Origin of the sequence: Tardiphaga robiniae, assembly GCF_001618955.1 — a bacterium.
Taxonomy (GTDB): Bacteria; Pseudomonadota; Alphaproteobacteria; order Rhizobiales; family Xanthobacteraceae; genus Tardiphaga; species Tardiphaga robiniae_A.
On record NZ_LVYV01000001.1, the window covers coordinates 1,061,332 to 1,116,664 of the forward strand.

58 protein-coding genes (2 of these 58 running past the window's edge) are annotated in these 55,333 nt (G+C 61.8%); 33 read left to right on the plus strand and 25 right to left on the minus strand.

Annotated elements, in window-relative coordinates; all coding sequences use genetic code 11:
- A protein-coding gene (gene rsmG / locus A4A58_RS04960) for a 16S rRNA (guanine(527)-N(7))-methyltransferase RsmG (protein ID WP_068730224.1) crosses the window boundary here: on the minus strand, positions 1-558 show its 5' portion. The gene continues 153 nt to the left of window position 1, outside the view; 558 of the gene's 711 nt are visible here — the first part of the coding sequence; the start codon lies at positions 556-558; its stop codon lies beyond the left edge, outside the window.
- Positions 559-660: 102 nt separating this feature from the next.
- On the opposite strand from rsmG, the gene A4A58_RS04965 reads away from it, so the two are divergent.
- The gene (locus A4A58_RS04965; protein ID WP_068730225.1) at positions 661-1,059 is read left to right on the plus strand and encodes a DUF4269 domain-containing protein; all 399 of its coding nucleotides are present in this window, start codon (positions 661-663) and stop codon (positions 1,057-1,059) included.
- Between the two features lie 118 nt (positions 1,060-1,177).
- On the plus strand, positions 1,178-1,366 hold the full coding sequence (locus tag A4A58_RS04970; protein WP_068730473.1) for a hypothetical protein: 189 nt from the start codon (positions 1,178-1,180) through the stop codon (positions 1,364-1,366).
- 2 nt (positions 1,367-1,368) lie between these two features.
- On the opposite strand, the gene mnmG is transcribed toward A4A58_RS04970, so the two are convergent.
- From mnmG to rho, 3 genes are all read right to left on the minus strand, one after another.
- Positions 1,369-3,270, minus strand: coding sequence for a tRNA uridine-5-carboxymethylaminomethyl(34) synthesis enzyme MnmG (mnmG, locus tag A4A58_RS04975; RefSeq protein ID WP_068730226.1), 1,902 nt, complete (start codon positions 3,268-3,270; stop codon positions 1,369-1,371).
- A 318-nt stretch (positions 3,271-3,588) separates the two neighbouring features.
- Positions 3,589-4,923: a tRNA uridine-5-carboxymethylaminomethyl(34) synthesis GTPase MnmE gene (gene mnmE / locus A4A58_RS04980; RefSeq protein ID WP_068730227.1), complete on the minus strand. Its 1,335-nt coding sequence runs from the start codon at positions 4,921-4,923 to the stop codon at positions 3,589-3,591.
- Between the two features lie 309 nt (positions 4,924-5,232).
- Positions 5,233-6,498: a transcription termination factor Rho gene (rho, locus tag A4A58_RS04985; RefSeq protein WP_068730228.1), complete on the minus strand. Its 1,266-nt coding sequence runs from the start codon at positions 6,496-6,498 to the stop codon at positions 5,233-5,235.
- A 39-nt stretch (positions 6,499-6,537) separates the two neighbouring features.
- Here rho and A4A58_RS30170 point away from each other — a divergent pair, with 39 nt between their 5' ends.
- Positions 6,538-6,759 (plus strand): hypothetical protein, encoded by a 222-nt coding sequence (locus tag A4A58_RS30170; RefSeq protein ID WP_139069781.1) that lies wholly within the window; start codon positions 6,538-6,540, stop codon positions 6,757-6,759.
- 13 nt (positions 6,760-6,772) lie between these two features.
- Here the strand turns inward: A4A58_RS30170 and hemJ are convergent, their stop codons facing one another.
- Positions 6,773-7,195 (minus strand): protoporphyrinogen oxidase HemJ, encoded by a 423-nt coding sequence (gene hemJ / locus A4A58_RS04990; protein WP_068730229.1) that lies wholly within the window; start codon positions 7,193-7,195, stop codon positions 6,773-6,775.
- Between the two features lie 472 nt (positions 7,196-7,667).
- On the opposite strand from hemJ, the gene A4A58_RS04995 reads away from it, so the two are divergent.
- Genes A4A58_RS04995 through dnaQ form a run of 4 tightly spaced genes read left to right on the plus strand, consistent with a single transcriptional unit; the run spans position 7,668 to position 10,462 of the window.
- Complete coding sequence (locus tag A4A58_RS04995) at positions 7,668-8,507, plus strand: pyruvate, water dikinase regulatory protein (protein ID WP_068730474.1); 840 nt, start codon at positions 7,668-7,670, stop codon at positions 8,505-8,507.
- Entirely contained in the window at positions 8,504-9,112 is a 609-nt protein-coding gene (locus A4A58_RS05000; protein ID WP_068730230.1) for a Maf family protein, read from the plus strand. Before A4A58_RS04995 ends, A4A58_RS05000 begins: the two co-directional genes overlap by 4 nt.
- 16 nt (positions 9,113-9,128) lie before the next feature.
- Positions 9,129-9,728, plus strand: coding sequence for a dephospho-CoA kinase (gene coaE, locus A4A58_RS05005; RefSeq protein ID WP_068730231.1), 600 nt, complete (start codon positions 9,129-9,131; stop codon positions 9,726-9,728).
- Between the two features lie 32 nt (positions 9,729-9,760).
- Positions 9,761-10,462, plus strand: coding sequence for a DNA polymerase III subunit epsilon (gene dnaQ, locus A4A58_RS05010; RefSeq protein WP_068730232.1), 702 nt, complete (start codon positions 9,761-9,763; stop codon positions 10,460-10,462).
- A gap of 61 nt (positions 10,463-10,523) precedes the next feature.
- On the opposite strand, the gene secB is transcribed toward dnaQ, so the two are convergent.
- Positions 10,524-11,003: a protein-export chaperone SecB gene (gene secB / locus A4A58_RS05015; RefSeq protein ID WP_068730233.1), complete on the minus strand. Its 480-nt coding sequence runs from the start codon at positions 11,001-11,003 to the stop codon at positions 10,524-10,526.
- A gap of 504 nt (positions 11,004-11,507) precedes the next feature.
- Here secB and A4A58_RS05020 point away from each other — a divergent pair.
- From A4A58_RS05020 to A4A58_RS05030, 3 genes are read left to right on the plus strand one after another with little or no spacing between them, the layout of a single operon-like run.
- Positions 11,508-12,203 (plus strand): Tim44/TimA family putative adaptor protein, encoded by a 696-nt coding sequence (locus A4A58_RS05020; protein WP_068730234.1) that lies wholly within the window; start codon positions 11,508-11,510, stop codon positions 12,201-12,203.
- The gene (gene mltA / locus A4A58_RS05025) at positions 12,181-13,938 is read left to right on the plus strand and encodes a murein transglycosylase A (protein ID WP_433993604.1); all 1,758 of its coding nucleotides are present in this window, start codon (positions 12,181-12,183) and stop codon (positions 13,936-13,938) included. The genes A4A58_RS05020 and mltA overlap by 23 nt, the downstream gene beginning before the upstream one ends.
- Positions 13,935-14,528 carry a Smr/MutS family protein gene (locus tag A4A58_RS05030; protein WP_068730235.1) on the plus strand — a complete coding sequence of 198 codons (594 nt, stop codon included), beginning with the start codon at positions 13,935-13,937 and terminating at the stop codon, positions 14,526-14,528. Before mltA ends, A4A58_RS05030 begins: the two co-directional genes overlap by 4 nt.
- A 161-nt stretch (positions 14,529-14,689) precedes the next feature.
- Here the strand turns inward: A4A58_RS05030 and hslU are convergent, their stop codons facing one another.
- From hslU to hslV, 3 genes are read right to left on the minus strand one after another with little or no spacing between them, the layout of a single operon-like run.
- Positions 14,690-15,991, minus strand: a complete 1,302-nt coding sequence (gene hslU, locus A4A58_RS05035) for an ATP-dependent protease ATPase subunit HslU (RefSeq protein WP_068730236.1) — start codon at positions 15,989-15,991, stop codon at positions 14,690-14,692.
- 41 nt (positions 15,992-16,032) lie between these two features.
- On the minus strand, positions 16,033-16,644 hold the full coding sequence (locus tag A4A58_RS05040; RefSeq protein WP_068730237.1) for a DUF2585 domain-containing protein: 612 nt from the start codon (positions 16,642-16,644) through the stop codon (positions 16,033-16,035).
- On the minus strand, positions 16,641-17,213 hold the full coding sequence (gene hslV / locus A4A58_RS05045) for an ATP-dependent protease subunit HslV (protein WP_068730238.1): 573 nt from the start codon (positions 17,211-17,213) through the stop codon (positions 16,641-16,643). The genes A4A58_RS05040 and hslV overlap by 4 nt, the downstream gene beginning before the upstream one ends.
- A 201-nt stretch (positions 17,214-17,414) precedes the next feature.
- Here hslV and hisB point away from each other — a divergent pair, with 201 nt between their 5' ends.
- Genes hisB through coaA form a run of 7 tightly spaced genes read left to right on the plus strand, consistent with a single transcriptional unit; the run spans position 17,415 to position 22,068 of the window.
- Positions 17,415-18,008: an imidazoleglycerol-phosphate dehydratase HisB gene (gene hisB / locus A4A58_RS05050; protein ID WP_068730239.1), complete on the plus strand. Its 594-nt coding sequence runs from the start codon at positions 17,415-17,417 to the stop codon at positions 18,006-18,008.
- A gap of 31 nt (positions 18,009-18,039) precedes the next feature.
- Positions 18,040-18,570: a DUF2628 domain-containing protein gene (locus A4A58_RS05055; RefSeq protein ID WP_068730240.1), complete on the plus strand. Its 531-nt coding sequence runs from the start codon at positions 18,040-18,042 to the stop codon at positions 18,568-18,570.
- Entirely contained in the window at positions 18,567-19,217 is a 651-nt protein-coding gene (hisH, locus tag A4A58_RS05060; RefSeq protein ID WP_068730241.1) for an imidazole glycerol phosphate synthase subunit HisH, read from the plus strand. Before A4A58_RS05055 ends, hisH begins: the two co-directional genes overlap by 4 nt.
- A complete protein-coding gene (gene hisA, locus A4A58_RS05065) occupies positions 19,214-19,945 on the plus strand; it encodes a 1-(5-phosphoribosyl)-5-[(5-phosphoribosylamino)methylideneamino]imidazole-4-carboxamide isomerase (protein WP_068730475.1) in 732 nt (243 codons plus the stop codon). Before hisH ends, hisA begins: the two co-directional genes overlap by 4 nt.
- Before the next feature lie 10 nt (positions 19,946-19,955).
- On the plus strand, positions 19,956-20,717 hold the full coding sequence (gene hisF, locus A4A58_RS05070; protein ID WP_068730242.1) for an imidazole glycerol phosphate synthase subunit HisF: 762 nt from the start codon (positions 19,956-19,958) through the stop codon (positions 20,715-20,717).
- Between the two features lie 48 nt (positions 20,718-20,765).
- Positions 20,766-21,086, plus strand: coding sequence for a phosphoribosyl-ATP diphosphatase (locus tag A4A58_RS05075; protein ID WP_068730243.1), 321 nt, complete (start codon positions 20,766-20,768; stop codon positions 21,084-21,086).
- A gap of 28 nt (positions 21,087-21,114) precedes the next feature.
- Positions 21,115-22,068, plus strand: coding sequence for a type I pantothenate kinase (gene coaA, locus A4A58_RS05080; RefSeq protein WP_068730244.1), 954 nt, complete (start codon positions 21,115-21,117; stop codon positions 22,066-22,068).
- Between the two features lie 4 nt (positions 22,069-22,072).
- Here coaA and A4A58_RS05085 read toward each other — a convergent pair whose 3' ends face one another.
- The 4 genes from A4A58_RS05085 to A4A58_RS05100 all read right to left on the minus strand — a co-directional run bounded on the left by A4A58_RS05085 (position 22,073) and on the right by A4A58_RS05100 (position 27,700).
- Positions 22,073-23,023 carry a GNAT family N-acetyltransferase gene (locus A4A58_RS05085; protein ID WP_081421741.1) on the minus strand — a complete coding sequence of 317 codons (951 nt, stop codon included), beginning with the start codon at positions 23,021-23,023 and terminating at the stop codon, positions 22,073-22,075.
- Positions 23,024-23,161: 138 nt separating this feature from the next.
- On the minus strand, positions 23,162-25,408 hold the full coding sequence (locus tag A4A58_RS05090) for an ATP-binding protein (protein WP_068730246.1): 2,247 nt from the start codon (positions 25,406-25,408) through the stop codon (positions 23,162-23,164).
- Positions 25,409-25,583: 175 nt separating this feature from the next.
- Entirely contained in the window at positions 25,584-26,054 is a 471-nt protein-coding gene (locus tag A4A58_RS05095; protein ID WP_068730247.1) for a hypothetical protein, read from the minus strand.
- Positions 26,055-26,161: 107 nt separating this feature from the next.
- On the minus strand, positions 26,162-27,700 hold the full coding sequence (locus A4A58_RS05100) for a YifB family Mg chelatase-like AAA ATPase (RefSeq protein WP_068730248.1): 1,539 nt from the start codon (positions 27,698-27,700) through the stop codon (positions 26,162-26,164).
- 185 nt (positions 27,701-27,885) lie between these two features.
- On the opposite strand from A4A58_RS05100, the gene A4A58_RS05105 reads away from it, so the two are divergent.
- Entirely contained in the window at positions 27,886-28,920 is a 1,035-nt protein-coding gene (locus tag A4A58_RS05105; RefSeq protein ID WP_244499665.1) for a diguanylate cyclase domain-containing protein, read from the plus strand.
- A gap of 73 nt (positions 28,921-28,993) precedes the next feature.
- Here A4A58_RS05105 and A4A58_RS05110 read toward each other — a convergent pair whose 3' ends face one another.
- From A4A58_RS05110 to rsmI, 4 genes are all read right to left on the minus strand, one after another.
- Complete coding sequence (locus A4A58_RS05110; protein WP_068730477.1) at positions 28,994-29,974, minus strand: MBL fold metallo-hydrolase; 981 nt, start codon at positions 29,972-29,974, stop codon at positions 28,994-28,996.
- Between the two features lie 193 nt (positions 29,975-30,167).
- Positions 30,168-31,109 (minus strand): glutathione synthase, encoded by a 942-nt coding sequence (gshB, locus tag A4A58_RS05115; protein ID WP_068730249.1) that lies wholly within the window; start codon positions 31,107-31,109, stop codon positions 30,168-30,170.
- A gap of 36 nt (positions 31,110-31,145) precedes the next feature.
- Positions 31,146-31,559 (minus strand): YraN family protein, encoded by a 414-nt coding sequence (locus A4A58_RS05120; protein WP_068730250.1) that lies wholly within the window; start codon positions 31,557-31,559, stop codon positions 31,146-31,148.
- Entirely contained in the window at positions 31,546-32,502 is a 957-nt protein-coding gene (rsmI, locus tag A4A58_RS05125) for a 16S rRNA (cytidine(1402)-2'-O)-methyltransferase (protein WP_068730251.1), read from the minus strand. Before rsmI ends, A4A58_RS05120 begins: the two co-directional genes overlap by 14 nt.
- Positions 32,503-32,727: 225 nt before the next feature.
- Between rsmI and A4A58_RS05130 the strand changes: the two genes are divergently transcribed.
- Positions 32,728-33,954 (plus strand): penicillin-binding protein activator, encoded by a 1,227-nt coding sequence (locus A4A58_RS05130; protein ID WP_068730252.1) that lies wholly within the window; start codon positions 32,728-32,730, stop codon positions 33,952-33,954.
- 3 nt (positions 33,955-33,957) lie between these two features.
- Here A4A58_RS05130 and hemW read toward each other — a convergent pair whose 3' ends face one another.
- The 3 genes from hemW to rph are packed head-to-tail and all read right to left on the minus strand — an operon-like array spanning position 33,958 to position 36,501.
- Positions 33,958-35,121: a radical SAM family heme chaperone HemW gene (gene hemW / locus A4A58_RS05135; RefSeq protein WP_068730253.1), complete on the minus strand. Its 1,164-nt coding sequence runs from the start codon at positions 35,119-35,121 to the stop codon at positions 33,958-33,960.
- On the minus strand, positions 35,108-35,743 hold the full coding sequence (rdgB, locus tag A4A58_RS05140) for an RdgB/HAM1 family non-canonical purine NTP pyrophosphatase (protein ID WP_068730254.1): 636 nt from the start codon (positions 35,741-35,743) through the stop codon (positions 35,108-35,110). Before rdgB ends, hemW begins: the two co-directional genes overlap by 14 nt.
- Positions 35,744-35,778: 35 nt before the next feature.
- Positions 35,779-36,501, minus strand: coding sequence for a ribonuclease PH (gene rph, locus A4A58_RS05145; RefSeq protein WP_068730255.1), 723 nt, complete (start codon positions 36,499-36,501; stop codon positions 35,779-35,781).
- Between the two features lie 153 nt (positions 36,502-36,654).
- Between rph and hrcA the strand changes: the two genes are divergently transcribed.
- Both hrcA and grpE read left to right on the plus strand, forming a co-directional pair.
- The gene (hrcA, locus tag A4A58_RS05150) at positions 36,655-37,743 is read left to right on the plus strand and encodes a heat-inducible transcriptional repressor HrcA (RefSeq protein ID WP_068730256.1); all 1,089 of its coding nucleotides are present in this window, start codon (positions 36,655-36,657) and stop codon (positions 37,741-37,743) included.
- A gap of 105 nt (positions 37,744-37,848) precedes the next feature.
- Positions 37,849-38,448, plus strand: a complete 600-nt coding sequence (grpE, locus tag A4A58_RS05155; RefSeq protein WP_068730257.1) for a nucleotide exchange factor GrpE — start codon at positions 37,849-37,851, stop codon at positions 38,446-38,448.
- 54 nt (positions 38,449-38,502) lie between these two features.
- Here grpE and pncA read toward each other — a convergent pair whose 3' ends face one another.
- Complete coding sequence (gene pncA / locus A4A58_RS05160; RefSeq protein ID WP_068730258.1) at positions 38,503-39,219, minus strand: bifunctional nicotinamidase/pyrazinamidase; 717 nt, start codon at positions 39,217-39,219, stop codon at positions 38,503-38,505.
- 178 nt (positions 39,220-39,397) lie between these two features.
- Here pncA and A4A58_RS05165 point away from each other — a divergent pair, with 178 nt between their 5' ends.
- Positions 39,398-40,891 carry a hypothetical protein gene (locus A4A58_RS05165; protein WP_068730259.1) on the plus strand — a complete coding sequence of 498 codons (1,494 nt, stop codon included), beginning with the start codon at positions 39,398-39,400 and terminating at the stop codon, positions 40,889-40,891.
- A 17-nt stretch (positions 40,892-40,908) separates the two neighbouring features.
- On the opposite strand, the gene A4A58_RS05170 is transcribed toward A4A58_RS05165, so the two are convergent.
- Positions 40,909-41,856: a hypothetical protein gene (locus A4A58_RS05170; protein ID WP_068730260.1), complete on the minus strand. Its 948-nt coding sequence runs from the start codon at positions 41,854-41,856 to the stop codon at positions 40,909-40,911.
- Positions 41,857-42,236: 380 nt separating this feature from the next.
- Between A4A58_RS05170 and dnaK the strand changes: the two genes are divergently transcribed.
- The 8 genes from dnaK to A4A58_RS05210 all read left to right on the plus strand — a co-directional run bounded on the left by dnaK (position 42,237) and on the right by A4A58_RS05210 (position 49,410).
- Complete coding sequence (dnaK, locus tag A4A58_RS05175) at positions 42,237-44,135, plus strand: molecular chaperone DnaK (protein WP_068730261.1); 1,899 nt, start codon at positions 42,237-42,239, stop codon at positions 44,133-44,135.
- Positions 44,136-44,318: 183 nt separating this feature from the next.
- Positions 44,319-45,461: a molecular chaperone DnaJ gene (gene dnaJ, locus A4A58_RS05180; RefSeq protein WP_068730262.1), complete on the plus strand. Its 1,143-nt coding sequence runs from the start codon at positions 44,319-44,321 to the stop codon at positions 45,459-45,461.
- 92 nt (positions 45,462-45,553) lie between these two features.
- A complete protein-coding gene (locus A4A58_RS05185) occupies positions 45,554-46,156 on the plus strand; it encodes a class I SAM-dependent methyltransferase (protein ID WP_068730263.1) in 603 nt (200 codons plus the stop codon).
- Positions 46,157-46,201: 45 nt separating this feature from the next.
- Positions 46,202-46,780 carry an NADPH-dependent FMN reductase gene (locus A4A58_RS05190; protein WP_068730264.1) on the plus strand — a complete coding sequence of 193 codons (579 nt, stop codon included), beginning with the start codon at positions 46,202-46,204 and terminating at the stop codon, positions 46,778-46,780.
- A gap of 6 nt (positions 46,781-46,786) precedes the next feature.
- Positions 46,787-47,503 (plus strand): orotidine-5'-phosphate decarboxylase, encoded by a 717-nt coding sequence (gene pyrF / locus A4A58_RS05195; protein ID WP_068730265.1) that lies wholly within the window; start codon positions 46,787-46,789, stop codon positions 47,501-47,503.
- A gap of 23 nt (positions 47,504-47,526) precedes the next feature.
- Positions 47,527-47,829: a DUF1330 domain-containing protein gene (locus A4A58_RS05200; RefSeq protein WP_068730266.1), complete on the plus strand. Its 303-nt coding sequence runs from the start codon at positions 47,527-47,529 to the stop codon at positions 47,827-47,829.
- A gap of 119 nt (positions 47,830-47,948) precedes the next feature.
- The gene (dapB, locus tag A4A58_RS05205; RefSeq protein WP_068730267.1) at positions 47,949-48,764 is read left to right on the plus strand and encodes a 4-hydroxy-tetrahydrodipicolinate reductase; all 816 of its coding nucleotides are present in this window, start codon (positions 47,949-47,951) and stop codon (positions 48,762-48,764) included.
- A 22-nt stretch (positions 48,765-48,786) separates the two neighbouring features.
- A complete protein-coding gene (locus tag A4A58_RS05210; RefSeq protein ID WP_068730268.1) occupies positions 48,787-49,410 on the plus strand; it encodes a 2,3-bisphosphoglycerate-dependent phosphoglycerate mutase in 624 nt (207 codons plus the stop codon).
- 26 nt (positions 49,411-49,436) lie between these two features.
- Here the strand turns inward: A4A58_RS05210 and A4A58_RS05215 are convergent, their stop codons facing one another.
- On the minus strand, positions 49,437-50,228 hold the full coding sequence (locus A4A58_RS05215; RefSeq protein ID WP_068730269.1) for an alpha/beta fold hydrolase: 792 nt from the start codon (positions 50,226-50,228) through the stop codon (positions 49,437-49,439).
- Between the two features lie 170 nt (positions 50,229-50,398).
- Here A4A58_RS05215 and A4A58_RS05220 point away from each other — a divergent pair, with 170 nt between their 5' ends.
- From A4A58_RS05220 to A4A58_RS05230, 3 genes are all read left to right on the plus strand, one after another.
- On the plus strand, positions 50,399-51,049 hold the full coding sequence (locus tag A4A58_RS05220) for a GntR family transcriptional regulator (protein ID WP_068730270.1): 651 nt from the start codon (positions 50,399-50,401) through the stop codon (positions 51,047-51,049).
- Positions 51,046-52,575: an aldehyde dehydrogenase gene (locus tag A4A58_RS05225; protein ID WP_068730271.1), complete on the plus strand. Its 1,530-nt coding sequence runs from the start codon at positions 51,046-51,048 to the stop codon at positions 52,573-52,575. The genes A4A58_RS05220 and A4A58_RS05225 overlap by 4 nt, the downstream gene beginning before the upstream one ends.
- A 76-nt stretch (positions 52,576-52,651) precedes the next feature.
- A complete protein-coding gene (locus tag A4A58_RS05230; protein WP_068730272.1) occupies positions 52,652-54,019 on the plus strand; it encodes an MFS transporter in 1,368 nt (455 codons plus the stop codon).
- Between the two features lie 44 nt (positions 54,020-54,063).
- Here A4A58_RS05230 and A4A58_RS05235 read toward each other — a convergent pair whose 3' ends face one another.
- A complete protein-coding gene (locus A4A58_RS05235; protein ID WP_349509569.1) occupies positions 54,064-54,945 on the minus strand; it encodes a bifunctional helix-turn-helix domain-containing protein/methylated-DNA--[protein]-cysteine S-methyltransferase in 882 nt (293 codons plus the stop codon).
- 81 nt (positions 54,946-55,026) lie between these two features.
- Positions 55,027-55,333: the 3' portion of a DUF2244 domain-containing protein gene (locus A4A58_RS05240; protein ID WP_068730273.1), read on the minus strand. It continues 212 nt past the right edge of the window; the window shows 307 of its 519 coding nt (coding positions 213-519); the start codon falls outside the window, past its right edge; the stop codon is at positions 55,027-55,029.

The window sequence follows — 55,333 nt, forward strand, 5'->3', positions numbered from 1 at the left end:
TTCTACATCTTGACCCTTGAGAAATAAGGCTTTTGTGCCCGGCTTCATCAGGGGCTCGGCGAAACCGATGACGATATGTAACGAGGCAACGGCACGCGCGGTGATGCAATCGACATGCTCGGGAAATCTATCCACATTATCCCCGATGTCAGCCAGATGAATTGTGCCTGGGGCTTGCGTCACTCGCAGCGCTTCGCGCAGGAATGCCGCCTTCTTGGCGTTACGCTCGACGAGATGAACACGTCCGCCTGCGACATCACCCATGGCACAGGCCAGAACCACGCCGGGGAAACCTCCACCACTGCCGAAGTCGAGCCAGGTCTTCGCTGAAGGCGCGAGGTTCAGAAGCTGCAGCGAATCCGAGATGTGACGCGTCCAGAGATTTGGAAGCGTGGCCGGCGAAATCAGATTTGTCTTGGCCTGCCACTGGAGCAGGAGATCCACATAGCGATCGAGCCTGCCCTCCGTTTCACGTGAAACAGGTGTCAGCCGCAGGGCCGCAGCCTTGTCGGCATCGAGCCGGGGTGCGGGAGCAGCTTGCTGGGATCGTTGGGCCATTGGATTGTCTGAAAAGCTGTTGGGACCCATCCATACTCTGAGTCCATTGCTGCCGCTATCAAATTGCCGGATTGAGGCGACGAATCCGGGCGGGGATTGCCGATGAATGAGCGACCGACCTATCAGGAGGCCCTTCGACGCATCGGCCTGCTCGGCATCCTTGAACCGTTTGACCCGCATGTGGTCGGCACGCTGCCGCTCGACGTCGCCCGATCCAACAGTGACATCGATATCGTCTGTTGCGCCGCCAATCTATCCGCGGCTGCCGGGCTGATCTGGAAGCACTTCGGCGAAACCGAGAGCTTCGCCATCTATCAATGGTCGGCCAAAGGCCGACCGGTGATCGCGACATTTGAAGCGTATGGATGGCCGTTCGAGATCTTCGTCAGCTCGACTCCCGTACAGGATCAACCCGGCTGGCGGCACTTCGAGGTCGAGAAGCGACTGCTGATCCTTATGCTGTCCTGTACAACTTGTTCGGCGCCTCTGATGACCAGCTGAATGCAGCTGAGAGCGCAGGGGTTTGCAATCTAGAGGATTCAGGACAGTGAGTTGACCAGGATCAATGCGAGCGGGACGAGTCCGGCCTCCAATAAATCATCGTTGGAGGCAGATGACCATGAATGTGATCGTACGGCTTTTCCTGATGCTGGCAGCACCTATCACTGCGCTATTCGTCTCGCGTGATGCACTCAATTTCGATGTGGTCCAGACAATCGTCGCCGTGATCCTCTTTACGGTGGCCGTCGCAGCTGTTGCCTTTTGGCCCCGCCGTCCAACGAAGCCATCTTCAACAGAGCCGCGTTGATTTCAGCTTCCTGTTTCACGTGAAACAACCAGGTAGGCCCGGGCAGCCTTCGGCTTCCGCGCTTCGCGGCGAAGATAGGCCGCGAGAATGGCCAGCGCCGCCGGGGTCATACCATCCAGACGTCCCGCCTGCCCCACGGTATGTGGAAGCGCTGCCTTGAGCTTTGCCCGGGCCTCATTGGACAGTCCGGGGACCGCATCATAGTCGACATCCACCAGCGAGAGACCCTCGTCACGGCGGAAGGCCTCGACGTCAGCGGTCTGACGCTTCAGATAGACATCATATTTGGCATCGATCTCGATATGAGTGCCGATCGCTGGGTCAATGGCCGACAATTCCGGCCAGATCCGGGTCACCGTGGCCCATTCGGTCTCTGGATAGGACAGGAGGTCGAAAGCAGTGCGACGCTGACCGTCGTGATTAAGCACCAGACCATGCTTCACCGCCCCGTTAGGAGTGATCGAAAGCGCCTGCGTGAGCGTCTTGCCGACGGCGAGGGCTTCCATCTTGGCGCCATGGCGGACCGAACGAGCGCTGCCGACACATCCCAAGCTGATACCCTTGTCGGTCAGGCGCTGATCGGCGTTGTCGGCACGCAGTGTGAGCCGGTATTCCGCCCGTGAGGTGAACATCCGATAGGGCTCGGTAATCCCGCGGGTGACCAGATCGTCGATCATCACGCCGAGATAGCCGTCAGCTCGGTCGAACACGGTCAACTGGCTACCGCTCGCTGCCAAAGCGGCATTCAGACCGGCGACGAGACCCTGGGCGGCGGCTTCTTCGTATCCTGTGGTGCCATTGATCTGCCCGGCCAGAAACAGGCCCGCGATGCGCTTGGTCTGCAGGGTCGGATCGAGTTCGCGGGGATCGATATGGTCATATTCGATCGCATAGCCCGGGCGGACCATTCGGACCCGCTCCAGACCGGGGATCGAGGCCAGGATCGCCACCTGAACCTCCTCGGGCAGTGAGGTCGAGATGCCGTTGGGATAGACCGTGGAGTCATCGAGGCCTTCCGGCTCCAGGAAGATCTGGTGGCCATCGCGATCGCCAAAGCGGACGATTTTGTCCTCGATAGACGGGCAATAACGGGGACCTGAACTCTTGATCTGACCGGAATACATCGGCGAACGATGCACATTGGCCCGGATCACCTCATGGGTCGCCGGTGTGGTGCGCGTAATGCCGCACTGGATCTGCGGATTGGTGATCCGATCGGTCATGACCGAAAACGGCTCCGGCGGATCGTCGGCAGACTGCATCTCGACCCCGGCCCAGTCGATGGTGGTCCCATCGAGCCGCGGTGGCGTGCCGGTCTTGAGCCGTCCGAGGGTGAAGCCGACACCCTCGAAGGCCTTGGACAGGCCGAGTGCGGGAGCTTCATCGATCCGGCCGGCGGGCCAGTTCTTCTCGCCGAGATGGATCAACCCGCGCAGAAAGGTGCCAGTAGTGATGACCACTGATCCGGCAGAGAGTTCGCGGCCATCGGCAAGACGGATGCCGATGACCCGGCCATTTGACATCAGCAGGTCGTCGGCCTCGCCCTCGATCACGCTCAGATTCTCGGTCGCCACGATCGCCGCCTGCATCGCTGCAGCATAAAGCTTGCGGTCCGCCTGGGTGCGCGGGCCACGAACGGCCGGGCCCTTCTTTCGGTTGAGCATGCGGAACTGGATGCCGCCGGCATCGGCCACGCGGCCCATCAACCCGTCCAGCGCATCGACCTCGCGGACCAGATGGCCCTTGCCGAGACCGCCGATGGCAGGATTGCAGGACATCGCGCCAATGGTCGCGAACTCGTGCGTCACCAATGCAGTCCGCGCGCCCATGCGCGCAGCACCAGCTGCGGCCTCGCAGCCGGCATGACCTCCCCCGATTACGATAACGTCAAACTTGTCCTGCATGGCCGCAGCTTTTAGCGCGGGTGCAGCCGGGATTGAAGAGAAATCCACAGGCATTGTTTCACGTGAAACAATGGATGCCCTCTGAAGAGGATCTGAGAGGCAGGATTGTTTCACGTGAAACACAATCTGCTTTAGCCGTCATTGCGTGGCGCACGCCTGCAACGAATAGCCTGGTCTTTTGCGAGTCAGTCACCCGCACTTGTGATCTTCTGGATTGCTTCGCCCCGGCCGCACTGACGACCGAAATTTCTCCGCATTTGCCATTCCGCACAAAAAATGATTTTATATTCATTATATTAAATAATGAATGAAGAAATATTACTTACCTATACAAAAGTCCCGAAAGATGCTATCGAGGATATCTTCCACATCCACCCGCCCGAGCAAGCGCCCTAATTGCTGCGCTGCAGCACGCATATCCTCGGCAACGAATTCTTCGCCTTGCTCAGCCGACGCTGCAGCATGCTGCAGCAAATCCGACGTGCTGCGCAGCAAAAGACGCTGCCGCTCCCGGGTAATCAGCCCGGCCTCGCCGCTCCCGAAGTATCGACCGGCAAAATCGACAAGCAGGGCCAACAGTTGTGCGAGGCCATCGCCGCGCTCTGCAGAGATGGCGATCAACAGGTCTGGCCCGGCCGAGGCAGTCTGGACCAGATCGACCTTGTTCCGGATCACCCAGACCGGTGTTTCAGATTCCGTCAGCCATTGTTCTGGATTGGACGCCTCTGCGCTGGAGTCGACCAGCCACAGGACCAGATCCGCTTCGGCCGCCCGAGCCCGCGCCCGGCGTACGCCCTCTTCCTCCACCGGATCTGCCGTCTCGCGAATGCCGGCCGTGTCGATGATCGTCACCGGATAACCGTCAAGATCGAGCTGCACCTCGATGACGTCCCGGGTGGTGCCGGCATGCGGTGATACAATTGCCACATCGCGCCGCGCCAACTGGTTCATCAACGTCGATTTCCCGACATTGGGCTGGCCGGCGATGGCCACCACCAGACCGTCGCGCAACCGCTCGCTTCGACCCTGTGCCGCCAGCGCGTCCTCGATTTCCCGATGCAACGCCGATGCTTTCGCCAAAGCCGGCGCCAATAATTCGGCGGATACGTCGCCTTCGTCAGAAAAATCGATGCCGACTTCGACCAGGGCCAGCGCCTCGATGATCTGCTGTCGCCAATTCCGAGCCCTATCGCCAAGCAGTCCCTTGAGCTGCCGCAGCGCCTGGCGCCGCTGCCGGTCGGTATCGGCATGGATCAGATCATCAAGGCCTTCCGCCTCGGTCAGATCGAGCTTTCCGTTCTCGAACGCGCGACGGGTGAATTCGCCCGGCTCCGCCAGCCGCAAACCATCGATCGCCGCCAGCGCTCCAAACAAGGAAGCCAGTACAGCGCGTCCGCCATGGATATGAAATTCGGCGACATCTTCCCCTGTCGCGCTCGCCGGCCCCGGAAACCACAGCACCACCGCATCGTCGATCGGGCCGAGCTTCTCGTCAAACAGCAGAACATGGGTCGCCAACCGCGGCGCCGGTAGTTTCTTCGCCAAACACTCCAAGACCTGTCCCGCCAGTGGACCCGACACGCGGACGATGGCGATCGCCGTCGGCGGACGGCCGGAGGACAATGCGTAGATCGTCTGGTCGCGTGGATGCATCGCCTATTTGCCGATGCGGATGACATGACGCAACGGGATTCTGAAGCTGACCATCCGTCCCCCGCTGCCATTCCGGGGCGAGCGCAGCGCCAGCTGCGAGCGAACCTTAGCCACTCCAATTGGGGTGGCTAAGAATCCCGGGATGTTCAAAACAGATCGAGATTCCGGGTCTGCACTGCAGTCGGCTATGCCGACTTACGTGCATCCCGGAATGACAGTGAGTGGTGAACGACCGAAACAAAAAAACGCCGCTGCTTTCGCAACGGCGTTCTTGCAGTCCTGAAGCTGTTCGCTCGAACAGCCCGAACTTTACGTATTCATCGAATCGAAGAATTCCGAGTTGTTCTTGGTGTTGCGCAGCTTGTCGAGCAGGAAGTCGATGGCGTCCATGGTGCCCATCGGATTGAGGATGCGGCGCAGCACGTACATCTTCTTGAGCAGTTGCGGATCGGTGATGAGCTCTTCCTTGCGCGTGCCCGAACGGGAGATGTCGATCGCCGGGAAGGTCCGCTTGTCCGAGACCTTGCGGTCCAGAATGAGTTCCGAGTTACCGGTGCCCTTGAATTCTTCGAAGATGACTTCGTCCATGCGCGAGCCGGTATCGACCAGCGCGGTGGCGATGATGGTCAGCGAACCACCTTCTTCCACGTTACGGGCCGCACCGAAGAAACGCTTCGGACGCTGCAGCGCATTGGCATCAACGCCACCGGTCAGCACCTTGCCGGACGACGGGACCACCGTGTTGTAGGCACGGCCGAGACGGGTGATCGAATCCAGCAGGATGACCACGTCGCGACCGTGTTCGACCAGACGCTTGGCCTTCTCGATGACCATTTCAGCGACCTGGACGTGACGCACAGCCGGTTCGTCGAAGGTCGACGAGACGACTTCGCCCTTCACCGAACGCTGCATGTCGGTGACTTCTTCCGGACGTTCGTCGATCAAAAGAACGATCAGATAGCATTCCGGATGATTCGCCGTGATCGAATGCGCGATGTTCTGCATCAGCACGGTCTTACCCGTACGCGGCGGCGCGACGATCAGTGCGCGCTGGCCCTTGCCGATCGGCGCGACGATGTCGATGACACGCGCGGAGAGATCGCGGCGGGTCGAATCTTCCAGCTCGAGGCGGAAGCGCTGATCCGGGAATAGCGGGGTGAGGTTGTCGAAATTGACCTTGTGCTTCGACTTCTCGGGATCCTCGAAGTTGAGCGTATTGACCTTCAGCAGCGCAAAATAGCGTTCGCCTTCCTTCGGGCTGCGAATGTGGCCTTCGACGGTGTCGCCGGTGCGCAAGCCGAAGCGGCGGATCTGCGACGGCGAGACGTAGATGTCGTCCGGGCCCGGCAGGTAGTTCGCATCGGGCGACCGCAAGAAGCCGAAGCCGTCGGAGAGAACCTCGACGACGCCTTCGCCGATGATGTCGGTTTCCTTGATCGCCAGCTGCTTCAAGCTTGCGAACATCAGCTCCTGCTTGCGCATGGTGCTGGCATTTTCGACCCCGAGCTCTTCCGCAAACGAGACAAGCTCGGCTGGCGTCTTGGCCTTGAGGTCCTGGAGTTTCATTTCCCGCATTGGGAGGTGTCCTGTGGAAAGTCGGGGAGGGAGCGCGAGGTGGCCGAGACGGATGCGGACGCTGCAAAAGATCAGGAAAGTCCGCAGGTCTCTGGTCAGGAAGTCTTGAGCGAGGAAGGTGCTGAAGGGGCTTCAAACCTGATGCGGTGGCCGGTTCAAAAAGAAAAACCGGTGCAAACCACATCCGCCTGCGTGGGGTGGGATGACGCGAATATAGAAAATCGCAGGGTGTCGCGCAAGGAGCCGAAACGGCGGTTGTGATGAGAAATTTGGCCTAGAACGGCTTCACGATCACCAAAATCACGATCAGGATCATCAAAACGGTCGGTACCTCGTTGATAATTCGATAGAATTTCGAATTCCGCGTATTTTTGTCCTGAGCAAAATCACGGACCCGGGCACTCAGGAAGCCATGAACGCCGGACATCAGCAGCACCAGCGTCAGTTTGGCGTGAAACCATCCTGAACTGAACCAGTGACCGGCCCAGGCGAGATACAGGCCGAGGATCCAGGTGGCGATCATCGCCGGATTGATGATCGCCTTGAGCAGGCGACGCTCCATCACCTTGAAGGTTTCGGATTGCTTCGAGCCGATCTCCGCATCGCAGTGATAGACGAACAGTCGCGGCAGATAGAGCATGCCCGCCATCCACGAGATGACGGCGATCACATGCAACGCCTTGGCCCATTCATACATTCGAAAGTTCTTTCCAGCATCACTGCGTCACATCGCACTTGCTGAGACCGGAACATTTCACCGGAAAGCCGCGTTGCAGGACACGCCGATACAGAGCGGATCACCGCACTATCCGCAAGCCATCCTTCTCTTAAATAATATTTATAGAATCTTAGGTTTGAGTCTAAGTGACAGTGGATTTCAGCCGCCCAAAACAATCCCGGAACTGTCCCACGCTTATGCACATCCCCGCGTGATTTTCCGACAGCCGATCGCATGCAAGTTCGATATGCAGCGCAAAGGCTTACCGTCGCCGTGCACTGGATTATCCCAAGACAAACCTGGATAACCCCATTATCATTCCAGGCAGCCTCAGAGTTTTTCCTCTTCATGAGGCCTGTGAAGAAAAAACCGAGTTATCCCGGGCCCGCAGCGGTGGTGGTCGATATCCCGGAAAAGCTCCACAGAGATTCACAGGACATACACGACCATGGTGCCCACCACCGGCAGCTATTTTCATCTTCATCTGGTCTCCGATTCGACTGGTGAGACATTGATCACCGTGGCCCGCGCCGTCGCTGCGCAATATGCGAATGTCACGCCGGTCGAGCATGTCTATCCTCTGGTCCGCAGCCAGAAACAACTCGATCGCGTGCTCTCCGAAATAGAGGAAGCGCCCGGCATTGTTCTCTTTACGCTGCTGGAAAAAGATCTCGTCGGCCGACTGGAAGCCAAGTGCCAGGAGATCAACAGCCCGAGCCTGTCGATCATCGGGCCGGTGATGCAGCTCTTTCAGGCCTATCTCGGTGCGTCGACCACCGGTCGCGTCGGCGCGCAGCACACGCTCAATGCCGAATATTTCAAACGTATCGACGCGCTGAATTATTCGATGATGCATGACGATGGCCAGCATGTGGAAGGCCTCGAAGAAGCGGACGTGGTTCTCGTCGGCGTATCGCGCACGTCGAAGACGCCAACCTCGATCTATCTTGCCAATCGTGGTGTGCGCACGGCCAATGTGCCGCTCGTCCCCGGCATCCCCATTCCCCATCAGCTTGAGACGTTGAAAAATCCGCTGGTGGTCAGCCTGCACGCGACGCCGGAGCGCTTGATTCAGATCCGCCAGAACCGGCTTCTGAGCATTGGCAGCGATACGACTAATGACGAATACATCGATCGCCAGTCAGTCACCGATGAAGTGACATATGCGCGCAAGCTCAGCGCCAGATATGGCTGGGCCCTGCTGGAAGTGACACGTCGCTCCATCGAGGAAACCGCGGCAGCCATCATGAAACTGCTGGCCGATCGCCAGCGTCAGAGGATGTCCGAATGACCATTTGGTGCGGCGTGCAACCGCTGATCCTGGCGTCGCAGAGTTTGGCGCGTCGTGAGTTGCTGGCGAATGCTGGCATTACGTTTGATGCGGTGCCTGCAGATATCGACGAGCGCGGCATCCAGCAGAAATCCGGGTTGAAGGCGCCGGGCGAGATCGCAGCCTTGCTCGCCGAGCGGAAGGCAGCCTTTATCTCGCTGCGTCATCCCGGTCGCTATGTTCTTGGCGCCGATCAAATCCTGGCGCTGGGCGACCGGATGTTCAGCAAACCCGTCGGACGCGAACAGGCGGCCGAACAACTTGCGATCCTCGCCGGCCGGACCCACGAATTGCACTCAGCGCTTGCCGTCGTTTGCGATGGCGCGACGTTGTTCTCTAATGTTTCCGTGGCGCATATGACCATGCGCAAGCTGGATGATGTGGCGATCAACGCCTATCTGGACGCTGCGGGCGACAAGGTGATGACGAGTGTTGGCGCCTATCAGCTCGAAGGTCTGGGTGTGCATCTGTTCGAGCTGATCGAAGGCGATCACTTCACCATTCTAGGTCTGCCACTACTGCCGCTGCTGAGTTTCCTGCGCGGCGAAGAGATGATCGCGATCTGATTTTTATGAGGACTTGATGCGCGTATTGGGGCTGACCGGTTCGATCGGAATGGGGAAATCCACCACGGCGAAGTTGTTCATGGAAGCCGGCGTGCCGGTCTATGACGCCGACGCCACCGTGCACATGATTTATGAGGGCGAAGCTGCACCGCTGATCGAGGCGGCGTTTCCCGGAACCACCGTGAATGGCAAGGTCGATCGTGCGAAGCTATCGCCGCTGGTAGTGCACGATGCTGCCGCGATGAAGAGGCTCGAGCAGATCGTGCATCCGCTGCTCGGCGCCTATCACAGGAAATTCCTGGATGATGCAGAGAAGTCGGGTACGCCGGTGGCAGTGGTCGATGTGCCCCTGCTCTATGAAACCGGTGGCGAAAAACGCGTCGATGCCGTGGTCGTGGTGTCGACCAATCCCGAACAGCAACGTGAGCGTATCCTGGCGCGCGAGGGTATGACGGCCGAGAAGCTTGACGCCATCTTGGCCCGGCAACTGCCTGACGCAGAAAAGCGCAAGCGCGCCGACTTCGTGGTGGATACATCGAACGGATTGGACCCCGTGCGGGAGCAGATCCGTGAAATTCTCGCCGAGGCTGTTAAGATGCCACAACGGCGGTCCTGACCGTCTCCTGATTCGACAACCGGTCTACTTCGATGCGCGAAATTGTCATGGATACCGAAACCACCGGCCTCGATCCCCTCCGGGGCGATCGGCTGGTGGAAATCGGTTGCCTCGAAATCTTCAACCGGATGCCGACCGGCCAGACTTTTCACGTTTACGTCAATCCCGAGCGCGACATGCCTCAGGAAGCGTTCAACGTGCACGGGCTGTCGGCCGAGTTCCTGTCGACCAAGCCGCTGTTTCACGAAGTGGTCGACGACTTCATGGCCTTCATCGGCGATTCGCCGCTGGTGATTCATAACGGCATGTTCGACCTCGGCTTCATCAATGCCGAACTCGATCGCATCAAGCGCCCGCCGGTGCCGCGCGAGCGTCTCGTTGACACGCTGCTGCTGGCGCGCCGCAAGCATCCCGGTGTGTCGAACAAGCTCGACGATCTCTGCGCCCGCTATGCGATCGACAATTCCCGCCGCACCAAGCATGGCGCGCTGCTCGACTCCGAATTGCTGGCGGAAGTCTATATCGACCTCATTGGCGCCCGGCAGTCGCAACTGATCCTGGCAGACGAGGCGCCTGCGCAGCGCACCGGCAGCATCAATGATGCGCCGCGCCGCCAGCGCGAGATCGCACTTGCGCTGCGCGTGACCGAAGCCGATCGCGCCGAGCACCGCGCCTTTGTCGCAACGATGGGCGAGAAGGCAATCTGGAACGAGTTTCTGGGAACGCCGTCGTAAAACGACAATGGCCGGGACAAGCCCGGCCATGACGTAAGCTTATTGTTTGGAGCACCCGAACTTAGTTTGCCGGACCAGCGTCGGCCTGAGCCTGACGTTCCAGGTTCTGCCGGTACAGACCGACGAAATCCACGGGATCGAGCATCAGCGGCGGGAAGCCGCCATCGCGCACCGCGGTGGCGATGATTTCGCGCGCGAACGGGAACAGCAGGCGCGGGCATTCGATCATGACCAGCGGGTGCAGGTTTTCCTGTGGCACGTTGACGATGCGGAATACGCCGGCATAGGCCAGTTCGAACGAGAACAGCACCGAGCCGGCGTTCTCGGCCTTGCCCTCGACCGACAGCGTCACTTCATATTCGCTCTCGGAGAGATTGTTGGCGCCGACATTGATCTGGATATTGATGTTCGGCTGCTGGGCCTGCGGTGCCAGCGAGGCCGGGGCGTTTGGATTCTCGAAGGAAAGATCCTTGGTGTATTGCGCCAGCACATTAAGCTGGGGGGGGGACTGCTCCGGAGGGGTGCCGTTGCCGTTTGCCATCGAAAATTCTCCTGAAGCGCTGCCGGGCGGGTGGAACCGGTTCGTCGCGGGCGTCCGCGCGAACGGTCGAATGAGGTGATCGCGGCGAGTGGCTATCATAGGCCTGCGGCACTCGACAAGGATGCCACGCCACAACCTGGACGCTAGAAAAACGCTGGTTTGACCCACCGCTTGGGCATCCAGGTGCAAAACCGGTCATATTCGCCCCGAATTCACGTTAAATGACTGAAAGTGCGGGTTTTCCTCGTTCGATCCGATTTCCTCTGCCGGACAAACGCGCTAGAATTTATCGAAACGATTGCGGTCGAGGCTGCCGGTGCGAAGGCCGCTTTGCCGCAGCCGGACACGATGGCGCGCCATTGGCTGGGCTTAGTTTCATGTCTACATGAAGCAGGTTCGCCCATGACGCGATCTCCCGACCTTGCGGGAGCCGATTTCAGAACCGCGATGGGCGGCATAGTCTTCCGCCGGGCATGCCCGGCACCGATCAGAAAGCAATAAGACGTGGACATTTACACCATCATCTTCCTGGCACTGGCGGTCTTTATTTTCATCCGCCTGCGCAACGTGCTCGGACAGCGCACCGGCGAGGAGCGTCCGCCCTTCGACCGCGCCGCGCGTGATGCTCTTCCGCCCGAAGGCAATGTCGTGCCGATGCCTGGCGGTCCCATCGATCAGGCTGCGCCGGCACCGGCCGCCGACGTCTCTCCCGCCGAGCGCTGGAAGGGCATCACCGAACCGGGCACGCCGCTCGCCGCCGGTCTCGATGCCATCGTCGACCAGGATTCGTCGTTCGATCCGCGCCATTTCATCACCGGCGCGAAGGGCGCCTATGAGATGATCGTGTTGGCCTTTGCCAATGGCGATCGTCGGTCGCTGAAGGACCTGCTGTCATCGGAAGTGTTCGACTCGTTCGACGCCGTCATCAAGGATCGCGAGAAGAACGAGCAGAAGACCGAGACCCGCTTCGTTTCGATCGACAAGGCTGAACTCGTCGGCGCCGAAGTGCGCGATCGCGCGGCGCAGCTCACCGTGCGTTTCGTGTCGCAGATGATCTCGGTGACGCGCGACAAGACCGGCGCTGTGGTCGACGGCAATGCCGACAAGGTCAGCGACATCACCGACGTCTGGACCTTTGCCCGCGACATCACTTCGCGCGATCCGAACTGGAAGCTGGTTGGCACTGGCAGCGTGCAATAACGCTGCCAGGCTCGGCCGGCTTGCCGCGCTGTGCGTGATCGCTGCTGCGTTGATCCCTGCCCCTGCAGACGCACGGGCTCGGCGCTATACCAAGCACGTCAAGAATGAACCCGCACAATTTGTCTATGTCCCGCGGCACAATCCGCCGCGGGAATGGCCGTTCGAATTCACAGGCAGCCAATATGCGCCGGTGAATTGGACCGATATCGCCGGCTGGAGCGAGGACGATCACCTCCTCGCCTTCCAAGCGTTTCGCACCAGCTGCAAGCCGATCGTTGCTCAACGCAACCCACCAACTGATTCGAAGGCGCTCGGCACCACGCTCCGCGATCCCTGCCGGGCTGCGAGAACTGCCGAGATTTCCGATGGCGCCAAGGCCCGCGCCTTCTTTGAAGATCATTTTCTGCCGCTGCGTATCTCACGGCTCGGCGAGCCTGAAGGTTTCGTCACCGGCTACTATGAGCCGGTGATCGACGGCTCGCGCACGAAGACAGACGTCTACACCGTGCCGGTCTATCGCCGCCCGTCGAATCTGTTTGTGCGCGGCTATCGCCAGTCATCTGCCAGTATGCCGAATGGCGGCGATGTGTTTCGCAAGATCGGCCGCCGCAAACTCGTGCCTTACTATGATCGCGGTGAGATCGAGGATGGCGCGATTGCCGGGCGTGGACTCGAAATCGTCTGGCTGAAGAGCCAGACCGATCTGCTGTTCACGCAGATTCAGGGCTCGGCACGCGTGCGCCTCGAAGACGGCGGCACGGTGCGGATCAATTACGATGCGCATAATGGTTACCGCTACACGCCGGTCGGCCGCGTGCTGATCGATCGCGGCATTATTCCGCGTGAGCAGATGTCGATGCAGCGTATCCGGCAATATATGGAAGAGAATCCGGATGCTGCGAGCGAACTGCGTCGGCAGAATCGTTCCTACGTTTTCTTCCGCGAGGTGCAGTTGTCCGACAAGGATGAAGCTGTCGGCGCGCAGGGCGTGCCGCTGACGCCGGGCCGATCCATCGCCGTCGACAAGTCGCTGCATGTCTATGGCACACCGTTCTTCATCGAAGGCGATCTGCCGGTGGATTCCGAGACAGCAAAGACGCCGTTCCGTCGCCTGATGGTGGCGCAGGATACGGGCTCGGCCATTGTCGGTCCGGCCCGCGCCGATCTGTATTTTGGGGCCGGCGCCGAGGCCGGCCGTGTCGCCGGCCGGATGCGCCATCCTGCGCGCTTCGTGATGCTGGTGCCGACGAGTCTCGATCCCTCTGCGCGCGGCCATCACATGCCGCTGCCCGATGCGCGGCCGTCGGCAGTAATAGCAAAACTGTTTCCGCAGACCGAGCCCAAGCCTGCGGAAGCATCGAAGATCGAAAATTCCGCGATCGATAACAAGGCTGCAGCAAAGCCCGATACGTCCAGGTCTGAGACATCGGTCGCGTCGAAATCCGCAGCGCCAGCCGTGACAACGACGACACCATTGCCAGCTGCAAAACCGGCTGCGGCTGCAGTCGCGCCCGCTCCGGCATCCCCGCCAGCCGCGGCTACGACAGTGCCATTGCTGGAGGCACGGCCTGCGGTCGCGCCTCAAGTCGCAGCCGAGGCCAAGTCGCAGAAAAAACCCGAAGTAAAATCTGAAGTGAAGCGGGAAGTTAAACCGAAACGTGCCAAAGTCAGGCACCGCGTGTATCGTCGCGCAGCGAAGCAGCCGCAGTCCCTCTTCCGTTTCCCCTGGCAATGAAGCGTTCACGTCCACCGCAACTCATCGATCCCGTGGCGTCGCGCCGTCGCCGCGCACTGAGCGAAGAGGAGCGCGCGCTCTGGGAGCTGGTGGCCAAACAGGTCAAGCCGCTGCGCAAGAAGCGCGTGGTGAAGTCGGAGCCCGCGGAAGACGTACCGGCGCCTGTCAAAGTGGCGGCGCCCAGGAAGATGACCTCGGCACCGCCGGCAGTCCTCAAACCCGCAAAGCCCGCGCCGCCGCCTGTGCCACCTCTGGCGCCGCTCGGCCGTCGCGAACGTTCGCAGCTTTCGCGCGGTCGCAAGGACATCGACGCGCGGATCGATCTGCACGGGATGACACAGACGCGCGCGCATCACGCGCTGTCGGCATTCCTGCATCGCGCCAGCCATGACGGCATGACTTTCGTGCTGGTCATCACCGGCAAGGGCCGCACCACCGGTCCGGAATCCGAGCGGGGCATCCTGCGCCGTCAGGTGCCGCTCTGGCTGGGGCTGCCCGAGTTTCGTTCGCTGGTGGTGGGATTCGAGGAAGCGCATATCGGGCACGGCGGCGCCGGTGCGCTCTATGTGCGGATTAGGCGGGCGCGGTAGGCCCAAACTCGTCATTCCGGGATGCACGTAAGTCGGCGAAGCCGGCTGCAGTGCAGACCCGGAATCTCGCAGTGATAGGGCCGCACGAGGTTCCGGGTTCGCGCAAGAGCGCGCCCTCAGTCACTCCAATTGGAGTGGCGGGGAACGACGAGATTGGCGAACTACAAAATAAACCGGCTCAGATCCGAATTCTTCGCCAGATCCCCCACATGCTTCTGCACATAGGCGGCATCGATTCGGATGGTCTCGCCGTTGCGATCGGGCGCAGCGAAGGAAATCTCGTCGAGCACGCGCTCCATCACCGTCTGCAATCGTCGTGCGCCGATATTCTCGACGGTTGAATTCACGGCAACGGCCACATCGGCCAGTGCATCGATGGCATCGTCGGCGAATTCCAGCGTCACGCCTTCGGTCTGCAATAGTGCCACATACTGCTTGATCAGCGAAGCCTCTGGCTCGGTGAGAATGCGGCGCATGTCATCGCGGGTCAGCGCATTGAGCTCGACACGGATCGGCAGACGGCCCTGCAATTCCGGCAGCAGATCGCTCGGCTTGGCAATATGGAATGCACCGGATGCGATGAACAGGATGTGGTCGGTCTTCACCGCACCGTGCTTCGTGGAGACGGTGGTGCCTTCGATCAGCGGCAGCAGGTCGCGCTGAACGCCTTCGCGCGAGACTTCGCCTCCGCTGCGGCCGTCGCGCACGCAGATCTTGTCGATCTCGTCGAGAAACACGATGCCGTTGTTCTCGACCACTGAAATCGCTTCCTGCACGAGTGCATCGCTGTCGAGCAGCTTGTCGGCTTCCTCATTCACCAACGGCTCATGCGCATCTTCCACACGCAGGCGGCGCGTCTTGGTGCCCTTGCCCATCTTGCCGAAGATATCGCCAATCGAGATCGCGCCCATCTGCGCGCCGGGCATGCCCGGGATTTCGAACATCGAGGGGCCGCCGGAGGACTGAACCTCGATCTCGATCTCCTTGTCGTTGAGCTCGCCGGTGCGGAGCTTCTTGCGGAAGGACTCTTTCGTTGCTGCGCTCGCGGTGGCGCCGACCAGCGCGTCGACCACACGATCCTCGGCGGCGAGCTGCGCACGCGCCTGGACGTCCTTGCGCTTGCGCTCGCGGGTCAGCGAGATCGCGACTTCGACAAGATCTCTGATGATCTGCTCGACGTCGCGGCCGACGTAACCGACTTCGGTGAACTTGGTGGCCTCGACCTTGATGAAAGGCGCGCCGGCGAGCTTCGCCAGCCGGCGTGCGATCTCGGTCTTGCCGACGCCGGTGGGCCCGATCATCAGGATGTTCTTTGGCAGCACTTCCTCGCGGAGCGATCCGGTCAGTTGCAGGCGCCGCCAGCGATTGCGCAGCGCGATCGATACCGCGCGTTTGGCATCGTGCTGGCCAACAATGAACCGGTCGAGTTCGCTTACGATTTCGCGGGGAGAAAAGTCGGTCATGTCACTCTACGTAGGTTGAGAAAGGCGTGGGGACAAGCGGATCAGATAATAGGTGGCCCGGCCTGCCAGGTTCGGATCGCTTCGAATGGATGAATCAGCATGATCACGTTCAAAGTGAGATTGTCGCGAATGTGCAGGCCGACCAGAACCTCGAACAGAAGCGCGATCGCGACGGTCGCGGCGACCGGCAGCTTCCGCGCCAGGATGAAGCCGGCGATCATCGACAGCGTGTCTGCCAGCGAATTGACAATGCTGTCGCCAAAATAGTCGAGCGACATCGTTCCGGCGCGATAGCGCTCGATGATCCAGCTCGAATTTTCCAGCAGCTCCCAACCGCCTTCGACGAGCATTGCAACGATTAGCCGCGCGATCCAGGACAGTCGCGGAAACAGCAGCCAGGTGGCGCCGTAGAACAGGAAGCCATGGATGATGTGGGAGAAGGTGTACCAATCGGTGAGGTGCTGTGAATTCTCCGAGCTCAGCACTACGCCATGCCAGAGCTTCACATAGCCGCAGGCACAGATCGGCAGCCGCCCCATCGCATAGAGAAGTGCCGCCTGCAGAGCGAGCAGACCGAGCGCGATCAGCACACCCTGCTGGACCGAAAGACCGGTGACAGACGGCGCGCGGGTATTGTGACCCACGACGGTCATGCCTCCAGCATTTCCAGCGTCACGTTGCGGTTGGTGTAGACGCAGATATCGGCAGCGATATCGAGCGACTTGCGCACGATGGTCTCGGCATCCTGATCGGTATCGACCAGCGCCCTCGCCGCTGCCAGCGCGTAATTGCCGCCCGAGCCAATGGCCATGACGCCGGCTTCCGGCTCCAGCACGTCGCCGGTGCCGGTCAGCACCAGCGAGACGTCCTTGTCGGCGACGATCATCATGGCTTCCAGCCGGCGCAGATACCGGTCGGTGCGCCAGTCCTTGGCGAGCTCGACGGCGGCCCGGGTCAATTGGCCGGGATACTGCTCCAGTTTGGCTTCCAGCCGCTCGAACAGGGTGAAGGCGTCCGCCGTGGCGCCGGCAAAGCCGCCGATCACGTCGCCCTTGCCCAGTTTACGGACCTTTTTGGCGTTGGATTTGATGACCGTCTGGCCGATCGAGACCTGGCCGTCGCCACCGATCACGACTTTACCGCCCTTGCGGACGGTCAGGATCGTGGTGCCGTGCCAGACCGGAGACGATCCGTCATGGGAGGCCGAATAAGATGCGTTCATGGAAACCCTCTTGAGCGCCTGATCTAGGCACGGATACCGGCCGTTGCAAATCCGGCGAGGAAGCATAGGCCAGCGGCCGATGAGCGCGGATTCCGGTCACCATAGGCGCAAAGATCGACCCGGGATCGGCTCTTCCGCGGTAGCGAAGGTGTCATCTCCCTGTTAAAAGGGCGCGTTTTCAGCAGGCGGAGAGGCGTTTTCATGCGCACGGCGACGATCAAGCGCAAGACCAAGGAAACCGACATCGAGGTCTCCGTGAACCTCGACGGTACCGGCGTATCCAAATCGACCACCGGAATCGGCTTCTTCGACCATATGCTCGATCTGCTCGCCCGCCATTCCCGCATCGACGTCACCGTGAAGGCGGTCGGCGACCTCCATGTCGATTTCCATCACACGGTAGAGGATGTCGGCATCGCGCTCGGCCAGGCGGTCAAGCAGGCGCTCGGCGACATGGCTGGGATCACCCGCTATGCCTCGGTCTATATGCCGATGGACGAGACCCTGACCCGGGTGGCGCTGGATATTTCCGGCCGGCCGGTGCTGGTGTTCAAGTCCACCTTCCCGACCCACAAGATCGGCGAATTCGACACCGAACTGGTGCGCGAGTGGTTCAATGCCTTTGCCGGCAATGCGGGCGTGACTTTGCACGTCGAAACCCTATATGGCGAGAACAGCCATCACATTGCCGAATCCTGCTTCAAGGGTCTGGCGCGGGCACTGCGGACGGGTGTTGCGATCGATCCGCGCAATGCCGGCGAAGTGCCATCCACCAAGGGTCAGCTCGGCGGCTGATCGGCCTCTACGGTTTCGGGCGGAGTTTGCCATGCCGGTCTACACAGTTCACGCACCTCGCGGTGCCGGCCCTGAGCCGTTTGCGGCAACGGACAAGTTCGAGTTCGTGCGCGATGGATTCCATTTCTGGGCGTTCGTGGCCGGCCTGATCTGGCTGATCTATCATCGGCTGTGGTGGGCGTTGCTCGGCTATGTCGTGCTGTCGATCGCAGGCGAAGTCGCGCTGTCGATGTTGAAGGTCGATATCGGCGCGCGTTTCGTCGTGATGCTGTTGTTCGCACTGCTGATGGGCTTCGAGGCTGCCAGCCTGCGCCGCTGGACCCTGTCGCGCGGCAAGTGGCGTCAGCTCGATGTGGTCGTTGCAGACAACAAGGATGCTGCCGAACGTCGCTTCTTTGATCGCTGGACCGCTCAACACAACGCCGTCAACGACCAGTGGGCGAGCGATCGCGGCGGTCCGCCGCCGACCCGTCACGTTCCCAGCCAGCCTTTCTCACGTCCGCCGTCTCCGGCGCAAAACGACATTATCGGGTTATTCCCGCAACCGGGAGTGACACGGTGAGCGTTGCCATTATCGATTACGGCTCCGGCAACCTGCACTCGGCGGCGAAGGCATTCGAGCGTGCTGCCCGCAGCATGGATGTGCCGGAGAAAATCATCGTCACGCGCGATCCCGAAGCGGTGTTTCGCGCCGATCGCATCGTGCTGCCCGGCGTCGGCGCCTTTGCGGATTGCCGCAAGGGATTGGATTCGCTGGACGGCATGGTCGAGGCGATGACCGAAGCGGTGCGCGACAAGGCGCGGCCCTTCTTCGGTATCTGCGTCGGCATGCAGCTGATGGCGACCAAGGGCAAGGAGCACGTCACGACCGACGGGCTGGGCTGGATCGCCGGCGATGTCGAGAAGATCACGCCGCGCGAAGAGAATCTGAAGATCCCGCATATGGGCTGGAACACGCTCGACATGGTGCGTGAGCACGCGGTGTTGGAGCGCCTGCCGCTCGGGCCGAAGGGCCGCCATGCCTATTTTGTACACTCCTATCACCTGAACGCGGTCAACGAGGCCGATGTATTGGCGCGCGCCGATTACGGCGGTCCCATCACCGCCATCGTCGGCAAGGACACCGCGATCGGTACGCAATTTCATCCCGAAAAGAGCCAGCGTTTCGGACTGGCTCTGATTTCGAACTTTCTGAAGTGGAAGCCGTGATTCTCTTTCCCGCCATCGATCTGAAAAACGGCCAGTGCGTTCGCCTCGAGCAGGGCGACATGGCGCGTGCGACTGTGTTCAACCTCGATCCCGCAGCACAGGCGCGCGACTTCGAAACCCAGGGCTTCGAATATCTGCATGTCGTCGATCTCGATGGCGCCTTTGCCGGTAAGCCGGTGAATGCGCAGGCTGTGGAGTCGATGCTCGCTACCATCAAGATGCCAGTGCAGCTAGGCGGCGGCATTCGTGATCTCAAGACGGTGGAAGCCTGGCTTTCCAAAGGTATCACCCGCGTCATCATCGGCACGGCTGCGGTGCGCGATCCAGCTCTGGTGAAGGAAGCCGCGAAGAAATTCCCCGGCAAGGTCGCCGTCGGCCTCGATGCGCGCGACGGCAAGGTCGCCGTTGAAGGCTGGGCCGAGACTTCGACCGTCACCGCGCTCGAAATCGCGCAGCGTTTCGAGGATGCCGGTGTTGCCGCCATCATCTTCACCGATATCGCGCGCGATGGCCTGCTCAAGGGTATCAATTGGGATGCGACGATTGCGCTGGCCGATTCGATTTCAATTCCGGTGATCGCCTCGGGCGGCCTCGCCTCCATCGATGATATCAAGGCCATGCTTGAGCCACGCGCTGCGAAGCTCGAAGGCGCGATCTCCGGCCGTGCGCTGTATGACGGGCGGATTGATCCGGCCGAGGCGCTGAAGCTCATCAAGCAGGCGGCATAAGGACCGAACCATGTTCAAAGTCCGCGTCATCCCCTGCCTCGATGTCAAGGATGGACGCGTGGTGAAGGGCGTCAATTTCGTCGACCTGCGCGATGCCGGCGATCCCGTAGAGGCTGCGATCGCCTATGACGCCGCTGGTGCCGACGAGCTCACTTTCCTCGATATCAACGCTACCCACGAAAACCGCGGCACCATGATGGACGTAGTCCGTCGTACCGCCGAAGCCTGCTTCATGCCGCTCACCGTCGGCGGTGGCGTGCGTACGGTGGACGATATCAAGACGCTGCTGCGCGCCGGTGCCGACAAGGTCTCGATCAATTCGGCCGCAGTAGCCAATCGCCAGTTCGTCAAGGAAGCCGCCGAGAAGTTCGGCGACCAGTGCATCGTAGTGGCGATCGACGCCAAACGGTCCGGCTCGCGCTGGGAGATATTTACCCATGGCGGCCGCAAGTCGACCGGCATCGATGCCATCGAATTCGCCCAGGAAGTCGTTTCATTGGGCGCCGGTGAAATCCTGCTGACGTCGATGGATCGCGACGGCACCCGCTCCGGCTTCGATATCGAACTGACCCGGGCCATCGCCGACAGCGTCGGCGTACCGGTGATCGCCTCGGGCGGCGTCGGTAATCTCGATCATCTGGTCGAAGGTATCAGGAGCGGCCACGCCACCGCGGTGCTGGCGGCCTCGATTTTTCACTTCGGGGAATTTACCATTCGCGAGGCCAAGGAGCATATGGTCCGGGCCGGACTGCCGATGCGGCTCGACCCCTAGGTCAATCTCTGGCAGGAGTCCGCGCTGCCCAGCCAACAAGGCGCCGAAATGGCTTTTACGCTTCACGATCTCGCCGACACCATCGACGCCCGCGCGGCGGCGGGTGGCGACGCGTCCTATACCCGCAAGCTGCTCGATAAAGGCGCCGAGCATTGCGCCAAGAAATTCGGCGAGGAAGCGGTCGAGACCGTGATTGCGGCGGTCGAGAACGATCGCACCAATCTGATCAATGAAAGTGCTGACCTGCTGTTTCATCTGCTGGTGCTACTGAAGGCGCGCGGCGTGACGATTCAGGAAGTTGAGATGGCGCTCGGTCAGCGCACGTCGCAATCCGGACTGCAAGAGAAAGCTTCGCGCAAGAGCGAGTAACAGCGTCGATCACAACGGGGACCGCTTCATGGATATGCGGGCAGACCAACAATACAATCCCTATCGGAATTTCTCGCGGGAACAGTGGGCCAAGCTGCGCGACGATACGCCGATGACGCTGGAGGCCGGCGAGATCGCCGCCCTGCGCTCGATGTATGATCGCCTCGACCTGCGCGAGGTGGAAGAGATTTATCTGCCACTGTCGCGCCTGCTCTCGATCTATGTCACGGCGACACAACGTCTGTATTACGCGCAGCGCAAATTCCTCGGCATCGAGGATCGCAAGATGCCCTATATCATCGGCGTCGCCGGGTCGGTGGCGGTCGGCAAGTCGACCACCGCCCGCGTGCTGCAGGCACTGCTCGCAAGATGGTCGCCGCGGCCCAAGGTCGATCTCGTCACCACCGACGGTTTTCTGTATCCGAATGCGGTGCTCGAGCGCGACGGCATCATGCAGAAGAAGGGCTTTCCCGAAAGCTACGATCTGCCGACACTGCTACAGTTTCTCAGTGACATCAAAGCCGGCCGCAATGCCGTCCGCGCGCCTGTGTATTCGCATCTCACTTACGACGTGGTTCCAAACAAGTGGGTCGAGGTCGATCAGCCCGACATCCTGATCGTCGAAGGCGTCAATGTGCTACAGACCGGCCGCCTGCCGCGCGACGGCAAGGCGGTGCCTGTGGTCTCCGACTTCTTTGACTTCTCCGTCTATATCGACGCCGATGAGCCGGTACTGCGCGACTGGTATGTGAGACGATTTCTGGCGCTGCGCGACACGGCATTCCACGATCCGCGATCGTATTTCAATCGCTACGCATTGCTGTCGGATGAAGAAGCCACGGCGACGGCGCTGGCGATCTGGGAGCGTACCAATCTCGCCAATCTCGAAGACAATATCCTGCCGACGCGGCCACGTGCCACGCTGATCCTGAAGAAGGGTGCGGATCACGTGGTGGAAAACGTCGCGTTGCGTCGCCTCTAAGCGATTACGCCGCGTGGCGTGAGGCGTCCGTGCTGAAATGCTCGATATAGCGTGCGCCGATCGAGGTCACCGGCATCACGATCAGAACGTCGGTGGTGCCGAACTGATGATCGATCACGGCGCCGTCGCCGATCATGGCGCCGATCCGTAGATAGCCTTTGATCAGCGGCGGTAGCGCACGAAGCGCCGCCTTGGTGTCGATGGCATCCGCGGCCATCCGGTTCATCTCGACATAGCGCGACGGATGCGCGCGGGCGCGCCAGGCCTCGGGGGCACGCGCATTGTGGTGCAGGAACGACAGCGGCAGCGCGAGGCGATCCGGATCGGTGCCTTCAAAGCTGGCGCAGCCGATCATGACGTCGAACTTGTTCTGCCGCACGTAGCTCCAGATGCCCTGCCACAGCAATTCGACGGTACGCTTGTTGCGGTAGCGCGGCAGCACGCAGGAGCGACCGAGTTCGAGAAACCGCAGACCCTCATGGCGCTCGATCATCCCCGACAGATCGAATTCGCTGTCGGTATAGAATCCGCCATTCTGCATGGCCGCCTCATGGCGTAGCAGGCGATAGGTGCCGACCACCGGCTGTTTCCCGGACAACGTAGGCTTGGCATCGTGATCGACGACGAGAAGGTGATCGCAGATCTTGTCGAATGCATCCTTGTCGCGGCGTGCCAGCATGGTGGCGGCGTCGGCGATCGCGGTGCCGTTCTTGTAGAATACCTTGTAGCGCAGACGCTGCGCGCGCTTCACGTCGCGCTTGTCCTGCGCGAGGCGAACTTCGAGCGGACCCATCCGGCCCAGAGAAGTCGTGGCGACCGGAATGCCGTTGGCGGGATGGAGATGCAGCGGCGGCTTGAACCAGGTGATCGCCGTTTGCGCAGCGGCGCTCATGTTCTGGGGCCGCAACATCTGCATGAAACCCTGCTTCGGTCGCACCAGTTCGTTGCCGTGCATGGCCATCCCCAACTCAATCGCCTTGTGCCGCAGGCATTACGCGAATCATCGATGCGGCTTATCCGCACCAGACATCACGGGCGCTCAACAGCCGTGTGACGGGCGTGTTGCGGGGGTGTGACAGCGAAGGTGGAGCTGCTAGGCGGCGACGTGCCGAGTCTTGGCGAGTCCCTTGAGGGCTTCGGCGAGCTTGTCGCGGTCCAGCGGCTTCATCAGGAAGCCGTCCATGCCGGCTTCGAAACAGGCGTAGCGATCTTCGACCAGTGCATTCGCTGTGAGGGCCAGGATCGGGGTGCGCCTGACGCGTTGGCCGGCCTCGCGTGCGCGAATGCGTTTGGTGACCTCGATGCCGTCGAGCTTCGGCATCTGGATGTCCATCAGGACGAGGTCATAGGGCGTGCCGGCGGAGTCGGAGGTGAGCCAGGATTCCAGCGCCTCATCGCCATTGGTGGTCACGACGGGCTTGTGGCCCAGTCGCGTCAGCAGCGAGCGCATCAGTAGCGCGTTGATCTCATTGTCTTCGGCGACCAGGATCGAGAGGCTGGATGCCATCGCCTCCGTTGGTTCAGGTGTGGCCGGATCGCGATCCAACGGATCATCGGCGGCGATCGTCGGTGAATCCGTCTGCAATGTCAGGCGCGCGGCGAGCGAGGTCGCACGCAGCGGCTTCACCAGATAGCCGGTGAACGCACTCGGCGTTGCGGGCTGCAGCTCATGACGCATCGCCGGCGTGAACAGCACGATCCGTCGCAGCGCGTGCGGAATTGCAGCGTTCGCAAGCTGCTCGGCAGCGTCAGCACCAAGGGCGCGATCGATCATGACGGCATGCCACGACCGTTCGGGTAGCAGTGCTTGCGCGACGGCAATATCGGACACGGTGCAAGTCTGTGCCCCCCAGCGCCCGAGCCGCAGGGCCATCAGCGAGGCTTCGATGGTCTGCGGCGCCACCAGCATCACCGAAAGGCTGGTGAGATCGGGTGCCATGAAAGTCGCGGTGCCGCTGTCGGATGCGGCGAGCGGGACTGACACTTCGAATGTCGAGCCGGCACCAAGCTCGCTCTGCAGCGTGATGCGGCCGTTCATGCGCTTGATGATGCGCTCGCTGATGCTGAGGCCGAGGCCAGTTCCGCCATAGTGGCGCGCAGTGCCCTCGTCTGCCTGTTCGAACTCGCGGAAGATGCGCTGCTGCGCATCCGGCGCGATGCCGATACCGGTGTCGCGTACCAGGAAAGAGATTTCGTTCGGCCAGATGCCGGGCTCGACGATCAGCGCTACGCCGCCTGCCGCCGTGAACTTGATGGCATTGCCGGCGAGATTGAGCAGCACCTGGCGCAGGCGCGCCGCATCGCCCATCACTGTCAGCGGCAGTCGCTCGTCGACATAGGCCGCGATTTCGAGATTGCGGGCCTGCGCACGCGGCGCCAGCAATTCGGTGATGTCCTCGATCAATCCGGCTAGTGCAAAGGGGCGATGTTCCAGATCGATCTTGCCGGCCTCAATCTTGGAGTAATCCAGCAGCTCCTCGATCAGCGACAGCAGCGCATCGCCGGAGGTCTTCACGGCCTTGGCGTAAGTGGTCTGTTCGGGTGTCAGCGGCGTATCGAGCAGCAAGCCGCTCATGCCGAGAATGCCGTTCAGTGGCGTGCGGATTTCATGCGACGCCATCGCAAGGAACCGCGACTTGGCGCGGTTGGCGGCATTGGCGTGGTCGCGCGCTTCACCGAGGGCGCGCTCGGTCTGGGTGCGGTCGGTGACATCGCGGCCGACGCATTGCAATTCGGCGGGCTGGCCGGCATCGATCCGCACCAGACCTTCGCGCCAGGCAATCCAGCGCGGGCCGGTGGCGGTCGCAATCTTCTGATCGTGCATGCTGGTGCCGTTGGGCTCGTTGGCGATGTCGCCCTGCTCCAACAGCGTGAGTTCGAAGCGGCTGCCGATCAATGCTTCGCGCGATTGTTCCGCCAGTGCGCAATAGGCATCGTTGACGAAGGTGATGCAGCCTTCGCTGTTGCGGATCACGATCAGGTCGCCTTGCGCTTCGAACAGGCTGCGCGCGCGTTCTTCGGCTTCCTTCAACTCCCAGTTCCGGTCGACCAGAGCTTCGTTATGCGCAGCCAGTTTGCGCATCCGCCTGCCCATGAAGCGCATACGGATGCTCATGGTGGCCAAGGCGACGCAGGCCAGCGCGAACAGGAAGCTGGCACCGATCGCAAAAGCATGCGGATCGTAACCGGAGTCTTTGGAGGTCGAACCGGAGATGAAGCCATAGGCGCCACCGAAGGCAGCCGAGAACATCACGAAGGAGCGGATGACGAAAGCAAACCACGGAAAACGGCGCGCGAAGCGGCGGAAGTAGACCTTGATCCGGAAAACGCCCTTCGCCACAGATCAGCACTCCGGCTTGGTCACATCATGGCTCGCGCTTGCACGCGAATACAGGCCGCGATCAGGCGATCGCAGATGTTGGAGACAATGCGGGTATGTTGTTGCCAAGTGCTTGCACGGTGGCAGTTTTGAGTTTGCCCGCGCAGACATGGTTGATGAAGCGTTAATCCTCTTTTTAGAGGCTGGCCGCCGCCATCCGTGCCGGGCTGCGGCTGTGGGCGCTGACGATCAGCGCTGCGGCATCGCGCGGCGTGAAGCTGCGTGACTTCACGAAGATCCGGTAGTCGGCGCCGCCCTGTTCCGACAGATAGATGATGGGCTCTGACGTTGCCGATGTGTCGGCAATGCCGATGAAACGCGTCGCAGCGGTGACGGGACAGGCATCGGGTTCCGCTGCATCGACATCATCGAGCACGACAAAGTCGGCACTCTCGGCGTTGTCGACGATCTGCACACGGACGGTCGCCTGCAGGGGATCGTTGGTGAAGCTGACATGCGATTGCGCCTGCCAGAGCATGGTGGCGATCTGCACGGTGGTCTCACCGGTGGAGATGCAGGGATGCGTGCCGACCACGAGATCGCCACGGGCGAGAAAGGCTGCCAGCGCCAGGGGAATCGTCGAGGCTAAGATCTTGAAACGCAGCATGACACGGTACTCGCCCTGGCCCCGTAACGCGGGGTTATGGTGAGCAGAGCGTAAACAAAACTCGTTACTATCACGTTGACGTTCACATCAGGGGCGTTGCCGGAAATTCACGCCGCGCGGCGAACGTCCTCCGCCAGCGCGCGGTAAGACAACGCCTCGGCCAGATGCAGCCGCCCGATTTTCTCGGCGCCGTCGAGATCCGCCAGCGTCCGCGCCACGCGCAGCACGCGGTGATAGCCGCGCGCGGTCAGCCGCATGGTCTCGGCGGCATCGCGCAACAATGTCAGCCCCTGCGCATCCGGCTGCGCAACCGTTTCCAGCACAGAGGCGGGCGCGGAGGCATTGGTATGTGTGCCCGGCAATCCCGCCGCAGCATAACGCATGGTCTGCAGATCGCGCGCGGCGGCGACACGCGCCGCGACCTCGGCAGAGCCCTCGGAAGGTGGCGGCAGAATGAGATCCGCTGCGGTCACCGCGGGCACTTCGATGCGCAGATCGATGCGATCCATCAAGGGGCCCGAGATACGCGCCTGATAATCGGAGGTGCAGCGATCGATACGGCCACGCTTGCAGGAGAAGCCCGGCTCGAAAGCGTGACCGCAGCGGCATGGATTCATCGCGGCAACCAGCATGAAGCGCGCCGGATAGGTAACGCGATGATTGGCACGCGACACCGCCACCTCGCCATTCTCCAGCGGCGCGCGCAGCGAATCCAGCACGCGCGGATCGAACTCGGGCAGTTCATCGAGAAACAGAACGCCCTGATGCGCCAGCGAAATCTCGCCCGGCCGCGCGCGCAAACCGCCGCCGGTGAGGGCTGCCATGCTTGCCGAATGATGCGGGGCGCGGAACGGCCGGCGTGCGGTGAGCGCACCGTCCTTGATCTCGCCGGCCACCGACGCGATCATCGAGACTTCGAGGAGTTCCGCCGGCGACAGCGGCGGCAGGATCGATGGCAGCCGTGCCGCCAGCATCGATTTGCCGGAACCTGGCGATCCCGCCATCAATAGATGATGGCCGCCGGCGGCAGCGATCTCCAGCGCACGCTTGGCGCTTTCCTGTCCCTTGATGTCGCGCAGATCCAGCAGCGTTTCCTCACGTGCATGTATCTTCGGCTGCGGCCGCGACAGAACCTGCGTGCCCTTGAAGTGATTGGCGATCTGGATCAGCGATGTTGCGGCAATGATCTGAATATCGGGACTGGCCCAGGCCGCCTCTGCCCCGCAAGCTGCCGGACAGATCAATCCCTCGTCGCGTGCATTGGCACCGATGGCAGCGGGCAGCACGCCGGCGACTGCAGCGATCGAGCCATCGAGACCGAGTTCGCCGAGCACGGTGAAGCCCGTCAATGCATCCGGCGGAATCGCGCCGATCGCGGCCATCAATCCGAGCGCGATCGGCAGATCGTAATGGCTGCCTTCCTTCGGTAAGTCAGCCGGCGCGAGATTGACGATGATGCGCCGCGCCGGCAGCGCCAGACCCGAGGCGACCAGCGCCGCACGGACCCGTTCGCGCGCTTCGGACACCGCCTTGTCGGGAAGGCCGACGATCAGGAAATTCGGTAGGCCGGGCACGACCTGGACCTGCACGTCGACCGCGCGGGCCTCGATCCCCTCAAAGGCTACGGTGGAAACGCGTTGAACCATGCCGCCCTCATTCGGGATGGGAGCGTAACTTAAGGTTGCTTCTAAGGCAAGAACAATCAGTGAACGAATGTAGTGGTAAAGCGCGTTGGTTTTGGCTGAAGTCGGCCACCGGCGTAGGAAATCTTAAACACGTCATGCAAAACATCCTATCAAGAGCTCCGAGACGAAGACCGGGTGCCCGCAGAATGTCAGATCGCTTGTCGATGCCGCCAGACGCTCCGGATGACGCCGACCTGATCGCCGCGCTGAAGGCGCAGATCGAAGCCCAGCAAGCCATCATCGACGAACAGGCTGCTTTGCTGGCACATAGCCGGAAGATCTTCGATCGCTCCTCGGCCGTCGCGCGAATCGGCGTCTGGGAATGTGACCTATCCGATGAATCGCTGATCTGGACCGATGTTGTCTATGACATCTTCGATCTGCCGCGGGGCTCGACGCCAATTCGCGGACAGGCGCTCGCTTGCTATCCCGAGGAATCCGTCAGGGAACTGACGAAGCGGCGCAACAAGGCCATCGAGGATCGCACGGGCTTCAGTCTCGATGCGGAGATCATCACCTTCAAGGGCAACCGGCGCTGGATCAGGATCACGGCCACAGTCGAGTCGGTCGATGGCGTTGCCGTCCGCATCTTCGGGATGAAGCAGGACATTACCGAGGAAAAGATTCTCGCTGACCGCAACCGCTATCTCGCCGAATTCGATACGCTGACCGGGCTCGCCAATCGCGGCCAGTTTCAAACCAAGCTGTCGCTGTTCGATGCGGCATCGACCAGCAAGGCAAAGCCGTTCGGCGCGCTGCTATTGATCGACCTCGATGAATTCAAGCCGGTCAATGACTGCTTCGGCCATGCCGCCGGCGACGCCTGCCTGACCGTCGTCGCAAATCGAATCCGCAACATCTGCGCCGGCGCGGAACTGGTGGCGCGCCTTGGCGGTGATGAGTTCGCCGTTCTGCTGGGGCCTCACGCGCAATTCGAGGAAGCCTCCGAAACCGCGCGGGCCATCGTCACGCAGCTAGGCCTGCCGATCGATCATCGCGGGCAACAGTTATGGGTTGGCGCATCGGTCGGCATCGCACTGGCCGATAACTGCACGTCATCGCAATTGGCAGCCATGGCCGACTCGGCGCTCTATGCGGCGAAGGATGCCGGACGTGGCACGTTCCGGATCTATAAACGCGGCGTGGAAAAGCGCACAAGAGACAGCTCATCTGCGGCGTGACGATAGATTCGCTGCGGAATTCCTGTGGCGGCTGCTGTCTCAAGCTCGCCGCAGGAAAGTCGCAGGATTTCCGCTAGAGATTCATCACCATCGGCTCGGCGATATAGCGGAAGCCGTCGCCTGATTTCACCACATGGCCATAGCCTGGCCAGGCAAAGTGATAGGACATCACTGCGGTCTTATTGGCCGCGAGCATGTCGAGCATCTTTACCCGCGTCGCCGCCGCCATCTTCGGATCGGAGTCATAGGCGAACTCCATGCGTGGCTTCTCCAGCAACAGCACCTGATGATGGGTGAGGTCGCCGAGGAACGCGAAGGACTTTCCGTCCGACTGGATCATGAACATGTGGTGGCCGAACGTATGGCCGGGCGCATGCATGGCGGTGACACCGGGCAGGAACTCCTGGCCGTCCTTGAAGAATACCAGGCGATCCTTCACCGGCATCAGGTTCTTGCGGGCATGAACGATGAAGTCCTTGAGCGGCGAGCCGAGCTTGCCTTCGTCGGTCCAGAACTTGAAGTCTTCCTCGCTGAGATAGACCTGCGCATTGGGAAACAGCGGCTTGTCATTGGCATCGACGATGCCGCCGATATGATCGATATGGGCGTGCGAACACACCACGGCATCGATGTCGCCCGGCTTGATGCCGGCCTCGGCCATGCTCTTCTGCAGGCGACCTGCGGTGTTGCCGAATAGCTGCGATGTGCCCATGCCGGTGTCGAACAGGATCAGTCTGTCGCCCATGTTGACGATTGGCGCGTTCTGTTCGAGCACAACATTGCTGCTGCTGAGGAAATTATCCGTCAGCATCTTCTGCACGTCTTCCTTGGGTACGCCGACGAATGTGCCGGAGGGATCGCCGAGCGGCAAAGGTCCGTCGGAGACAACGGTGACTTCCGCGCTGCCCAGCATGAAACGGTGGAAGTAGGGCGCTTGTGTGCCGAGCTTTGGTGCCTTGGCCGATGCGCTGCCGATGAGGCCGGGAGCGAGGAGATTAGCGCCCAACCCTGCACCGAGCGAGAGCAGGGACCTTCGCGAAACTTCTGAAGTCATGCGTTTCTCCACTGATATGCTTTTGCTTGCCGCCAAATGTGGCGGGCCGTCCGATTGGTCGGGCGTGCATCAACATGCTGCCCTTGCCCTCAATGACTGGCAAGCAAAAGCAGCGGGTGAAGAATTGCGATGAATGGAATTCAAACTGCTGCGTCAAGTATTGACGCAGCGCAGCGAGTGAAGCGAGCGGAGTTTACTTCCGCTTCGCTTCGATCACGTCCCAGACGCGCGCCGCGACATCCGGTCCGCCAAGCTTGGCGATGGCGCGAATGCCCGTGGGCGACGTCACGTTGATCTCGGTGAGATTGCCATCGATCACGTCGATGCCGACGAACAGCAAACCGAGATCACGCAGCGCCGGTCCGACACGTTCGCAGATTTCGCGCTCACGCGGCGAGAGTTCGGTGGCCTTGGCGGCGCCGCCACGCACCATGTTGGAGCGCAGGTCATCTTCTGCCGGCACGCGGTTCACGGCACCGGCGAATTCGCCGTCTATCAGGATGATGCGCTTGTCGCCATGTTTCACTTCGGGAAGAAAACGCTGGATGACCCACTGCTCCTTGAAGGTCACGGAGAACAGATCGTAGAGCGAACCGAAATTCATGTCCTGCGGCAGCACGCGAAACACGGCTGCGCCGCCATGGCCATGCAGCGGCTTCATCACCACCGCGCCATGTTCGGCACGAAATGCATTGATCTCGTCTTTGTCGCGCGAGATCAGCGTCGGCGGCATTAGATCCGAGAAGCCCATCACGAAAATCTTCTCCGGCGCGTTGCGCACGGAAGCCGGGTCATTGATCACCAGCGTCTTCGGATGGATGCGCTCCAGAAGATGCGTCGAGGTGATGTAAGCGAGATCGAATGGCGGGTCCTGGCGCAGCAGCACCACGTCAAAGGATTCCATATTGGTGCGGGTGGGTTCGCCGAGGGTGAAATAATCGCCCTCGATATCGCGCACTGACAGCGATTGCACCGGCGCCACCACGTAATTGCCGCGCAGTGAGAGCTTGTCTGGCGTGTAATAGGACAGTTTGTGGCCACGCTTCTGGGCTTCCAGCAGCATCGCGAAGGTCGAGTCGCCCTTGTGATTGATGCGCGCAATGGGGTCCATCTGGACGGCGACGTTCAAGGTCATGCTGGGGTCCGGAATTGTGGTCGGGAAGGCGAAAACTCAGGTACTGGCGTCGAATGCCGCTAACAGATGGCGTGGCAAATGTCTTGGCGCAATCAGCACGACGTCGAAACGCAGGTCGAATTCCGCATGTTCGGGATGCGCCATCAGCCAGGCCTGGGCGGCATCCATGATCCGGGCCTGCTGGCGTGGCGTCACCGCATAGGCGGCCTCGTCCAGGCTGGCGCGGGCCTTCACTTCGATAAAGGCGATCAGGCTGCGCTTCCTGGCAACGATGTCGATCTCGCCGTGGGGCGTGCGAAAGCGGCGGGCGAGGATACGGTAGCCCTTGGCCAGTAACAAAGCGGCAGCGCGGCTTTCGGCGGAGAGGCCGGTATTGAACGCGGCGACGCGCTCCGGCGCAGCCGGTCTGGCTGCGAGCTTCGATGCGGAGACTTTCTCAGTCTTCGCCATCGCCGGAGTCCCTGTGAATCTCCTTGGCCAGCTCCAGTGCGCGGGCATAGACGGCGCGGCGCGGGCGGCCGGACAGCTCAACGGCATGCGCCACGGCGTCCTTGACGCTGTCGCGCTGCAGCGAGCTGCGCAGCAGTGCATCGAGATCGCCTTCGGTCATGGCCTGCGCATCCGCAGCCGGTGGCCCGATCACCAGCACGAATTCGCCGCGGGTCTCCAGCCCATCGGCCTCTTTGGCCAGGTCGGCAATCGCTCCGCGATTGACCTCTTCATGCATCTTGGTGAGTTCGCGGCAGATCGCCGCATCGCGGTTGCCCATGATGTCTGCGAGATCGGCCAACGTGTCCTGCACGCGGTTGCCGGACTCGAACATCACCAGCGTGGCATCGATGGCAGCCAACTCCGTCAGGCGTGACCGGCGCGCCATCTGCCGCGATGGCAGAAAACCCTCGAAGAAGAAACGGTCAGTGGGTAAGGCTGACACGGCCAAAGCAGCGAGCACCGAGGATGGGCCTGGCAGAGAGATCACACCAAAGCCGGCGGCAGTCACTTCGCGCACCAGCTTGAAGCCGGGATCGGAAATCAACGGCGTGCCCGCATCCGACACCAGCGCGATGGACGCGCCCTGTGCCAGCTTTTCGAGAATCTTCGGTCGCGCCTGTTCGGCGTTGTGCTCGTGATACTGCTTGAGCGTACCGGAGATCCCGTAGCGCTCGGTCAGCCGGCGCGTAATGCGCGTGTCTTCACAGGCGATGATATCGACCCCCGCCAGGGTCTCCAGCGCGCGCAGGGTGATGTCGCCGAGGTTGCCGATCGGCGTGGCCACAAGATGCAGCCCCGGGACAGCTTTCGGTGCCATGAGCAAATGGCCCGAGACCGTGAAGGTCCGGGCCGATGGCGCCGCGGCGTCCGCAGGCGATGAGGAAAGGGGTGTTGCGCGCATGGCGACAATGTAGAGCGAATTGCGCCAAAGGGGGACAGCCGTTTTTCAGACGTTTGGCTGTGGTTCATTCCCGTCATGCTAATCCGGCCGCGGTGACGGGGTATGCCCAACATAAAGCTTTTGTTTTGGTTAACTTATCGCCGACAATATGTCTGAATCCGCGCCTCACACTATATAGCGGGTGACGAGGCGGGCCGATGTGATGCGGCCGAAAGAAGAGAAGTGATGGCGGATCCGTTCGACCCCAAATCCGGGACCAAGGGCGCGACTTCGGGCGCAACACGGCGGACGGCTGTCGGCCTGCTGCTGGGTACGCCGCTGCTCGGGGCCTGCGCGGGTGTGCAATCGACGCTGACCAACGCCTTCGGCACCGGACCGGCGGCGCCGTCGGGACCTCCCGCGGGGCCGGCGCAGCAGTCGCAAGCCATCGGCACCGGCGGCACGAAAGTCGGACTGATCCTGCCGCTGTCGGCTTCGGGCAATGCCGGCGTCGCCGCGCAGTCGATGAAGAACGCCGCCGAAATGGCGCTCGCCGAATTCCAGAATCCCAGCATTCAACTGCTGATCAAGGACGACAATGGCAGCGCGCAGGGCGCGCAGCAGGCCGCCCAACAGGCGCTCGATGAAGGATCCGAAATCATTCTCGGACCGTTGTTCGCGCTGTCAGTGCCGGCCACCGCGCAGCTCACGCGCGCCCGCAATGTGCCGGTGATTGCGTTCTCGACCGATTCGAGTGTCGCGGGCCGCGGTGTGTATCTGCTCAGCTTCCTGCCTGAGTCAGACGTCAATCGCATCGTCGATTACGCCGCGGGCACGGGCAAACGCTCCTTTGCGGCGATGCTGCCCGAGAATGCCTATGGCAATGTCGTTGAGGTCGCTTTCAAGCAGGCCGTCGCGCGCAAGGGCGGCCGCGTCGTCGCTTTTGAGCGCTATGGCGCGGATCGCTCCAGCGCAGCACGCAACATTGCCGCATCGCTCACCGGCGCCGACGCGTTGTTCATTGCTGATGATGGCGACGCGGTTGTCGCAACGGCCGATGCCTTGACTGCGGCGGGTGCCAATCTGCGCAATGTGCAATTGCTCGGCACGGGCCTGTGGGACAATCCGCGCGTCTTCAACAGCGCGGCCTTGCAGGGCGGGCTCTATGCCGCGCCGGATCCTGCAGGGTTTCGTGCCTTTGCGGGCCGTTATCGCGCGAAATATGGCGGCGATCCCGTGCGTACCGCGACGCTTGCTTACGATGCAGTGGCGCTGGTCGCCGCTTTGGCGCGCACCCAGGGCGGACAGCGCTTCGCACCTGAAACGCTCACCAATCCATCCGGCTTTGCCGGCATCGATGGCCTGTTCCGTTTCCGCAGCGATGGCGGCAACGATCGCGGCCTCGCCGTGATGAAGGTCGCGTCGGGTGGCGGTCAGCCGGTGGCGGGCTCGCCGAAGAGTTTTGGGGCGTAGCGCTTAAGCCGCCAGATCGGCCACGACCGCATCGAGCACCGGGAAGCCCTCCTGCGTCACGCGCAGGCGGCCATTCGCTTCGACGACGATCGCGCCTTCTTCGCGTAGAATGGCGATACGGTTCTCATCCAGCGCGCGGCCGGACAGCATCTGATAGCGCACGGGATCGATGCCTTCGGCGAGGCGCAGGCCCATCAGCAGATATTCGTCGGCGCGTTCTTCGCTGTTGAGCAGTTCATCGGATATCACGCCGTGGCCGTTGTCTTCCACGCGCATCACCCAGGCTTCCGGCCGCTTTTCGGTGGCGATGGCATGTCTGACACCGTCGATATCGAGGCGGCCATGGGCGCCCGGGCCGATGCCGGCATATTCCTGGCCGCGCCAATAGACGAGGTTGTGTTTGCACTCCGCGCCGGGGCGGGCGTGATTTGAAATCTCGTAGAACGGCAGACCCTGCTGCGCGCAGACCTCCTGCGTCACATCATAAAGCGTTCGCGCAAGGCTTTCGTCGGGTGTCTTGAGTTTGCCAGCGGCGTGCAATCCGAAGAACGGGGTGCCTTCCTCGATGGTCAACTGATACAGTGACAGATGTTCTGCGGCTTCCGAGATCGCGAGCTTGAGTTCGTCGGTCCACATCTGCGGGGTCTGGTCGGGGCGCGCATAGATCAGATCGAATGAATAGCGATCGAACGCGCTGCGTGCGATGGCGACGGCATCGAGCGCCTCGCGCGCGCTATGCAACCGCCCCAGTGATTTCAGCGACGCATCGTCGAGCGCCTGCACGCCGAGCGATACGCGGTTGACGCCGGCCTCGCGATAGCCGTGAAAGCGTGTCGCATCGACGGAGGTCGGATTGGCTTCGAGGGAGACTTCGACGTCGGAGGCGACGTTCCAGTATTTGCCGATCGAATCCAGAATTGCGCCGACGGTCTGCGGCTGCATCAGCGACGGCGTGCCGCCGCCGAGAAAGATCGACGTCACAGTGCGGCCCGGGGTGCGGGCTGCCGTGGTTTCGATCTCGCGCGCGAAAGCGCGCGCGAAACGCACTTCATCGACGGCGTGATGACGGACATGGCTGTTGAAGTCGCAATACGGGCACTTCGACAGGCAGAACGGCCAGTGCACATAGACGCCGAACGCGTCCTGCCGTGCGTCAGCGGGGTTCAAGGCAGATCTCCGCGAGCTTCACGAATGCCCTGGCGCGATGCGACAAGCCTTCGCCGAGTGGCGGCAGGCCATGCTTCTCGACCGCGGTCATCTCGCCATATGTGCGAGCGTGACCATCGGGCAGAAACGTCGGATCGTAGCCGAAGCCGGCGGTGCCGCGGGGTGGCCAGACCAGCGTGCCATGGGCATGGGCTTCGACTTCCTCGAGATGACCGTCGGGCCACGCCACGCACAGCGCCGAGACGAAATGCGCGGTGCGCTTGTCAGGCGAGGTCGCGCCGCGCTCTTGCAACAAACGCTCGATGCGCGTCATTGCGCCGGTGAAGTCCTTGGACTCGCCGGCCCAGCGCGCCGAGAGGATGCCGGGCGCGCCGTCGAGGGCATCGACGACGAGGCCGGAATCATCTGCGAAAGCTGGTAATTGTGCGACATTGGCTGCGGCAATCGCCTTGATCGCGGCATTGGCCTTGAATGTGTTGCCGGTCTCGTCGGGTTCGGCGAGACCGAGCTCGCCGGCCGATACTGCTTCGATGCCGTAGGCGGCCAGGAGATCGCGCATCTCGGCAAGCTTGCCGGGATTGTGGGTGGCGATGACGAGCTTCCCAGTGATTCGACGGTGCATGGTGGGAGTCTACGCCTGCTTGATGACTTGCGGAATCACGCGATGGCCATTTTCTGCAGTTCGACGAGGCGTCCGACGCCCTTCTGCGCCAAGGCCATCAGCTTCAGGAACTCGTCTTGCGTGAATGGCGTCTTCTCGGCGGTGCCCTGCACCTCGATGATGCGGCCGTCGCCGGTCATCACGAAATTGGCGTCGGTGTCGGCTTCGGAATCTTCGGCATAATCGAGATCGAGCACTGGGGTGTCCTGATAGATGCCGCAGGAAATCGCCGCGATATTGTCGCGCAGCACATTGCCGCCGCCGTTCTTGAACATGTTGCGGTTCTTCATCCACGAGATGCAGTCGGCCAGCGCAACCCATGCGCCGGTGATCGACGCCGTGCGGGTGCCGCCATCGGCCTGGATCACGTCGCAGTCGATGGTGATCTGACGTTCGCCGAGGGCTTCCAAATCGACGGCAGCGCGGAGCGAGCGGCCGATCAGGCGCTGGATCTCGACGGTGCGGCCGCCCTGTTTGCCGGATGCGGCTTCGCGGCGGGTGCGTTCCAGCGTGGCGCGTGGCAGCATGCCGTATTCGGCGGTGACCCAGCCGCGGCCCTGGCCCTTGAGCCATGGCGGCAGGCGCTCTTCCAGCGTGGCGGTCACGAGCACGTGGGTGTCGCCGAATTTCACCATGCAGGAGCCTTCGGCATACTTGACCACACCGCGTTCCAGCGACACGGCGCGCAGTTCATCGGGCGCACGACGGCTTGGCCGCATGAGAAAATCCTTCCAAATGTCCAGAGAAAGCCTGTTCGCGGTGCTTTTAGGGGGCACGGAGCGCAGCGGCAAGGGCAGGGCAGGTTCCACGCACGCAATGGTGCTTGTATCCGGGGGCTCGGGGCGACAGATTAGGTCCTCAAGGAGTACCCTGTGGCCCACCACGATCCGATCGGCCTGATTTCGCCGCATGCCGGGCTCGCCCAGCTCAATGAGCGATCGCGTGAGATCTTCCGGCAGATCGTCGAGAGCTATCTCGCCACCGGCGAACCGGTTGGTTCGCGCAATATTTCGCGCCTAATCACGGTTCCGCTGTCGCCGGCCTCGGTCCGCAACGTCATGTCGGACCTGGAGCAGCTCGGCCTGATCTATGCACCGCATACGTCTGCAGGACGGCTGCCAACCGAACTCGGACTGCGGTTTTTTGTCGATGCCTTGATGCAGGTCGGTGATCTCACTGAGCCGGAGCGGCAGTCGATCCAGCAGCAACTGTCTTCGGTGGGGCGCTCGCAGACGGTGGAGGCGGCGCTCGGCGAGGCGCTTACGCAGCTGTCCGGGCTGACCCGCGCGGCGGCGGTGGTTCTGACCGCCAAGTCCAATGTGCGGCTGAAACACATCGAATTCGTCCGTCTGGAGCCCGAAAAGGCGCTGGTCGTGCTGGTCGCCGAGGATGGCCAGGTCGAAAACCGCGTGCTGACCTTGCCGCCCGGCGTGCCGTCGTCGGCGCTGAACGAGGCGTCGAACTTCCTCAATGCCCGGATACGCGGCCGTACGCTGGCCGAGGCCCGGCTGGAGCTGGAAACGGCGCTGACCCAGAACCAGATCGAGCTCGATCAGCTGACCCAGAAGGTGATTGCCGCCGGCATTGCCAGCTGGTCGGGTGGCGAGAAGGATGATCGGCAGCTGATCGTGCGCGGCCAGGCCAATCTGCTCGAGGATCTCCATGCGCTGGAGGACCTGGAGCGCGTTCGCCTCCTGTTCGACGATCTCGAAGCCAAGCGCGAGGTGATCGACCTTCTCGGTCGGGCGGAGACGGCCGAAGGTGTCCGCATCTTCATCGGCTCGGAAAACAAACTGTTCTCGCTGTCCGGCTCGTCCACGATCATTGCGCCTTATAGCGATGGCGCCGGCCATATTGTCGGCGTTCTCGGTGTCATCGGCCCGACCCGACTGAACTATGCGCGGGTGATCCCGATGGTAGATTACGCGGCGCGCATCGTCAGCCGCATGCTCGGTGGCTGACAGATCGGTCGAATCCGGCCGGTTGCGCTTGATTTTCGGCGCTCAAACCCCGATATCCCGCTCAGCAATCCCACCATTTTGGCGTGTTTTTGAGAAGGCAGCGTGATGACTAATTCCAATGGGCAGAACGACAATCAGGACAAGACGGCAGCGGCCGCCGATCCGGTGGTCTCCAAGCCCTACATCATGCCGGACGATCCGGAACCGAATTCGGTCGAGGCCCTTACCAAGGAAGCAGCGGAATCGCGCGACAAGATGCTGCGCACGCTGGCGGAGATGGAAAATCTGCGCAAGCGGACCCAGAAGGAAGTCGCCGACGGCCGTACTTATGCGATCGCCAATTTCGCGCGCGAGGTGCTCGATATCGCCGACAGTCTGCAGCGCGCCCTCGATGCCGTGCCTGCCGACACCAAAGCCGCCGCCGATCCGGGCCTGAAGGCGCTGCTCGAAGGCGTGGAACTCACCGAGCGCTCGCTGCTCAACACGCTGGAAAAGAACGGCGTGAAGAAGTTCGACCCGTCGGGCGAGAAATTCGATCCGAATTTCCAGCAGGCGATGTACGAAGTGCCCGATGCTTCCGTGCCTGCGGGCACCGTCGTTCAGGTCGTGCAGGCCGGTTATACCATTGGCGAGCGCGTGTTGCGCCCGGCGCTGGTCGGTGTCTCGAAGGGCGGCGCCAAGGCTGCACCTGTAGCGTCGGAGTAAAGCTGCGTAGTAAGAGCTGAATCGCCCGGTCAAGCCGGGCGATGACAGCGAGAGTTAAGCTGCCAGATCGCCCGACTGGATCCGCTTCACGCCGGCCTTGTTCATGTCGGCCCAGGCCTTGGCCAGTGAGCCCTGCGTATCGATGCCGCGGCAGGCATCTTCGATCACATAGACATCGAAACCTGCTTTTCGCGCATCGAGGGCGGACCACGCGACACAGAAATCTGTGGCGAGACCGGCGATGAACACGCGCTGCAATTTACGGGCTTTCAGATAGGCGGCAAGACCGGTCGTGGTCTTCCCGTCAGCCTCGGTAAACGCCGAATAGCTGTCGACGTCCTTGTTGAAGCCTTTGCGCAGGATCAGCTCGGTATGCGGGATAGCGAGATCCTTCGAGAGGGCGGCTCCGTCAGTGCCCTGCACGCAGTGATCCGGCCACAGCACCTGCTTGCCGTATTTCACCTCAAGGGTCTCAAACGGCTTCTTGCCGCTATGGCTGGACGCGAATGAGATATGGCCCGGTGTGTGCCAGTCCTGCGTCATCACCACGTCGGCGAATTTCTTGGCGATGCCGTTGATGACCGGGACGACCTTGTCGCCGTCCTTCACCGCGAGACTACCGCCCGGCAGGAAGCAGTTCTGCACATCGATCACCAGCAGTACCGATGTGCGATCGAGGCTGACCTTGCCGGCGGCCGATAGCGCTTTGGGAGCTAAACTTGCCATGGCGATGGTCCCCAGTCCCGTGAGAATCTGACGTCTGTCGAGCATCGCGAAATCTCCCGTATCGATCCAGCCAGCAAATCAGGTCGGTGGCCGAAGGTAAAGACGGATCGCGCGTCGCAACAACCTGCGGAATTGCGCAACAGCTTGTTAAAGGATGGCATTTTAGTCTCGCGGCGCGCAGCGGACCAATATCATGACCGTAAACACTGCCGGATCCCGCCCCATGCAGGGACATCCGGCGATTGCCGTTTCGACGCTCACAAGGCTGTTGCCATGGCTCGCGATGGCGGCACTCTTTGCCGTGGCGATCGTGTTACGGCACGTGCTGGCTGCGAATACGGATATTAGCTGGCTGCTGACCGCAGGCGAGCGTGTGCGCGATGGCCAGCGCCTCTATGTCGATGTCATCGAGACCAATCCGCCGATTTCCGTGCTGGCCTATATGCCGGGAATCGTCATTGCCCGGGCGCTCGGACTGGCTGCGGAAACCGTCGTCGATGCCCTGGTCTTCACGGGAATTTTCGTCTCGCTGTTATTGAGCGCCCGCATCCTGACGCAGGCTTCGGTCGTGGATCGTGCGCATCGCTGGCCGCTAGCGCTGCTGGCATTTTCCGTATTGGCCATCCTGCCGACCGAAACATTCGGCCAGCGCGAGCATATCGCGGTGATGGCGCTGTTGCCGTTTCTGGCGGTGACGGCGGCACGGATGAAGGGCAATGCACCGTCATCGACCATGGCTGTCATCTCAGGCATCGGCGTGGCCATCGCGCTATCGTTCAAACCGTATTTCGCCATTGCCTTACTAGGCGCGCTGCAGGTGATGGCTATCTTTACGCGCGGCTCATGGCGCGTGGTGCTGACGTTGGAATGCCTCTCCGGAGCGATTGCGCTGGTGCTCTACGTGGCCGTCATCGCGGTGGTGTTTCCGGAATTCCTGATGGTGATCGGCCCGCTCGTTCGCGACGTCTATCTTCAGGTTCAGCAACCTTTCATGACGCTGCTGGAAAAGCCGGCTGTGGTGCTGTGGGCCACCGGCCTGCTCGCGGCTGTCGTGCTCAAGCGACGCAGCGTCGATGGTCCATTCGTTCTGCTGCTGGCCACATCGGCCGGCTTTGCCGCCGGATTCATTCTGCAGGGCAAAGGCTGGCCCTATCATTCATACCCCATGATCGCACTGGCATTGCTGACACTTGGCTATGCGCGGATGGCTTATGTTCCCATCACCGGAGCGGATCGTCTGCTCGGCATCGGTGCAGTCGTTCTGCTCGCGATGCTGTTCATGCGCTCCATGCTGTGGTTCGACACGGCGTTCGATGCCCGCCCGTTGCAGGAGCGAGTCGAGCAACTGGGGCAGCGTCCCGTCATTCTCGCCATTTCGGCCGAGCCGGGGATCGGGCATCCGCTCGTGCGTGCGGTTGGCGGCACATGGGTGTCACGGCAACAGGGATTGTGGGTCGCTGCCTATCAGAATGTCTTGCGCTCAAGGGGTGGGGTGACACCTGCGCAGGACCGACTGCTAGATGATTACGCGGCACGCGAGCGCGCGATGCTGGTCGAGGATATCAAAAAACGGCCGCCGACTTTGGTGCTTGTGGACGACCTCACCGGCAATGGGTCGGAATGGTTGAAAGCGCACCCCGACATTGCTGATTTGTTGAAGGATTTCCGCCCCATGGAGACCATCAACAAGGTCACGCTGATGACGCGAAATCCTTGAGACCGTGACAGCTGGCGTCAGCGCGGCTCGATACCGTCGCGCACGGCACGGAAGCGCGGAAATGCCTTGGCCCAATCGTCGCGCGGTGCGCTGGCAATAATGCGCATGGTGACCTTGCCACCGCCAAAGCGCAGCCACTGCACCACGCTGACCGGCGTGTTGTTCTTGCCGCTGACGGCATCGATGCGGGTCTCCCAGCCGGCCATGCCGTCGATCCGCTGCGGCTCCGACATGGTGATGCGGCCCTCGCGCAAACCTGGAATCGCGCCTGCGGCCTGCTGGGCAAACCGGCCGCGGTCGTCGGGTTTTTCCGGCGCCGAGGCGAGGCTGCCGATCACCATGAAAGGACTTGTCTCGATGCTGTTCTCGTCAGTCGAGTCGGCCAGCAGCAAGGCCGCGCCAGGCGCCAGCGTGCGGACGGTCTTGAAATTGCTCATTTCGGCGACCTTGAACGGCATCAGGCCGAGCTGTTCGTCGAGCGGCACTTCCTTGCGCACGACGACGGACGAGAACATCTGGCGCACCGCGTCGTCGGTGTAGATCTTCTGGGCATTTTCAGGGACCTGCACGGCCACATAGCCGGAGAAAGTCCCGCCGCCGCCGACGATCATCGAATAACGTCTGACATTGCCTGTAGCATCCTTGGCATTCTCGATCGTGTAGAAGGCTTTCCCGGCTGTGGTCTCGATGCTCTCCGGCTTCGCTACCATGCCCGCCGGATTGGCCTTGAACGCAGTCTCGACCTCGTTGAAGGCCGCGGCCGGCAGTTCGGTCATGAGCACTTTGACGCCCTGATCGGAGGTCTCGAAGCCGACAAAGGTCTTTGCCGGGGCGAGGCCGACCAGCGGGGCGAGACCCACGCGGACACCCGGCGCGAAGATGGGGTCAGCCGCGAAAGCGGGGCGGTGGGCGACCGAAATGGCCGTCAGCATGGTCAAAGCGAACAGGGGCGCAGCATGTTTCATGAAAAATCTACTGGGTTTGCATTGAGGCTGTTCGATGGTGCGGGGCTCCGGGCTTGGCCGCCGCGCGGCCGACCGGAAAGGGCTTTCACGGTTGCCCTGTTCCGCCAACAGATCAAGCCATAAATCCGTTCCCGGCGCCGTCCGCGCCCATCCGTCGCGTATTGGCGAAACAACCGCCAAGGGTCTGTTTCACCAAATATTAATTTCGCGCACCGGTCGTGTTTTCATGGGTCCGGAGTGTGCCAGATGCCTTGCGGCCACCACCCCCCCTCCTATATGAGGCCTACCGTCGCAATATCGCGAATAGTTGATGTTTGGGGGTTGGGAGCGGGGTGCCGTCAGGGCCCAGCCAACCTGCCGCAGAAAAAGGATATGAGAGCATGGGAAAGGTCATCGGTATCGACCTCGGTACGACGAATTCCTGCGTCGCCGTCATGGATGGCAAAACGCCGAAGGTCATCGAGAACGCAGAAGGCATGCGGACCACGCCGTCCATCGTGGCTTTTACCGATGATGGCGAGCGCCTCGTCGGCCAGCCGGCCAAGCGCCAGGCAGTTACCAATCCCGAGCGCACCATTTTCGCGGTGAAGCGCCTGATCGGCCGCCGCTATGACGATCCGACCGTCGAGAAGGACAAGAAGCTCGTCCCCTACAAGATTGCCAAGGGTGGCAATGGCGACGCCTGGGTCGAAGTCGACGGTAAAACCTATTCGCCCTCGCAGATCTCCGCCTTCACGCTGCAGAAGATGAAGGAGACCGCGGAGGCTCACCTCGGCCAGAAGGTCGAGCAGGCCGTCATCACCGTGCCCGCCTACTTCAACGACGCCCAGCGTCAGGCCACCAAGGATGCTGGCAAGATCGCTGGCCTCGAAGTGCTGCGCATCATCAACGAGCCGACTGCAGCTGCGCTCGCTTACGGCCTCGACAAGTCGAAGTCCGGCACCATCGCGGTGTACGACCTCGGCGGCGGCACCTTCGACGTCTCGATCCTCGAGATTGGCGATGGCGTGTTCGAAGTGAAGTCCACCAACGGCGATACGTTCCTCGGCGGTGAAGACTTCGACATGCGTCTGGTCGGCTACCTCGCCGACGAGTTCAAGAAAGAACAGGGCATCGACCTGCGCAACGACAAGCTGGCTCTGCAGCGTCTGAAGGAAGCTGCCGAAAAGGCGAAGATCGAACTGTCGTCGACGACCCAGACCGAAATCAACCTGCCGTTCATCACGGCGGATGCCTCCGGTCCGAAGCATCTGACGCTGAAGCTGACTCGCGCCAAGTTCGAAGCGCTGGTCGACGATCTCGTGCAGAAGACCATCGAGCCTTGCCGCAAGGCGCTCAAGGATGCGGGCCTCACCGCCGGTGAAATCGGCGAAGTGGTTCTGGTCGGCGGCATGATCCGCATGCCCAAGATCCAGGAAGTCGTGAAGCAGTTCTTCGGCAAGGAGCCCCACAAGGGCGTCAACCCGGACGAAGTCGTGGCCATCGGCGCCGCCATTCAGGCCGGCGTGCTGCAGGGCGACGTTAAGGACGTGCTGCTGCTCGACGTGACCCCGCTGTCGCTGGGCATCGAGACGCTGGGTGGCGTGTTCACCCGCATCATCGAGCGCAACACGACGATCCCGACCAAGAAGAGCCAGGTGTTCTCGACGGCCGAGGACAACCAGAACGCCGTCACCATCCGGGTTTTCCAGGGTGAGCGCGAAATGGCGGCCGACAACAAGCCGCTCGGCCAGTTCGACTTGATGGGCATTCCGCCGGCTCCGCGCGGCATGCCGCAGGTAGAGGTGACCTTCGACATCGACGCCAACGGCATCGTCAACGTGTCGGCGAAGGACAAGGCGACCAACAAGGAACAGCAGATCCGGATCCAGGCATCCGGCGGTCTGTCCGAGTCCGACATCCAGAAGATGGTCAAGGACGCCGAAGCCAACGCTGCCGAGGACAAGAAGCGTCGTGAAGCTGTCGATGCCAAGAACCACGGCGATGCCCTCGTGCATTCGACTGAGAAGGCTCTCGGCGAGCATGGCGACAAGGTAGGTGAGACCGAGCGCCGCGCGATCGAGGATGCCATGAGCGACCTGAAGGAAGCTCTGAAGGGTGATGATGCCGAGGCGATCAAGGCCAAGACCAACACGCTGGCGCAAGCTTCGATGAAGCTCGGCGAAGCGATGTACACCCAGCAGGCCGAGGCTGACGCCAAGCGCGATGCCGAGAAGGATGACGTGGTCGACGCCGAATTCACGGAAGTCGACGACGACAAGCCGAAGAAGTCGGCCTGATAGGCGAGCGGAACGATGACCCTCATCCTGAGTAGCGCGGTGCGCGTCTCGAAGGATGAGGGTTGTTTTTTGTCAGGCGGGCCTTGTTAGGCAAGTTTTGTTAGTGCGGGAGTAGCATCTTCATCGATGCGTTCTTCTGGGATGCTCCTCGGGATGAGGACCAATTTCGGGCGGATCTGACTGATGTCCACCAAGCAATGTTACTACGAAACGCTGGAAGTCGAGCGCACCGCCAATGAAGCGGTTCTTAAGACGTCGTTTCGCAAGCTTGCGATGAAATGGCATCCGGACAAGAATCCAGGCGATGCCGCCGCTGAAGTGAAGTTCAAGGAAATTGCCGAGGCCTACGACGTCCTCAAGGACGGCGACAAGCGCGCGGCCTATGACCGCTATGGCCATGCGGCCTTCGAACAGGGCAATGGCGGCGGCGGCGGTCCGGGCTTCGGATCCGGCTTCGCCTCCTCCTTCTCCGACATTTTCGAAGACCTGTTCGGCATGGCCGGGCAGCGCGGCGGTGGCCGCAGCGGCGGCCGCGAGCGCGGGGCCGATCTTCGCTACAACATGGAAATCACGCTGGAGGAAGCTTACTCCGGGAAGACCGCACAGATCGAGATCCCGGTCGCGGTAACCTGCGAAGCCTGCTCCGGCACCGGCGCCAAGGCCGGCACCAAGCCGAAGGCTTGTTCGACCTGTGGCGGCGCCGGCCGCGTCCGCCAGGCCCAGGGCTTCTTCACGCTGGAAAGAACCTGCCCGAGCTGTCAGGGCCGCGGTCAGATGATCGAGGATCCATGCCCGAGCTGTTCCGGCGCCGGCCGCGTCGAGCGCGAGCGCACACTCTCGGTCAACATTCCGGCGGGCGTCGAGGACGGCACCCGCATTCGTCTTGCCAATGAAGGCGAGGCCGGCGCGCGCGGTGGCCCGTCGGGTGATCTCTATATCTTCCTGTCGCTGGCCTCGCACGACTTCTTCCAGCGCGATGGCGCGGACCTGCATTGCCGCGTGCCGATCTCGATGGTGACCGCGGCGCTGGGCGGCGAATTCGAAGTGCCGACCATCGAAGGCGGGCGCAACAAGGTCAAGGTTCCCTCGGGCACCCAGTCCGGGCGCCGCTTCCGCGTTTCATCGAAAGGCATGCCGGTGCTGCGCTCGCGCCAGACCGGCGACATGTATGTCCAGGTCGTCGTGGAAACGCCGCAGAACCTGACGAAAAAGCAGCAGGAGCTGCTGGCCGAATTCGAGAAACTATCTTCGGGTGCAACGCAACCTGAAGCCGCGGGTTTCTTCACTAAGGTCAAGGACTTCTTCGGAACGCGGACAGGCTCCTGACGTTGGAAGCTTGACCGTTTCTATTGTTGCCTATACCTCTTTATGACGAAATTCTGACGTTCCGCACGTTCCGCGGTCTGCCTGGAAGCGACATGCCTCTGCACTCGTCCGCGCGTACGTTGAAGAAGCCGCTCCGTCTCGACGACGAGGTTCGCTTCCTCCGTTCATGGATCGATAAGCCGCTGCATATGGGTGCCGTGATGCCGTCGGGCAAAGCTCTTGCCCGCACCATGGCGCAATATGTCGACAATGACGCGACTGGTCCGGTCATCGAACTTGGACCCGGCACCGGCGCGATCACCTCTGCGCTGGTTGCGCATGGGGTGGACCAGAAACGTCTGGTGCTCGTCGAATTCAATCCCACCTTCTGCGCACTGTTGCGGGAGCGCTATCCGCAGGCGACGATCGTTCAGGGTGACGCCTACACATTGCGCGATACACTGTGGGATGTGCTGAAAGAGCCCGCCTCCGCCGTTGTTTCCGGCCTGCCACTGGTCACCAAGCCGATGCTGACGCGCCTCAAGCTGATCCGCGATGCCTTCGCGGCGATGTCGCCGAACGCGCCCTTCGTACAGTTCACCTATTCGGTGGCGCCGCCGATCCCCAAATCGCTGCCCGGCGTGTCCACAGAGGCCTCCGACCGGATCTGGATGAACCTTCCGCCGGCGCGCGTCTGGGTGTATCGCAAACGCTAGTGCCGGCCGCGATCGCGCGGTGGCTTCGCCCCGACGATCGGAATCATGGCTGCGATCAAGATCCTCGTTATTCCAGGCTCGCTGCGCACAGGGTCGCTGAATGCGAAACTCGCGGCTGTGGCCGTTGACGCGCTGGTTCGCGCCGATGTCGATGCCACCAGGATTTCGCTCGGCGACTTTCCGCTGCCGATCTATGACGGCGACCTCGAGAGCAATTCCGGCGTACCGAAACATGCGCTCGATCTGAAGCGTATGATATCGGCGCATCATGGTGTGCTGATCGTGACGCCTGAATACAACGCGTCGCTGCCGCCGCTGGTGAAGAATACGATCGACTGGATCTCGCGCGTGGAAGACACGCATGAGAGCAAGGGCCAGGTGTTTCGCGAGCGGCCGTTTGCGATTGCGGCGGCTTCGAATGGGCGGCTTGGCGGTGCGCGCTGTTTGCAGGCCTTGCGGCTGGTGCTGTCGGCGTGTCGCGCGATGGTGATCCCGAACCAGCTGACGCTGGCGTTCGCCGGTGAGGCCTATGACGATATGGACCGGCTGAAACACGCCGCCGACAAGGATGCGATGACGGCGATGGTACGCCAGCTTATCGATGTCGCGCAGCAGATGAAGTGAGATGAGATGACGTTGCAACCCATTGATCCCCGCGACCGCCTGATCGTCGCGCTTGATTTGCCCGATGTTGACGCGGCCGAAGCGATGATCGCGCGGCTCGGCGACAGCGTGACTTTCTACAAGATCGGCTATCAGCTCGGCTATGCCGGCGGCCTGCCGCTGGTGCGCAAGCTCGCCGATGCCGGCAAGAAGGTATTCGCCGACCTGAAGATGCACGACATCGGCAACACCGTCGCGCGCGGCGTGGAGAGCGTGGCGAAGCTCGGCGCGACCTTCCTCACCGTGCATGCCTATCCGCAGACCATGCAGGCCGCGGCCAATGCCAGCAAGGGCTCCGGCCTGAAGATCCTCGCGGTGACAGTACTGACCTCTTACGACAACGAGGATCTGAAAGCCGCGGGCTATCAGCTCGGTGTCAGCGATCTCGTCGCCGCGCGTGCGCAGCAGGCTCAGGCGCTCGGTATCGATGGTCTCGTCTGCTCGCCGGAAGAGGCGGCGAACCTGCGCAAGTATATCAAGCCTGAGATGTGTCTGGTCACGCCCGGTGTGCGCCCTGCGGGCAGTGACGTGGGCGATCAGAAGCGGATCATGACCCCGGCACGCGCGATTGCCGAAGGTTCGGACTATCTGGTAGTCGGCCGTCCGGTAATGGAAGCTGCTGATCCGAAGGCTGCGGCCGAGGCGATCGTGGCCGAAATCACGCAGGCACTGGCGAACAAGTAAGAACGGGACAGGGAGAGAGACAGATGGCCAAGGCTTACTGGATCGCACGTGTCGACGTGCACAATATGGACGGTTACAAGCAATACGTGGCCGAGAACGGCCCGGTCTTCAATAAATTCGGCGCCAAATTCCTGGTGCGCGGCGGCCAGTTCGAGGCCAAGGAAGGCACCTCGCGTTCGCGCAATGTAGTGCTCGAATTCAAGGACTATGCGACCGCCCTGGCCTGTTACAATTCGCCGGAATACCAGCGACTGGTGGCGATGCGCAGCCCGCACGGCGAGAGCGACCTCGTGATCATCGAAGGGTATGACGGTCCGCAGCCTTGAGCCGCAGGGCCTTAAGCATGTGTCTGATCTGATTGGTATCTAAGGACTTTAGGTACCGTGGCGTGTTGCCGCCGCGGCAGCACGCCGCTATACCGCCTTGAGATACTGAGGATCGTTCAATGTCTGATATGAGACTGATCGTTGCTGGCGCCGGCGGCCGAATGGGCCGCGCGCTGATCCGCACCATTTCCGAAACCCCCGGCGCAGTTCTCGCCGGCGCTCTGGAAGCGCCGGGTTCGGAGCTGCTCGGACAGGATGCCGGCGTGCTCGCCGGTCTGCCGGAGAACGGCGTTAAACTCTCGGCGGATCTCTGGACGCTGTCGAAGGATGCCGACGGCATTCTCGATTTCACCGTTCCTGCCGCGACTATCGCCAATGTCGCCATCGCCGCCCAACGCGGTCTCGTCCATGTGATCGGCACCACCGGCCTGTCGTCGTCGGACAACGCCGTGATCAAGAGCGTGACCGGTCAGGCCATCGTCGTGCAGTCGGGCAATATGAGCCTCGGCGTCAATCTGCTGGCGGCGCTGGTGAAGCGCGTCGCGCAGTCGCTCGATGATGGCTTCGATATCGAAGTATTGGAGATGCACCACAAGGCCAAGATCGACGCGCCGTCGGGCACGGCTTTCATGCTGGGGCAGGCTGCTGCCGAGGGTCGCAAGATTCCGCTCGAGCAACATTCGGCGCGTGGCCGCGATGGTCTCACAGGCGCGCGGAATACCGGCGATATCGGCTTTGCCTCGTTGCGCGGGGGCACTGTCGCTGGCGATCATACGGTGATCTTCGCCGGTCCCTATGAACGCATTGAGCTGTCGCACAAGGCCGAGGATCGCATGATCTTCGCCCATGGTGCGCTGAAGGCAGCGATGTGGGCGCATGGAAAAAAGCCCGGTTTGTATTCGATGGCTGACGTGCTCGGCCTTGGTGATATGTAAGAAGAACGAAACGGAATTTTCGATGAACGAACGTCTTCTCGTCCTCGTCCGGCACGGACAGAGCGAATGGAATCTGAAGAACCTTTTCACCGGCTGGAAAGATCCTGATCTCACCGAGAAGGGCGTCGCAGAGGCCAAGGAAGCGGGCCGCAAGCTGAAGGCGCAGGGTCTAACGTTTGACATTGCCTTCACCTCGGCGCTGACCCGCGCGCAGCACACGCTCGACCTCGCGCTGGCCGAGATGGGCCAGACCGGTCTGCCGATCACCAGAAATCTGGCGCTGAACGAGCGTGACTATGGTGATCTCTCCGGCCTCAACAAGGACGATGCTCGCGCCAAATGGGGCGAGGAGCAGGTCCATGCCTGGCGCCGCTCCTATGACGTGCCGCCGCCCGGCGGCGAAAGCCTGAAAGATACGCTGGCGCGTACGCTGCCGTACTTCGTGCAAGAGATCCTGCCCTGCGTGCTGCGCGGCGAGCGCACGCTCGTTGCCGCGCATGGCAATTCGCTGCGCGCACTGATCATGGTTCTGGAGAAGCTGACGCCGGAAGGCATTCTGGCCCGCGAACTCGCGACCGGCGTGCCGGTGATCTACCGGCTCAATGCCGACGCTACGGTGGCGTCGAAACTCGATCTGGCGGGTTGATTGACGCGCTCGGTTGCGTGGCGCGGCTAGCGCGCCATCGCAGCCGACACGAAATCCGAGATCGCGTCGAGGAAGACGTCCGGCTTTTGCAGCTGTGGGACATGCGCGCAGCCCGGAAGCACGACCAGCCGTGCATCAGGTAATCCGGCAGCGAGTTCTTTCGACATGGCAGGCGGCGTGGCTTCGTCATGTTCGCCGACCAGCACCAGGACCGGAACATTGACGCCGCCGATGGCGGGCCGCAGGTCCAGCGTTGCCAGTGCTTCGCAAGCAATCCGGAACACCACAGGATCCGTGCGCAAAAAGGCCTCGCGGCGATCGCGCATCAGCTCCGGGTTCTGCTCCTGAAATTCAGCGGCGAACAAGCGTCGCATCGCGACATCGGTGACCGCAGGCAATCCCTTGGTCGATGCTGCCATCGCCATGTTGCGAAACGCCTCGCGGCCGGGTTCGGAAAACGCGGCGCCGCAATCGGCGAGAACCAGCCGGCCTGCGATGCCAGGGTGGCGGATCGCCATCTGCAGGGCAACGAAACCACCATAGCCGTTGCCGAGCACGATCGTTTCCGCGCCGTCGCCGCATTCCCTGACGGCCTCCGCCATGCGGTCCGCAACCGCCGCCAGTCCGCCGCTTACGGCGTCTGATCCCCCAAAGCCCGGCAATTCGGGAACAATGACACGGTGGGTTTTGGCCAGCGACGGCACGATCCGATCGAAGCTTGCCCGGTCAGACAGCAGCGAGTGAAGCAGCACGATGGCCGGTCCTTCGCCGAATTGCGCTGCATTGACGGTGCCGTTTACCAAGCGCCGATCTGCCATTTCGCCTCTCCCATCAAAAGCTTCCAGCCCGCAGCCTGATCGGCTGTCGCATCTGCCTGCCCTGTTGTGTCCCGGACCGGAGGCCAAAAGCAAGTCTCCAATCTCGTAAATCTGACTTGACGTGATATTTCACGAGATGCATCTTGAGCGGAGAATCGGAGGAAATATCCGTGCTTCTTCGAGATAATGTCTACAATAGCCTCAGGTCTGATATCCTGATGTGCCGCTTTCTGCCAGGCGATGATATGCGGGAGCAGGAGCTGGCGGAGCGCTACGCGGTCAGCCGCCAGCCCGTACGTGAGGCTTTGCTGCGGCTGGAGCGCGAGCATCTCGTGACGGTGCAGCCGCGCCAGGGTTATCGGGTCAATCCGATCTCGATCTCGGACGCCCGGGACCTGTTGCGGTTTCGCTATGCGGTCGAGCCGGCCTGTGTGTCGGAAGCGATCGAGCATGCCTCGGACAACATCCTGCGCGGATTGGACCAGTACAGGTCGTTCGACGGCTCGGGAGAAGATTTCATCGATTACAACCGCGCCTTCCACATCGCGCTGGCACAGGCATCCGGCAACCGGCGCATGGCGTCGGCCGCGCGCGATCTGATCGAACAGGCCGATCGGCTGGTGCGTATCAGCATCGCCAACGTCAAGGGCCGCGATCACATGCAGCTCGTGGGTGAGCACGTCAGCCTGATCGACGCCATGCAGCGCCGCGACCAGCGCGGCGCGGCGCGCATCATCAAGGCCCACATCGAGAAAACAGAAAAGCGCGTGCTGCCTGCCCTGGCGCGTAACGCGATCATCGTCGAAGGAAGAGATCTATGAACATTCCAGCAAAAACCGGCTCCATCGATGTCGAGATTCACGGCAACTTCGTAGACGGCCGCGAAGTCGAGGCCGGCAACGGCGAGATGATTGACGTGCGCAACCCGGCCACGGGCGACGTCATCGCGCGAATTCCCAATTCGACCGCAGCCGATATCGATCATGCCATGAAGAGCGCCCGCGCGGCGTTCGAGGGACGTGCATGGGGCGGCATGGATACGCGTGCCCGTGCGCGCCTGATCAATAAGCTCGCCGATGCGTTCGAGGCCAACCTCGACACGCTGTATCGGCTGGAAACGTTGAACAACGGCCGTCCGGTCAACGAGACACGTGCGCAGCTCTCGCGCCTCCCGGACTTCTTCCGCTACTTCGCGGGCGTCGCCCTAGCGCGGCGCGATTCCGTCATTCCGGTTGAAGGCGCCTATCTCAACTATACGCTGCGCACGCCGATCGGGATCGTGGCGAACTGTACGCCGTTCAATCATCCGCTGATGATCCTGTGCAAGTCGCTGGCTGCCGTTCTGGCCACCGGTTGCGTCACCGTCGTCAAGCCGTCGGAATATACGCCCCTGACCACGTTGAAGCTCGCGCAGATCTTCACCGAAGCCGGCCTGCCGTCGGGCGTATTTAATATCGTGCTCGGCTACGGCCCGAGCGCCGGCAGGATGCTGTCCGAACACCCTGACATCAACAAGCTGGTGCTGACCGGTGGCACCGAAGCCGGGCGCATCGCCGGATCGTCCGCGGCGAAAGTGTTCGCGCATCAGACCATGGAGCTCGGCGGCAAGACGCCTGTCATGGTGTTCGACGATTTCGATGTCGAGCAGGCGGTCAATTATGCCGCTTTCGGCGCCTTCATCGGTGCTGGCCAGACTTGCGTCTGCGCTTCCAGGCATATCGTGCAGGCCTCGATCTATGACGAGTTTGTCGCCAAGCTGCAGGCCAAGACGAAGTCTATTCGTATCGGCGATCCGTTCGATCCCAACACGCAGCTCGGCCCGGTGATCTCGGCGCGCCAGCGTGACCGCGTGCTGTCCTATGCGCGTTTCGGTCACGAAGACGGTGCCCGGCTGGTTGCTGGCGGCGTTGCGGCAAAGATAGCCGGTCACGAAAACGGGTTCTTCGTGGAGCCCACGGTATTCGCTGATGTTCGGTCGGACATGCGCATCTTCCAGGAAGAGGTGTTCGGTCCATTCACATCTGTCACACCGTTCAAGGACGAGGCCGATGCGTTGCGTCTGGCCAATGATTCCCCATTCGGACTTGCAGCGGCCATTCGCACCCGTGATGTCGCGCGCGCGCATCGCGTCGCTGGCCGCGTCAAGGCGGGGATCGTCTGGATCAATGATCATCATCGCCTCGATCCCGCATCGCCCTGGGGCGGCGTGGACGACAGTGGCATCGGCCGTGAATGCGGCACCGAAAGCTTCGATGATCACTTCAACACCAAGAGCGTGATGGTGGCGACAGGCGATGGCCCGTTCGACTGGTATCGCGACACGGCGGGGCAGAAGCGACTGAACTAGAGCAAAGCGATCGCCAACAGATCCCCCACAGAGGGACGGCGCTAATCGACATGGAAATACACAGGGAGAGACGACGATGCCGACATCAGTAAATGCGGGCGGCCGGTTGGACCGGCTGCCGATCGGGCCGTTCCACTACCGCATCATGACGTTGATCGGGATTGGAATGTTCTTCGACGGCTTTGACATCTACATCGCAGGAACAGTGCTGGGCGTGACGCTCAAGAGCGGCTTCTCGACACTCGCCGAGAATGCGCTGTTCATTTCGGCGACGTTCTTCGGAATGATGCTCGGCTCGTTCGGCACCGGCTTTCTCGGTGATCGCTACGGCCGTCGGTTCTCCTACCAGTTCAATCTGTTGCTGTTCGGCGTGGCATCGCTTGCGGCGGCATTCGCACCAAACATGACCATCCTGATCCTGTGCCGCTTCGTGATGGGTCTCGGACTCGGTGCCGAAAACGTGGTCGGCTACTCGACGATGACCGAGTTCGTTCCCGCGCGTTCGCGCGGCAAGTATCTGGGGCTGATGGCCGTCTGCGTCGTCAGTGGCCTGCCGGTGGCGCTACTGGTGGCCTCGTTCGTGGTGCCGATGTTCGGATGGCGCGCCATGTTCGTGCTGGGCGGCGTCGGTGCGCTGGTGGTCTGGTACATGCGCAAGAACCTGCCGGAGTCGCCGCGCTGGCTCGAGGCCGTCGGCCGCCACAAGGAGGCAGAGGCGCTCATGCAGAAGATCGAGAGTGAGGCCGCCCAAGGCAAGCCGCTGCCGCCGGTGACCACGGTCCCGACCGTGCAGGCGTCCGGCCAGCTGTCGTCGCTATTCGCGCCCCCGCTGCTGTCGCGCATGATCGTCGGTTCGGTCTGCCTGATCACCATTAATACATTGCTGTATGGCTTTGTGACCTGGCTGCCGGTGTTCTTCATCAAGCAAGGATTGAGCGTCGCGACGTCGTTCAGCTATTCGCTGCTGATGGCGTTGGGCGCTCCGGTCGGCTCGGCCATCGGTGCGCTGACGGCGGACCGTTGGGGCCGCAAGCCCACCATCATTGGCGCGTCGATGGTTGCTGTGGTGCTCGGCGCCATCTATCCGATGATTTCCGATCCTCTCCTGTTGCCAGCCGTCGGCTTCGCTCTGACGATCCCGATCTACGTGCTAGTCGCCCTGCTGTTCGGAATCTACATCCCCGAACTCTTCCCGACTGAAGTGCGCCTGCGGGCATCGGGCATCGTTAACACGCTGGGTCGTGGTGCAACTATTGTGACGCCGTTCCTGGTCGTGACGTTGTTCGAAGCGCGTGGGGTTGCGGGCGTGATGGCGCTGATGATCGGATTGCTGATGCTGCAGATCATCACGGTCTGGGCGTTCGGCATCGAGCCACGGAACCGCAGCCTCGAAGAGATGAAGACCGACGAGTCTGCGGCGCCCGTGCTGAAGGAAGCGTCCTGATCGTTCAATTCCGACAGGCCGCAGCAAACTGCGGCCTGTCGGAGCTAGTTCGCCCCGACGTGCCCGGCTTCCCAGCCGATCATCGCCTGCTTCCGCGTGATGCCCCAGTGATAACCCGTCAGCGCGCCGGACTTGCCGAGCGCGCGGTGGCACGGCACCACGAAGGAAATCGGATTCTTGCCGACGGCGGCGCCGACGGCGCGTGCGGCCTTCGGGTTCTCGATCTTGCAGGCGATGTCTGAATAGCTGACGGCGCGGCCCATCGGGATTTTCAGCAGCGTTTCCCAGACACGGACTTCGAAGTCGGTGCCAATCAGCACCACCCGCAACGGCTGGTCCGGGCGCCATAGCTTGCTGTCGAAGATGCGCTGCGCCAGTCCGGCCGTGCCGGGAGTGTCCTCGGTCAATGTGGCGGCCGGCCAGCGCCGGCTCATGTCGGCGAAAGCGCGCTGTTCGTCGCCGGGATCGGAGAAAGCGAGACCCGCAAGCCCGCGGTCACTGGCGATCACGATCGCTGTGCCGAACGGCGAGGGATGGAAGCCGTAGCGCAACTCCATGCCGGCGCCGCCGGTTTTCCATTCTCCGGGCGACATCGCTTCATGGGTTACGAACAGATCGTGCAGCCGGCCCGGGCCGGAAAGGCCGGAGTCGAGCGCGGCGTCGAGGACGCTGGCGGAATCGCGCAGCAGGTGCTTGGCGTGATCGAGCGTCAGCGCCTGCATGAACGCTTTCGGTGTCAGTCCGGCCCAGCGGCGGAACAGGTGGTACAGCTCGTCCGGCGTCACGCTCGCGGCGTCCGCCACGGCCTCGATGTTCGGCTGGTCCCGCCACTGTGAGTGCATGAAACCGATGGCACGGCGTACGGAATCGTAATCGCGCAGGGCCGCGTCGCGCTGGCCCGGCTTGATCGGGCGATGCTCAGTCATCGCTAGGTCTCTGGCAAGATTCATCATGATATCGATGTAGGCCTGCTCTGGCGCGCAAACCACCCGTTTCCCGATCGGTCATCAGCTCACCGGATTATAGGTCGGGCCGCGTTTGGCGGCCTGGAGCGCTTCCATCAAGGCTTTGATGAAGCTTGCCTTTTCCTCCGCACCGAGGAACCGTGCGATCGACACCCGACGGCCGCGCGACACCAGAAAAAGCTGCTCGATGCCGAATTCGGCGTGGCACACCTGATCGATCTGCACCCAGAGCGGATTGAATGCCCATTCCACGACGTCGCCTGATGGGCTGACCCGGCGGACACGGATTTCCGACGGCGTGACCGTGATCTCTTCGGTGGCCCTGGCGCGTCTGTCGTAGATCTTGAAG

Excerpts from the sequence above, each read along its gene's own strand:
- A4A58_RS04965 (WP_068730225.1), top strand. The coding sequence starts at position 661 with ATGAATGAGCGACCGACCTATCAGGAGGCCCTTCGACGCATCGGCCTG.
- A4A58_RS04970 (WP_068730473.1), top strand. The coding sequence starts at position 1,178 with ATGAATGTGATCGTACGGCTTTTCCTGATGCTGGCAGCACCTATCACT.
- mnmG (WP_068730226.1), bottom strand. The coding sequence starts at position 3,270 with ATGCAGGACAAGTTTGACGTTATCGTAATCGGGGGAGGTCATGCCGGC.
- mnmE (WP_068730227.1), bottom strand. The coding sequence starts at position 4,923 with ATGCATCCACGCGACCAGACGATCTACGCATTGTCCTCCGGCCGTCCG.
- rho (WP_068730228.1), bottom strand. The coding sequence starts at position 6,498 with ATGCGGGAAATGAAACTCCAGGACCTCAAGGCCAAGACGCCAGCCGAG.
- hemJ (WP_068730229.1), bottom strand. The coding sequence starts at position 7,195 with ATGTATGAATGGGCCAAGGCGTTGCATGTGATCGCCGTCATCTCGTGG.
- A4A58_RS05000 (WP_068730230.1), top strand. The coding sequence starts at position 8,504 with ATGACCATTTGGTGCGGCGTGCAACCGCTGATCCTGGCGTCGCAGAGT.
- coaE (WP_068730231.1), top strand. The coding sequence starts at position 9,129 with ATGCGCGTATTGGGGCTGACCGGTTCGATCGGAATGGGGAAATCCACC.
- dnaQ (WP_068730232.1), top strand. The coding sequence starts at position 9,761 with ATGCGCGAAATTGTCATGGATACCGAAACCACCGGCCTCGATCCCCTC.
- secB (WP_068730233.1), bottom strand. The coding sequence starts at position 11,003 with ATGGCAAACGGCAACGGCACCCCTCCGGAGCAGTCCCCCCCCCAGCTT.
- A4A58_RS05030 (WP_068730235.1), top strand. The coding sequence starts at position 13,935 with ATGAAGCGTTCACGTCCACCGCAACTCATCGATCCCGTGGCGTCGCGC.
- hslU (WP_068730236.1), bottom strand. The coding sequence starts at position 15,991 with ATGACCGACTTTTCTCCCCGCGAAATCGTAAGCGAACTCGACCGGTTC.
- A4A58_RS05040 (WP_068730237.1), bottom strand. The coding sequence starts at position 16,644 with ATGACCGTCGTGGGTCACAATACCCGCGCGCCGTCTGTCACCGGTCTT.
- hslV (WP_068730238.1), bottom strand. The coding sequence starts at position 17,213 with ATGAACGCATCTTATTCGGCCTCCCATGACGGATCGTCTCCGGTCTGG.
- hisB (WP_068730239.1), top strand. The coding sequence starts at position 17,415 with ATGCGCACGGCGACGATCAAGCGCAAGACCAAGGAAACCGACATCGAG.
- A4A58_RS05055 (WP_068730240.1), top strand. The coding sequence starts at position 18,040 with ATGCCGGTCTACACAGTTCACGCACCTCGCGGTGCCGGCCCTGAGCCG.
- hisF (WP_068730242.1), top strand. The coding sequence starts at position 19,956 with ATGTTCAAAGTCCGCGTCATCCCCTGCCTCGATGTCAAGGATGGACGC.
- A4A58_RS05075 (WP_068730243.1), top strand. The coding sequence starts at position 20,766 with ATGGCTTTTACGCTTCACGATCTCGCCGACACCATCGACGCCCGCGCG.
- coaA (WP_068730244.1), top strand. The coding sequence starts at position 21,115 with ATGGATATGCGGGCAGACCAACAATACAATCCCTATCGGAATTTCTCG.
- A4A58_RS05085 (WP_081421741.1), bottom strand. The coding sequence starts at position 23,023 with ATGCACGGCAACGAACTGGTGCGACCGAAGCAGGGTTTCATGCAGATG.
- A4A58_RS05095 (WP_068730247.1), bottom strand. The coding sequence starts at position 26,054 with ATGCTGCGTTTCAAGATCTTAGCCTCGACGATTCCCCTGGCGCTGGCA.
- A4A58_RS05100 (WP_068730248.1), bottom strand. The coding sequence starts at position 27,700 with ATGGTTCAACGCGTTTCCACCGTAGCCTTTGAGGGGATCGAGGCCCGC.
- A4A58_RS05105 (WP_244499665.1), top strand. The coding sequence starts at position 27,886 with ATGTCAGATCGCTTGTCGATGCCGCCAGACGCTCCGGATGACGCCGAC.
- A4A58_RS05110 (WP_068730477.1), bottom strand. The coding sequence starts at position 29,974 with ATGACTTCAGAAGTTTCGCGAAGGTCCCTGCTCTCGCTCGGTGCAGGG.
- gshB (WP_068730249.1), bottom strand. The coding sequence starts at position 31,109 with ATGACCTTGAACGTCGCCGTCCAGATGGACCCCATTGCGCGCATCAAT.
- A4A58_RS05120 (WP_068730250.1), bottom strand. The coding sequence starts at position 31,559 with ATGGCGAAGACTGAGAAAGTCTCCGCATCGAAGCTCGCAGCCAGACCG.
- rsmI (WP_068730251.1), bottom strand. The coding sequence starts at position 32,502 with ATGCGCGCAACACCCCTTTCCTCATCGCCTGCGGACGCCGCGGCGCCA.
- A4A58_RS05130 (WP_068730252.1), top strand. The coding sequence starts at position 32,728 with ATGGCGGATCCGTTCGACCCCAAATCCGGGACCAAGGGCGCGACTTCG.
- rdgB (WP_068730254.1), bottom strand. The coding sequence starts at position 35,743 with ATGCACCGTCGAATCACTGGGAAGCTCGTCATCGCCACCCACAATCCC.
- rph (WP_068730255.1), bottom strand. The coding sequence starts at position 36,501 with ATGCGGCCAAGCCGTCGTGCGCCCGATGAACTGCGCGCCGTGTCGCTG.
- grpE (WP_068730257.1), top strand. The coding sequence starts at position 37,849 with ATGACTAATTCCAATGGGCAGAACGACAATCAGGACAAGACGGCAGCG.
- pncA (WP_068730258.1), bottom strand. The coding sequence starts at position 39,219 with ATGCTCGACAGACGTCAGATTCTCACGGGACTGGGGACCATCGCCATG.
- A4A58_RS05165 (WP_068730259.1), top strand. The coding sequence starts at position 39,398 with ATGCAGGGACATCCGGCGATTGCCGTTTCGACGCTCACAAGGCTGTTG.
- A4A58_RS05170 (WP_068730260.1), bottom strand. The coding sequence starts at position 41,856 with ATGAAACATGCTGCGCCCCTGTTCGCTTTGACCATGCTGACGGCCATT.
- dnaK (WP_068730261.1), top strand. The coding sequence starts at position 42,237 with ATGGGAAAGGTCATCGGTATCGACCTCGGTACGACGAATTCCTGCGTC.
- dnaJ (WP_068730262.1), top strand. The coding sequence starts at position 44,319 with ATGTCCACCAAGCAATGTTACTACGAAACGCTGGAAGTCGAGCGCACC.
- A4A58_RS05185 (WP_068730263.1), top strand. The coding sequence starts at position 45,554 with ATGCCTCTGCACTCGTCCGCGCGTACGTTGAAGAAGCCGCTCCGTCTC.
- A4A58_RS05190 (WP_068730264.1), top strand. The coding sequence starts at position 46,202 with ATGGCTGCGATCAAGATCCTCGTTATTCCAGGCTCGCTGCGCACAGGG.
- pyrF (WP_068730265.1), top strand. The coding sequence starts at position 46,787 with ATGACGTTGCAACCCATTGATCCCCGCGACCGCCTGATCGTCGCGCTT.
- A4A58_RS05200 (WP_068730266.1), top strand. The coding sequence starts at position 47,527 with ATGGCCAAGGCTTACTGGATCGCACGTGTCGACGTGCACAATATGGAC.
- dapB (WP_068730267.1), top strand. The coding sequence starts at position 47,949 with ATGTCTGATATGAGACTGATCGTTGCTGGCGCCGGCGGCCGAATGGGC.
- A4A58_RS05210 (WP_068730268.1), top strand. The coding sequence starts at position 48,787 with ATGAACGAACGTCTTCTCGTCCTCGTCCGGCACGGACAGAGCGAATGG.
- A4A58_RS05215 (WP_068730269.1), bottom strand. The coding sequence starts at position 50,228 with ATGGCAGATCGGCGCTTGGTAAACGGCACCGTCAATGCAGCGCAATTC.
- A4A58_RS05225 (WP_068730271.1), top strand. The coding sequence starts at position 51,046 with ATGAACATTCCAGCAAAAACCGGCTCCATCGATGTCGAGATTCACGGC.
- A4A58_RS05230 (WP_068730272.1), top strand. The coding sequence starts at position 52,652 with ATGCCGACATCAGTAAATGCGGGCGGCCGGTTGGACCGGCTGCCGATC.
- A4A58_RS05235 (WP_349509569.1), bottom strand. The coding sequence starts at position 54,945 with ATGACTGAGCATCGCCCGATCAAGCCGGGCCAGCGCGACGCGGCCCTG.